This window comes from Bradyrhizobium sp. LB8.2 (genome assembly GCF_040548035.1).
Classification (GTDB): domain Bacteria; phylum Pseudomonadota; class Alphaproteobacteria; order Rhizobiales; family Xanthobacteraceae; genus Bradyrhizobium.
The window spans coordinates 1-56556 of sequence record NZ_JBEPQV010000043.1 but is presented as its reverse complement, the minus strand read 5'-3'; the positions used below and the strand labels follow the sequence as shown (position 1 = coordinate 56556).

Genomic DNA, 56556 nt, shown 5'->3' with positions numbered 1-56556 from the left:
GGCCGTGCCGTTATACACGACGTTGCTGCTCGCGGTCGCGCTGGCGAAGCTCGTCGTGCCGCGCAGGTCGGCCGCCGTCGCACCCGAGATCGAGGCGGAGACGTTGGACTTGGTGGAGTAGCCGACGGTGGTCTGCAGCGCCTGGTTGGCGATCGACTTCGCAGAGTCGATCAGCTTCTGCAACGAGGTGATGCCGGTGTTGGCAGCCTGCAGCACCTGCACACCGTTGGCGATGCCGTCGAGCAGATTGTTGATGTCGCTGGCGCGGTTGTCGAGCGACTGCGCGGTGAAGAAGTTGGTGGGATTGTCCAGGGCCGAGTTGACGCTCTTGCCGGTCGACAGACGGTTCTGCGTGGTGGCGAGAAGGTCAGCGGTGGACTGGAGGGAGAGCAGGTTCTGGCGAACCGACGAGGAGAGGACGATACCTGACATGACTCTGTTACCTTTCTGGTAAACGACGCTACTGTTACTCGTCTGCTTGGATCGAGATGGACCCAGCGACCGGCGGACCGTGGGGCGGAGTCCTCTAACGAAACATGAAATGGAATCGGCGCTTTTGCTGAGTCGGCGCGCGATTCGCCCGATCTGCACACGAGCGACGCTGCGCCGCCGGGCGAATTCGACGTTGATGTAATTGAGCTTTTCGGCGGCGTGGGCCGGGATTTACAACTCGTTAACTAGTCTTGATGGAGTATTGCGCCCTGACCCGCCGCAACACACGCTCGGTTACGAAAGCGTTGATGGAGAACAGGCATGGCCCTCAAGGTCGAGCTCAGACCGCACGAACGCATCATCGTCGGTAACTGCGTGATAACCAACACCGACCAGCGCGCCCGCCTTCTGATCGACGGCGACAACGTGCCGATCCTGCGCGAGCGCGACATCCTCACGCCGGAGACCGCCGACACGCCCGCCAAGCTCGTCTATCTGGCGGTCCAGCTCATGTACATCTCGCCGGATCCGCAGACCCAGCACGGCACTTATTTCAACCTGGTGCGCGACATCGTTACCGCAGTGCCGAGCTCCTGGCCGATCATCGAAGGCATCAACAACAACATCCTCAACGGCGATCTCTATCGCGCACTGAAGGACGCTCGCAAGTTGATAGCCTACGAAGAAAAGCTGCGGGGCCAGTTCGAGGCCACGCGTCCCAAGGCTGAAGCGGACCAGGACGACGTCAGCACCGCCGCCTGATATAGCCCGTTCGCGCGGCAGCGCTGTGCAAACGACCAGACCGCGCAAACGACAACGGCCCCGGATCGCCTCCGGGGCCGTTGTCGTTTCAGGCCTGCATCAATACTCCTGCGCCACGAGCGGCGGCGCTTCGACCTCGATCACAGTATCGCGGCTCCGCCGTCCGCCGAATTCCAGCACCGCTGCGACCAGCGCGTCGATGTCCGTCTCGTCGGTTCGGTGATTGACGATCGCGGCGCGGATCGCAAACTTGCCGCCCAGCGTCGTGCTTGAGGGCGCCGCGATACCGGACTCCTGGATGTCGGCGACGACCTCCCGATTGACCTCATCGGGGGCGCGGTAGCGGAAGCAGACGATGTTGAGATTGACCGGTGCCAGCAATTCCAGCCGCGGCTCGGCGAGAACGCGCGTCTCCAGATATTTCGCCAGGGCACAGCTTCGCGCGATCACCGCGCCGAGCCGATCGGTGCCGAACGTCTTCAGCGTGAACCACGTCTTCAGCGCACGGAAGCCACGCGATAGATCGGGACCGAGATCACAGGGCCAGATCGCGCCCGCCGCAAGCCCTCTCGCCTCGCGGCGCAGATAGGCCGCGGGCTGCGCAAAGGCCTGCCGATGCTGCTCGCCGTCGCGCACCAGCAGAAAGCCGGCGTCATAAGGCACCTGCCCCCATTTGTGGAAGTCGAGCGCGATAGAATCCGCAAGCTCGATGCCGCCGATCAGCGGCGCAAGCTCGGGCGACAGGATCGCCAGCGCTCCGAAGGCGCCGTCGACGTGAAACCAGATTCCCTCCTCGCGGCACAGCTCCGCGATCGCCTTGAGATCGTCGACCGCGCCGATGTCGACCGTACCGGCGGATGCAACGACCAGGAACGGCTTGAAGCCGACATCGCGATCAATCGCGATCTGCGCACGCAGCGCAGCGACGTCGATACGATGATCGGCATCGACGCCGATCTTGCGCAGCGCATCGGTGCCGAGCCCGGCGACGTCCATCGCCCTCGCGACGCAACCATGCGCGGCCTGCGACGTGTAGGCGGTCAGAAGTGCGCCATCGTTGCCGATGCCGTACTGCCGCGCCAGCGTGCCGAGCGCGCTCGTACGTGCCACCAGCACCGCCATCAGATTGGCCATCGACGTGCCCGTCACGAAGATGCCGCTCGCGCTGTCGGGAAAGGCGAACAGGCGGCGCATCCAGCCGACGATCTGGCGTTCGACCTCGATCGGCATGTGGTCGCGGCCACCGAGATTGGCGTTGAGGCCTGCCGCGAGCATTTCCGCGACCATGCCGACCGCGGTGCCGCCGCCATGCACCCAGCCCATGAAACCCGGATGGACATTCCCCGTCGCGTAGGGCGCGACGTGCTCGGCGAATTCGCGATAGACGTCGGCGAGATCGCTTGCCTCGCGCGGCACGTCGGCCTTGAATGCCGCACGGACGCCGTCGGGGATCGGCTGCCACACCGGACGTGCGCGAACGTTGACGATGCCGTCGATCGTCTCGTCAAGCATGCGATGGGCGAGCGCACGAAACTCGCTCCAGTCCTGCGGATCGAGCGAAGTGTGCGTGACGGAGCTTTGCGTGTTGCGGATGATCTCGTTCATGCTGCACTCTCCTCGCTCGCTCTTGCATGCCGCGACAGCATCGTCGTGAATGCCGCAAAGATCTTGCGCATCTGCGGCGGCTTGTACGGAAACACGGCCGGCGGATCCATGTTGTGCACGACGGCAGTATTGTCGGCTTCGAAGACCAGCAGCTCGCGGTTCTGGTTCTCGGCGCAATCGACGATGAAGTAATCGAGGCCGACGCGCCTGCTCATCTCGTCGAGCGCGACTTTGTGGCGCGCGGCGAAAGCATGGTCGAAGTCGAGCATGAAGACGGCTTCTTCGGCCCGCTTCTCTTCGCTGAACGCCATGAAGGCGTTGAGATACCAGATGTCCCAGCGATCGGCGATCGCCATGTGGCAGGCATAGGGTTTGCCGTCGACCATGGCGAGGCGATATTTGCGGTAGAGCCCGTCGGGACTCGCATAGTCGACGAAACGCGCAAGGAAGAAGTCGTTCTCTTGCCGCTCGGCAAGATAGGCCGCGAGCGCCGCCGCGTCGTCGAGCTTGGCGAGCCCGACGCCGGCATGCGAGCCGCGCGGCCGCGCGATCATCGGAAAGTGCAGTTCGCCCGCGATGTCTTCGCAGGCGATGTTCCCTGTCGAGAGATCCGACAATTGCGCGCGCGTCGCGTGGATGGTCGCGGGAATGTCGAGGCCGGGCACGCCCGCCAGCAACCGATACAGCTTGTCGCGATCGAGATTGCCGATGAGATCGGGGCGATTGAGCAGCGGCCGCGGCCAGCGCGGCGCGGCCTTCTCGATCAGCGCGAGCGCCTCCCGGCATTCTTCGGAATCGGATGCAATCACGATGGCGACGTCGTGCTCGGGCAGATTTTCCGGCAGGCCGATGCCCTTGACCACGTAGAGCGTCAACAGCTCAATGTCGGAGTCTTCAAGCAGGAAGTCGATCGGCGTGTTGCCGCCCATGTCGATATCGGCGGCGAGTGCGAGCACACGCAGGCGGGGTTTTGGAACAGCGCAAGGCGTACGAAACAATTGGTGGAAGGAGAGCACCTCGGTCTGGATCACGAGCCCGGCCTCCTTCTCGCCGAGAAGCTGGGCAATCAGCGACAGATCCAGGCCTTCGCCCGCCTCCGCCGTCCCCTCATCGATCCGCGCCAGCAGCCGGTCGCGCAACGGATGCAGGTCGCCGCCCTCGAATGCCCGGCGCGTCAATTGCGCAAAGCCGATCCGGTCGGCATGGTTCGGCGCGGTCACGCCGATCGGCGCGGAAACTGGATGTTGCATCTCACACCTCGAACGCGGACTTCTCGATCTTCACCAGGACATGGGCGATGCGATCGAGAACGTGTTGCACATTGCGTTGCGCCTGCAGGCCTTTCAGCACCAGCAGCGCGCCGCTGAAAGCGGAGCCGCCGAAGAATTTCGAGCCGGTGGTCAGCACCATGTAACCGCGGTCGAGATAGGAGCGCAGCCGCCGGCGACCGAGCCGCGCCTGACGGGCGTCGACGACAATTTGAACCTTGCGCGGCCAGCGCCACGCGATCTCATCAAGACACGCCTCGCTTGGGGCACGCCAACCGAGTTTTGACGAATCCATGATCTGCAACAAAACGCGCCGACCTTGCGCGAGGCTGGTTTCGACCGCGCGCAGCACCGCTGCATTGGCGTCCGGGCGCATCGCAATGCCTGCCGCCATGTCGATCAGCGGCACCGCAATGCTGTCGCCGGCGAGCCTCGCCACCGCGCCGTCCTTGCGCACGGCAATTCCGCCTGCCATCTGCGAGATCGTCGAGCCGCTCTCGGGCTCGGTAGCTGACAGACGGGATGCGCCGGCGCTCATCCCGAAAGCCTCACGCCGCATCGGCAGCGGCGGCAGCGGGCGCCGGTGCGAATTGCGAGGTGATGTCGCCGTGGAACACCGATGGCCCGACGTGATCGAGCGAGCTCTGTATGTCCGCCCAGATCTCGCCGCCGATGTCGGTCCAGCGCTTGCAGAAGGCGAAGTCCTCGGAGAGATAGGTGCCGGTCGCCGGATCGATCATGCATTCGAACAGGGCAAACCGGTTCTTGCTCGCCACCAGCGTGTCGTGCGAATGCTCGCGGAAGAATTGCAGGCTGGCGTAGTCCGGATGGCGGCACATCGCCTCCAGCACATGGCGCCGGATCATCAGGAAGCCGGTGCCGGCGTAGCGCACGCGAGTGAAGCCGTTGACCACCACGATGCGATCCGGATCCTCGATCTCGAGCACGTAATCGAGCGATGCGGCCGGCACGTCGGTGCGGCCGGCTTCGATCGCGCGCTTCGCCTTGTCCCAGTTGACCCGCTTGATCGGATAGCAGCCGGCAACGACATCCGCGCCGCACTCGATCAGCCGGAACACCTGCTCCGGCTTGAAGCCGATGTCGGCGTCGATGAACAGGAAATGCGTCGCGTCGGGATCGTCCAGGAACATCGCGGCCAGATTGGCCCGCGCCCGCGTGATCAGCGCGTCGCCGTCCCGCAGCAGCACCTTGAGCTCGATATTGGCCATGCCGTGTACGGCGCGCTGGAGCGCGAAGATCGAGCTTGCATAGATGCTCGTCACCTGCCCGCCAAAACATGGCGTGGCCACCACCAGTTTCATCTTGTCCGACATCGGCAGCTCCGCCCCGCTCCAATCCTCACCAAGAGGTAAAGAGGCATGGTTAACGGCGCCTTAACGCCCCCTAAAGGAACTTGACGAGCGAGAGCTGCGAGAGGTTCGAGGTAACCTGGTAGGACGCCTGGAGCGCGTTCTGGAGCGACAGGATCTCGCTCGCGACTTGGTCCGGCGAAGCCGATTCCGCCTGGTCGATGATGGTCTGGAGCTGCGCCTTGGCCTGGGTCTGGCGCGAGCTTGCGTCCTTCATCGTGTTCTGGGACATCGCGAGGTCGGTCTGGATGTCCTCGATGCGCTGCTGGCCGGGTTGCTTGGTCAGCGCCTGCGTCACCCGCAGGCTGAGCGCGGCGACCTGCCCGCCCGAATATTGTCCGGCCGGCGAGGTCGAGAACGTCCCGAACACGGCGACCGCCTGCAATTCCTTGCGGATCGCGTCCTCGTTGGCCTGCGCGCCGTACTGCACCGTGACGGAATCGTCGACCCGCGCCATCGCGGTGGAGCGCGGCGAGCCGGGGCCGTCATTGCCCTGGTACCATTTCACGGTGGTGGCCGATCCGTTGACCAGCGTCGTCGCCGAGCTTGCGGGCGACGAGCCGATGCGCAGCGGCGGTTGCGTGGCGGTCACGGGCGTGGAAGCGAAACCAAGCGAACCGAGCGCTCCCGTATTCGAGGTCGTGATGCTCAGGTTCGCCGCATCGTCGGTGTTGATCGTGATCGAGCCGCCATGGACCGTCGAGGGCTTCGAGGTCCCCGTGATCTGGTCGATCTTGCTCATCAGCGTCTGGATGCTGTCGCCGACGTTGAGCTGGTTGCCGGTCGCCCCCGAACTGACGAAGGAGAGCGTGGTGCCGTTGACGGTGATGGTGTCGCCGGCGACGAAGCCCGGCGAAATCGAGTCCGAGGGGCTCGCGCCGGACAACGCCGTCGCGCCGGTCACGGGCGCCGGCGGCGCCGCCTGGTTGTTGACGGACGTGCCGATCGCCGAGCTCGCGGTGTTGAAGAAGTTGTCGCCGGCAGTCACCGCGGATGCCGCCACCAGCGCAGTGTTGGCGAGCTTCGTGATCGCGGTGTTCAGCGCGGTGTTGAGACTGGTCTGGGTGTTGGCCGGGTTGACCGGAACGCTTGCATCGATTGCAAAGCTGCCGACTGGCGTTGGCGTGGCGGTCGACGCAGTCAGGTCGATCTGCTCGGTCGAGCCGTCGGGCAGCGTGAACTTCACGCTGAGCTTGTCGCCATTGTTCGGATTGGTGCCGTTGAGATTCACCGAGAATGACACCGGCGAGCCGCTCGGGCCGGTGACCGTCGCGCCAGTCAGCGTCGAGGAGACCGCCGCGATCTTGAGCCCGAATGGCGATCCGGCAACGTCCTCGGACACCTGCACCGCGCCCGACGGCAATGACGTCTGCACCAACCGCCCCGTGCCGGTGCCGAGATCGGCGGCCTGGCGCTCGGCCAGGACGGTCTTGAAGCCCGCCTGCGTCGTGGTGCCGTTGATGATGTCGCCGGCATCCGCGACCGGCTGCGTGTTGACGGCGGTTCCGGAGAGCAGATAGCGGTTGCCCGCCTGCGTGTTGAGCACGCCGACCATCGACCCGAACTGGGCAGCGGCGGTGTTCTGCGCGACCGTCTGGCCGTTGACGTTGAGATCCTGCGCGGTGTTGGCTGAGCCCGTCTGCACCGTGTTGCGGATCGTGGTCAGCGACTGCAGCGCGGTGTTGGCGAGGTTGATGCTGACATTGACGTTGGTGATCGTGTCGGTATAGGCGGCGATATTGGACAGCTGCGCGCGCGAGGCGATCGCGAAGCCCTCGTTGGTCCCCATCCCGGAGTAGTTCTGCGACAGCTTGCCGGTCGACAGCTGCGTCGACAGATCGGTGAGCTGCGTGTTGATGTTGCGGATCTGCGAGCCGAGAACCGACGAGGAGTAGTTGATGCTGCTGATCGACATATTTCAGAGCCCTGTTACTAGTTACACTTGAGCCTGGAGCAACGTGTTCATCATACTCTGCACCACCGACATGACGTGGGCGTTGGCGGCGTAGGCATTCTGGAGCTGGATCAGGTTCGACATCTCCGAGTCCAGATTGACGCTGGAGGTCGAGTTGAACTTGGCCTGCAGCGTCGAGACCACGACACTCTGGCCCTGCTGGAGCTGGGTCGCCTGGGTCGCGGCATTGCCCTGAACGCTCAGGAACTGCTGGAGATAGTTCGAAACACTGCCGGCGAAGGGCTGGCTCGCCGAGCCGAGACCGCTCTGCGGCGAATAGGAGAACACCGCCGAGGTGAGCTGCGAATAGAGAAAGTCGGAGCGCGTGGTGTCGCCCGCGGGCGTCACCGGCGAGGTGTTGTAGACCGACAGCCTGGTCGGGTCGGTGGTCAGCTGCGTGTTCACGGCGATGCGCCCGGCAAGTCCGGTCATCTGCGAACCCGATGCGGTGATCGCGCCGGTGTAGAGCGCCTGCCCGCCGTCGGTGAACAGCGGCAGTTGCGGATTGCCCGAGGTCAGCGACGAGATCGTCTTGGTGATCGAGGACGAATTGACCTTGGCGAGGCCGGTGTTGTCGTCGGTCACCCGCAGTGTGGTGGCCGTCGCCGGCGACGGCGCGGCGGCGAACGACAGATGCGAGCTGGAAAGCGCGGTGTTGAGCGCCGAGGCGATCGCGCCCATGCCGCCGGAGAAGTTCACTCCGATCTGCATCGGATTGGCGTTGGTCGCGTTCTGGAGCGGCAGCGCGGCCGGATCGGTCACGTTGACCAGCGTGATCTGGCGCTGCGTGTTGGTGCTCGTGTCCGTGTAGGTGATGTTGACGCTGTTGCCCGGCGCTGCCCCGGCGAGGTCGAGATCGAACCCGGCCGGCGGACCGGACACCGTGCTGCCGGCCGTGGTCTTGTCCGACAGCGCGCTCGACATCGTCGCGGCGAGCTGGTCGATCTGGTTCTGCGCCTGCACCAGCGTCTGGTCGCGCAGCTTGAGATCGGCCGCGATCTGGCCCGAAGAAACCACGTTGTTGGCGACGACGTCAACCTGCGCGCCGTTCGGGAGCCTGATGTTGAACGCCCCCACACCGGACTTGGCCGGATCGATGTTGTAGAGCGAGGTCGCCGACAGCGCGCCGGCAGACGCAAAGGTGAATTGCGAGGCGAGCCCGGCGCCGACCAGCTGGATGCCGGTGGTGGTGTAGATGTTGGCCTGGTTCGAACCGTCGGTGGTGACGCGGACGTCGACATATTTCGACAGATTGTTGATGGCCTGGTCGCGCTGGTCCATCAGCGTCGCAGCCGAGGGGTCGGTTGCCGGCAGGCCCTGGAGCCTGGTGTTGATGTCGGCGATCTGCTGCATCGACGCGTTGGCAGCTAGCGCCGAGGTGCCGAGATCCTGCTCGACGTTGGAGCGCAGCGACTGGATGCCCTTGGTGGTGAGGTTGAGCTGCTGCGCCAGCGTCTGCGCCGCACCGAGAGCGACCGTTTGCGCCGACGACGAGCCCGCGCTGGTCGACAGCGCCTGCAATGCCGTGGTGAAATTGTTCAGCGCGGTTTCGAGCGTGCCGCTGTTGCCGGGCGTGCCATAGACATTCTGAAGCTGCTTCAGGATGTTGGCCATCTGGTCGGCGTAGCCGCTGCCGCCGGTCTCGGTGCGCAGCTGGTTCTGCACATAGGTGTCGAGCTCGCGGCTGACGCCGGTCGTCATCGCCGTCGAGCCGAAGTCGCCGGTGGTGACCTCGATCTGGTTCGGCTTCTGGACGACGTAACCCGGCGTCTGCGAGTTGGCGACGTTCGAGGAAACGATCGAGAGCGCGGCCTGGTTGGCACGCAGACCGCTCATCGCACTGGCGAGGGCTGAACTCAAACCCATGTTGACTTGCCGCCTTTGGTTACGTCACGCGCCAATCAGCGCAACACGTTCAAGAGGTCCTGCACCATCGAATTCGCCGTCGTGATCACCTTGGTGTTGGCCGAATAGGCCTGCTGGGTCACGATCAGCTTGGTGAATTCGTCGGCGATGTCGGTGTTCGAGCCTTCCAGCGACGAGCCGCTGATGGTGCCCGAAGCGCCGTCGATCGCCGGCCCCGACTGTTCGGTCGCAGCGTAAGCGCCGCCGTCGAGGGCCTTGAGGTAATTGGTGCCGTTGAAGTGCGACAACGCTACCTGTGCAAGGGCGAGGTTCTGGCCGTTGGAGAAGGTTCCGACCACGAGGCCGTTGTTGTTGACGGCGACGGAGCGGAGCTGACCCGCGGCGTAGCCGTTCTGGGTGATGGTGTTGATGGTCACCGCGCCGCTGGTGCTGGCATATTGCGTCAGCCCGCCCGAGGAGATGTTGAAGGAGACGGAGCCGAGCGACTGCCCGCTGACGCTGACGTTGTTGATGGTGATGCCCGAGCCGCTCGGAGAGGTCAGCGAGCCGTCGGAGGCAAAGGTGAAGGCCTGGCCGGTGTTGACCCAGCCGACCGTCGTGCCGGTCGCATTCGGGTCGGTCTGGTAGAACATGTTCCAGGTGTCGGCATGGCCCGCGCCCAGCGAGGCGCTGTCGGATTTGGCCCAGCGCAATTGCAGGTTCACCGGCGTGCCGGCGGCGTTGTAGGCGGTCACCGCGCCACCACTGATCGATTCCTTGGTGAAGGTCGCGATGTCGTTGCCGACCACGCCGCCCGTGCCGGCGGTGCCGCCGCCATCGCGGTTCTTGGTGATGGTCGAGGTGAAGCCGAGCGCGGCGAAGGCCGCACTGTTGGAGCTGGCTACCGACAGGTTGGAGACGGTGCCGGTGTTCAGCGTGATCACGCCGCCGGTGCTGACCGCAGACCCCGACGCACCGGAGAGAGCGTCGATCTTGCCGAGCAAGGTCGTGATGTTGTCGGTGATGTTGATCTGGTTCGCGCCTGATGCACCCGACGCCATGAAGGTCAGCGTCTGTCCGTCGACCGTGATGGTGTCGCCGGCCGCAAAGCCCGACGAGAGCACCTGGGCGCCGCCGGCCGACGCCGCGCCGCTCAGCACCGTGGAGCCCGAGATCGCGGGCGATGACAGCACGTTGCCGCCACGCGTCACGCTGCTGATGCCGAGCGCGGTGGCTGCCGTGCCGCTGTTGACCGCCACGTCGGTTCCGATGCCGCTCGATATCTGGATATTGCCGGTGGCGCTCAGCGACGCCGTGACGCCGGCACCGCCGGCGGTCTGGATCGCTTGCAGGATGTCGGCCACCGTGGCCGTCGTGCCCGCGCCGAGACCGATGGTGGTGTTGCTGCCGACCGTCGCAACGGTGGTGCCGCCGTTGAAGGTAACCGTGTTGCCGTTGATGGTCAGCGTCTGGCCGCCGAGCGCTGTGAGGATGCTGGAGGCGAGATGCGTGCCCACGGCATTATCAAGGGAGGTGGTGGTCGAGGCCACCGCGGACGAGTTGTTCTGGAGCGCAACCGTGCCCGTCCCCGTGGTCGACGAGTAAGCGGAGCGGATGTTACCCGTGGCGGCCGCACCGGCAGCCGTCGCGTTGGCATAGGGGGCGGGCGGTGTGCCCACGGGCAGCGGGTTGGCTGAGAAGTCCGACGGATTGAGTCCGCCAGCCGCCAGCAGCGTGCCGGTCGACGCCGTCGTGCTCGCCACCGTGTTCGGCTGGGTCGGCAGGTTCGCCGCGTACTGGATCGAGGTGGTCGCCTGCGCCGGGATGAAATTGTTCTGGAATTTCAGGACCGTCGCCACGTTGCCCTGCGGGTTGCCGGTCTTCGGGTCGACCGTGACGCCCATCAGATAGTAGCCGGCGCCATTGACCAGATTGCCATTGGCATTGAGCTGGAAGTCGCCGCGCCTCGTGTAATAGGTGACGCCGCTGAACACCGGCACGTTGTCGACGATGCCGGTTGCCTTCTGGATCGAGAAGAAGCCGTCGCCGGTGATCGCCATGTTGGTGGCGACGGTGGAGCCCGAAATCGTGCCCTGCGTGGTGATGGTGGCCTTGGCGTTGGCCGTCACGCCGCCGGCGACCTGCTTGCTCGGCACCGAGGAGTCCGGAATGAGATCGACGAAGCTGGTCCCGATGCCCTTGTAACCGGTGGTGGATGAGTTCGCGATGTTGCCGGAAATGTTCTGCAGCGCGTAGGACTGCGCCTGCAGGCCACCCACCGAGGTGTTCATTGCATCGAAGATACCCATAACTTTGTCTCCAGATCCGATCTCGGCGGCCGGTCGACCATGGCCGCAGTCGGAGGAGACTGTCGCAAGGGCTATGCCAATGCGGGTTTTCTCAGGAAATCAACGACTTAAATAGGAATGCCCCGGTCACATGACCGGGGCACAATTGCCGGGCCGGCAACAATTGCCGGGATCTCATAGCGTTTTCGAGCGAAGTGGCACCCGGTTCGCGTGAAGAAAACGCGTCAATCAAAGAGCCTTCACGTCGCCGATGCAGCAGCGGGGTGGAACACCATCCCGAAACCGTCGATGCAGTAGCGCAATCCGGTCGGCTTCGGACCGTCGTCGAAGACGTGGCCGAGATGGCCGCCGCAACGGCGGCAATGCACTTCGGTGCGGAGCATGCCGAAAGTGCGGTCCTCGGTCTTGCCGACATTGCCCTCGATCGGCTGGTAGAAGCTCGGCCAGCCGGTGCCGCTCTCGAATTTGGTGTCGGACGCAAACAGCGCCAGGTCGCAGCCGGCGCAGGCGAAGACGCCCTTGCGATGCTCCTTGAGCAACGGGCTGGAGCCCGGCCGCTCGGTGCCCTCCTTGCGCAGGATCTCATATTGCTGCGGCGTGAGCTGGGCGCGCCACTCGGCGTCCGTCTTCTCGATCTCGAATTTTTGCTCGAATTTTTGCGCGGCCTTCTCACCGGCTTCCGCGGGCGATGCTCTGAGCCAGCGGAAGGCCGCAAGGCCGAACAGGCCGGCGACAGTCGTCAACAGGATGCGGCGGTCAAACATCTCATTCTCCGTGCGCAGGAAGTCCACGCTCTGAGATACGGGCTCTAACGGCCGACGTTACAACTTCCGGGCGGAATTCTTCTCAACTTATTGCGAGACGCCCTCGTCTTGCGAGACCGGTTCCAACGCCTCGGCCGCAGGTTTCGGCGGCTGGGCCAGCCGCGGCCTGACGCCCGGCGGCGGGCGGCGCGGACCGGTGCCGGCGGCCCGGTTGGCTTCGGCGAGGCGCGCCTCGCGTTCCCGGTCCTTGACCCGCGCCCGTTCGCGGTAGCGGGCGAGCGAGCCTGCGGCAGCGGAGCTCGCCCTGCTCCAGATCCCGACCATCTGGCCCGCGGCGCGGCCGGTCGCGCCGCCCGCCCAGACCAGCTCGAACGGCGAGAACAGCCGCCAGCGCTCGTCGCCCAACAGAATGCTGCGCGCGATCATCTGCCCGGCCATGGCCGAGGTGTTCATGCCCTGGCGGCCGAACCCGCTCGCCACCCACAGGCCTTTGCGCAACTGGCCGATCTGCGGCATGCCGTGCACGGTCTGGCCAGTGGCGCCGCCGAATGTTTCGGTGATTTCGACATTGCCGAGTTGGGGGAAGATGGACCGGACCCGCCGCCTGACGGCGCCCGCAAAGCGTTGCGGTCGCGCCGCCCAGGTGGTCTCCGGGCTCTCCCACATCAGGCGGTCGCCATCGACGATCCGGAAATGGTCGACGCCATCGGAATCCATCACCGATCCCTTGAAGGCGATGATCTCGTGCACGCGCTCGCCGAGCGGCGCGGTGATGCCGGCATAGCGCCAGACCGGCAGCAGCGTTTCCGACAGGCGCCGCAGCGGCGCACCAAGATGGATGTTGCCAGCGAGCACGATGTGGGTGGCGCGCAGCCGCGCCGAGGGCGTGACGATGCGCTTGCGAAGGCTGGAATGATCGATGCTGACGACCGGCGTGTCCTCGAAGATGCGCGCTCCGGCCCGCCGCGCCAGCGCCGCGAGGCCGTGCACATATTTGCGGCCGTCGAGCTGGAACGCCCGAGGATAGTACACCCCGTGGAAATAGCGATCGGTCTTGAGCACCTCGCGGACGCGGTCGGCCTGCCAGCCCTCGACCTCGGTGTCGAAATCCCCCGCGAGCATCTGCAACCGGCTGATCAGCCGGTCGCCGGCATCGACGTTGGAGACCTCCAGCACGCCGTCGCTCGGGCCGATCCCCGGCATGTTCGCTTCCGTCGCGTTGGCCCGAACGAACTCGGCGCCCTCCTTCGACAACGTCCACAATTCCCGCGCGTCCTCGAAACCGATGCGCTCGATCAGCTCGGTGAGCGGCAGCGCGAATCCCGGCATCACGGTGCCGAGCTGGTTGCCCGAGGCGTTCCAGCCGATATGGCGGCCCTCGAGCACCGCGACGCTGGCCCCGAGCCGGGCCGCCTCCAGCGCGATGGAGAGCCCGGCAAGCCCGGCCCCGATGACGCAGATGTCCGCATCGAGGTCGAACGACAGCCGCGCGCGGTCGCGAAAGCCGGCTTCTTCCTGGGACACGCTTGTGAAAGTCTCGTTCATGTTGTTTTCTTAGAGCATGATCCGGAAAAGTGTGCAGCGGTTTTCCGAAAAGATCATGCTCAAGACAATAATTTGAAGCGCGATGATCATTTGTCCCAATCTCATTGCGCTTTAAAGGACTGAGCGGCCGCTTGTCACCTTGTCCTCGACCAGCGCCTGTAGATTATCCTGGTCGCGTAACGATTCGAGAATGCCATGCGCCGTTTACTGCTGCTGCGTCACGCCAAGACCGAGATCGACGCGCCGAGCGGCCGTGACCGGGATCGCCGTCTCGACGACCGCGGCCAACGGGATTCCGCGCAGCTCGGCGACTGGATCGCCGCCCATCCGCCGTTCCCCGAGGCCGTGCTGGTGTCGCATGCCGTCCGGGCCCGGCAGACCTGGGACATCGTCTGGGAGGCGATGAAGGACCGCGTCGCGGCGCCGCAGGTCGAAATCCTGTCGGAACTCTACGGCGCCGATCCCGCGCAGATCCTGGAGACCATTCGCACTGCAACCGTCCCGGCCGACCCGAAGCAGTTGCTGCTGATTGGGCACAATCCGGGCATGCATGAGGTCGCCTTGATGCTGGTGGGTGGCGGCGATCCGGCCGGCGCCAAGGCGATCGCCGACAACCTGCCCACCGCAGGGCTTGCTATCTTCGATTTTGACGTCAAGGATTGGGGCGATGTGGCCTACCGCCGCGGCAAACTGGTGCAGTTCGTCAGCCCAAAGCTGCTTCGTTAGCTCAAGGCTGCTTCGATCGGAATGAGACGCGCGGGCGCCGTCTCGACCGATTGATCCAGCCTGGTCACAAGACTTCCTGACCGGAAGATTGGAGGCGCAGATGTTCAAGTCCATCCTCGTACCCATCGACCTCGCCGACACCGACCTCGCCAAGCCGGCGATCGCGACCGCGGCCACGCTGTCGCAGACCTGGAGCGGCGTGGTGCGCCTGCTCAACGTGCTGCCGATGACGCCGGTGATGCTGGCCGAATACGTGCCGGCCGATTTCGACGAACAGCAGCGCCAGGCCTCGGAAGAAGCCCTCGCCATCGTCGCGCGCGAATCCGGCATCGAGGCTTCCCACATCTCCAGCGTGGTGCGGCAGGGCGGCATCTACCACGAAATCCTGGAGGAAGCCGTGCACATGAAGGCCGAGCTGATCGTGATGACCTCGCACCGGCCAGCGATGCGCACCTATTTCCTCGGCTCCAACGCCGGGCACGTCGTGCGTTACGCGAAATGCTCGGTGCTGGTGGTCAGGCACTGAGCGGTGCTCCGTCATTGCGAGCGCAGCGAAGCAATCCAGAATCTTTCCGCGGCGACAGTCTGGATTGCTTCGCTGCGCTCGCAATGACGATGTTGAAGCATTGTGCGCCTATCACCCCGGCTACGAGATCTTGCGTTGCCTGACGGGCAAAACACACCAGCGGCGGGTCAACACCATCGCCGATAATATTCCACTTTACCGAAATTCGGAAACGGCGTATATCTCGCCGCAACCCGGCCCAAGGAAGGGGCGTATCGCGATCGTCACGAACGCGGGCCGGACGGCGGCGGACGCTGATAACATCGGCGCGAACGGCTTCGCAGGGCGGGCAACCGTGAGCAAAGGCCTCGCGCACACGACCGGTGTGATCGGCGTACGGCAAAATCGTGTGGTCCTGGCGCCCGGGGTCTGTGCGCCAAGTCTTGCGGTGATGTGGCGGCCCGACCGGGTCCGCGCATCAGCCATCCGCAAGGCGACGGGGGCAATAGTGCACCGCTCCCCGAGGAGAGCACGGCATAAGCCGTAAAACCGCTGCGCAGGGAAGGCCGGTTGTTTGGCTTCACCTGTATGCCGCTGTGCAATTTTCTTACGACAACTTCGCACAGTGGACCGCGGGTGCCAGCCGGCACCCGGTCTTCCCTGCGCCCTCTTTCTTGAGAGGGCAAGGCGACGAAGCAAAGCTCGGGCGAAACAAGCCGCGAGGATGAACAGCTATGTCTATCGATGAGCAACGGTCTCGTGCCCCGGACGCAGCGCAGCGCTACTTCAGCGGTGCGCAGAGCCGGGGCCCATGCGTCAGCGAGTGCAGTTGGCCTTTGGGTCCCGGCTCTGCGCCGCAACGCTTGCGCGCTGCGTCGCGTCCGGGACACGAGAGAGCGTCTTACAAATACCGCGTCAGTTCGGCTTTGACCTGACCGTAGACCGCGTCCTCGATCTGGCTGCGCGTGATCCCGATGTCGCGCAGCGCGCGGTCGTCGAGCTCGTTCAGTGTCTTGACGGCGGAGCGGTGCTCAAGGCGCTCGAACAGCGCATAGGCGCCGTTGGCGAGGGTGCGGAAGAATCCGCCCGTCGAGGATGAGCGTAAACTCCGCCCGGCAGTCTGCGAGATCGTGGTCATTGTCCTTCTCCGGCCTATGGTCCACGCGGCGAAGCGGATGCCGTTGGCGCAAGCGCTTGAGCGCCTGCACCTGATCTGCCGTCGGATTGCTCTCGCTCTCCTCGGCTCAATCGTGGACCTTGATGGAACTTAAATGCTCCAGTACACTACTCGGAGCAAGTGAAACATTGCTCTCGGTGCAATAATGTCCAAGTTCGAATACGTGAAGCTTGCCGATGCCATTGCTCTCGATATCTCTAACGGCACGTTAAGGCCCGGCGACCGGCTGCCGCCGCAGCGCAATTTTGCCTATGACCGTGGCATTGCGGTCTCGACCGCGAGCCGGGTTTATACGGAGCTTTTGCGCCGCGGGCTTGCCGTCGGCGAGGTCGGACGCGGCACCTTCATCTCCGGCGACGTCAGGCGCGAAGTCGAGACGTTGAGCGAGCCGCGCGAGGCGCGGATCGACTTCGAGGTCAATTACCCGCTGCTGCCGCAGCAATGGGCGATGATCGCGAAGAGCCTTGCGGGGCTGGAGCGCGTCGACGCGCTCGAATCCGCATTCCGCGTCTCCACCAGTACCGGCACCAAGAGTGCGCGCAATGCAGCCGCCGCCTATCTCGCGCGCAAGGATTTTGCGCCGCAGGCCGAGCAGATCGTCTTCACCGCCAACGGCAAGCAATCGCTCGCGGCCGCGCTCGCAGCCCTCGTCCCCACCGGCGGCCGCTGCGGCGTCGAGGCGCTGACCTATCCTTACGTCAAGAGCATCGCGGCGCGGCTCGGCGTCACGCTGGTCCCGATTCCGATGGACGAATTCGGCGCGCGTCCCGACGCCATCCAGAAGGCGCATCGCGAGGCCCACCTGTCGGCACTGTATCTCCAGCCCATCATCCAGAATCCGCTCGGCGTCACCATGAACGCGACACGGCGCGGCGATATCATGCGCGTCGCCGAAAAGCTCGACCTCACCATCATCGAAGACGCCGTCTACGGCTTCCTGGCCGACGACACGCCGCTTGCGGCACTCGGACCCGACCGCTGCATCGTGCTCGACAGCCTGTCCAAGAAGGTCGCGCCGGGCCTTGCGCTCGGCATCCTGGTCGCGCCGCCGCACTTGCGCGAAAGCGTGATGAGCGCAGTGCGGACCGGCGGCTGGATCGCCTCCGGCCATGCGCTGGCGGCGGGGCACCGCCTGATGGCCGACGGCACCGTCGCCGAGCTGACGCGGCTGAAACGCATCGACGCCGCGCGCCGCCAGCAGACCGCGGCAAGGCTGCTGGCCGGCTATCAGCTCGCCGCCGATCCCCGTTCCTATCATCTCTGGCTGACGCTGCCGGCACACTGGCGCTCGCAGACCTTCGTCGCCGCAGCAGCCCGGCGCGGCATCGCGCTGACGCCGTCCTCGACATTCGCGATCGCCCATGGCCATGCACCGAATGCGGTCCGGCTCGCGCTTGCCCCGCCCTCGTTCGAGCAGCTCGATTCCGGCCTGCGCACGATCGTGTCGCTGCTCGGCACCAAGGAAGAGGATTTTGACTCGACCGAATAGCTAAAGCGCAAGGATCTTGAGCCTGCTCAGGCTTCCGGCCATTCCGCGATGAAGCCTTTCGCCTTGTACGGCTCGATCTTGTCCCATTCGTGCAGCATGCGGCGGCGAAATTCCGTGTCGGTGTGCCAGAGCGCGCGCGGCGTCGCTAAGCTGTCGACGGTGAGCAACATCTTCTCGACCTCCGGCCAATGCCGGTGCAGCGTCATCGGATAACGCCGCGAGGTCCACGTATTGCCGAGGCAAATCACGCTCCGGATATTGTCCAACCCCAGCGCGGCCTCGATGATCGGCAGCGAGAAAATCACGTTCTCGCCGGTGTTCATCGCACGGTGCTCCTCGAGGATACGGTCCGCCGGAATGCCCGCCGCGGCCATCGCCGCCCTGATGATGGTGCACTCGGATTGCTCCGAGCCTGGCGTCACGCCCCCGCTGACAATCGACCAGCGGAACAGGCCCTCGCGCCACAGTCTCGCGGCGGTGTCGGCGCGTAGCGCGACATCCTCTCGGGTTCCGAACATGAACAAGAGGTCGGCCGTCCGGAGCGGCGTATCGATCAGATGCGCGCGGCTGATCTCGGCGATCTCATCCGCCGAAGGCCTACGCGTGCTGCGATCCATGGCTGACATGGGCGCACGATGCGACACCCGCGCAGGCGCGCGAAGTCACGTTTGATTGCGGCCGATTGCACCTAGGGCAGCAAAGCCATTCAGGGCAGCAAGGCCTTGTCTAGGGCAGCAAGGCCTTGGGCACATGATCGAAGCTGTAGCTCTGCGGCTGGTTGCGCCGCACGAAGCCGCCGACCTGCCAGGCGAACAGCGCGGCAAAGCCGATGATGAATAGCGCGCCGGCGAATTCGCCGATCATGAGTGCGCGGATCAGGAGCCCCGTCATCGCCACGGTCAGTACCGCCAGAAACGCCAGCACCGCGGCATAGGTCCTGCGGCCGAGGCCTGCGGTCAATTCGGCGCTGCTGCCGGCCTTCGCCATTCGCGCGTGCAGTTCGACGATGAACGTGCGGAAACCGTTGTCCTGCGGCGCCATCAGGGCCGCGGTCTGCCAGCTCGTCGACAGGATCGCGATGCGGCCGCCGCCGGTGTGGCTGACATCGGCGCGAAAGCGGTGCTGCTGCATCGACACGGGGCGGAACGACAGCCGGATTGCACTGATCTCGTCGTAACGCCACAGGCCCGAACGGCCGCCGATGTGCCAGGACAGCCCCTCGTCCGTCAGCTCGAAGCGATGCGCCGAACCGATCAGCGACGCCTTGTAGGCATAGCTCGCGCCCCCAGCCGCCTCGGCTCCCGAATCCTGCATGTTCACATCAATCCAATCCGCGTGGTCCCGCCTGCGATCCGCTTGCGCGATCGCCCTGCCCCATCCTACAAGCGAGACATGGCTGAGACGATTTTTTTTCCGCGCCGCCTGATTCTCGGCGCCGCCGTGATCTCCGGCGTGCTGCTGGCGCTCGCCGTGCACATGCTGGGCGCGCGCTACGGGCTCGACCTCGGCGGCCTCTGGCACTCCGACACGCATGAGTTCATACCGGCGGGCGCGGCGATCGCCTGGTGGCTGATCGCCTCCGTCGGCTTCTCCGGCGGCTATTTCACGGCGACATTGATGCAGAGCGCCGTCTCCGGCCAGATCCCGCAACGGATGCGGCAATTCCTGATCGCGGTCGGCGTGCTGCTGCTGGCGGGTGCGGGCCAGGTGGCCTCGGCGCCGAGCGCGATCCCGACGGTCTCGGGCGTGCTGGCCGGGCTTGCTGCGCTGTGCCTCGGTGCCGTGATGGCGTTCTGCGGCGCGCGTTTCGCGCTGCACCGCGGCTAGAGCATGATCCGGAAAAGTGCGCAGTGGCTTTCCGACGAGATCATGCTCAAACAACAGACTATCACGCCGACGCGCGCAGCTGCGGCCGGTTCAGCATGATCGCGACATCGCAGGCGGGCCGCGGCTTGCTGAACAGATAGCCCTGCGCCTGGGTGCAGCCTTCGCGCCGGAGCAGCTCGAGCTGGGCGTCGTTCTCGACGCCTTCCGCCGTGGTGACGATGCCGAGGCTCCGCCCCAGCCCGGTCACGGCGCGGATGATCGCCATGGAATCCTCGCGGGTCGCGAGCTCCGACACGAAGGAGCGGTCGATCTTGATCTTGTCGAAGGGGAAGCTGCGCAGATAGCTCAGCGACGAATAGCCGGTGCCGAAATCGTCGAGCGAGATGCGCACGCCCATGGCGCGGAGCTCATGCAGCGTGGTCAGCGTCGCCTCGCTGTTCTGGAGCAGAACGGATTCGGTGATCTCGAGCTCGAGCCGGCGCGCATCGAGTCCCGAAGCGGCCAGCGCCGCGGTGACGGACGCGATCAGGTTCGGATTCTTGAACTGCACCGGTGACAGGTTGACGGCGACGTCGACATCGTCGGGCCAGGTGGCCGCGTCGGCGCAAGCCGAGCGCAGCACGAACTCGCCGAGCTGGATGATCAGTCCGGTCTCCTCGGCCAGCGGAATGAAGTTGAGGGGCGCGATCAGGCCGCGCTGCGGATGGTTCCAGCGCAGCAGCGCCTCGAAGGCGACGACGCGACCGCTGGCGACGTCGCGGATCGGCTGATAATACGCCTCGAACTCGTCGCGTTGCACCGCGGCGCGCAGGTCCATCTCCAGCAGGCGCCGCGCCTGCGCGCGCGCATCCATGCCGGCCTCGAAGAACCGATATGTGCCGCGGCCGTCTGCCTTGGCGCGATACAATGCGAGGTCGGCATTCTTCAGCAGCTCGTCCGGATTGCTGCCATCCTGCGGCGACAGCGAGATGCCGATCGAGACGCCGATGACGATCTGATGATCGTCGATCTCGTAAGGCGCCGAAATCACCTCGACGAGGCGGCCGGCAAGGGATCGTGCCGCAGTTTCCTCGGAACGTCCGATCTGGACCACGGCGAACTCGTCGCCACCGAGTCGCGCGACGGTGTCGCTCTCGCCGACGGTGGCCTTCAGCCTGCGGCCGACCTCCTTGAGCAACGCATCGCCGATGGGATGGCCGAGCGAGTCGTTGATGTCCTTGAAGTGATCGAGATCGAGACAAAGCACCGCAAGCTGGTCGCCCGATCGGGTCCGGCGCAGTCCCTGCACGAGCTGCTCGTGGAACAGCACGCGGTTCGGCAGACTGGTCAGCGCGTCATGACGGGCCATGTGCGAGATCTTGGCCTGGGCCTCCAGCCATTCGGTGATGTCCTCGAAGGTCGCGACCCAGCCGCCGCCCTGCATCGGCTGGTTGACGACCCGGATGGACCGGCCGAACCTGGTCGCGACGTCGGTCGTGGTGCGGCTCTCGCGCGCATCGGCGACAAGGCGCGCGAAGAACTCGCCCGCATCGCCCTGCCACTGACCCTTGGCCTGCTCCTCCCGCAGCACGTCGACCAGCAGGCGGCCCGTGAGCAGGATGTCGGTGCGGCCGAGCATGGCGGCATAGCGCTCGTTGAACAGGATGATCTTGCCGTCCGCGTCGAACATACACAGTCCCTGCGACATGTTCTCGAGCGCCGTGTCCAGCACGATCTGCTGCCGGCCCAGTTCGCCCTTGGCGCGGCGGTCGAGCAACGCGGCTACGAGCGCAATCGCGATGATCGCGACCGCGGCACCCGCGGTGAGGAAGGACAACGAGGCTGGCGGGATCGACAACCCGCTCATCGCGAGCGTCGGATCCGCTGTCAGCACGACCGCGCCCATCGCGGTGAAATGATGCGCGACGATGGCGACTGTCAGCAGGGTGGTCGCGCTCAGCGCATGGAAGAGGTCGTCGCGCCGCGCGGCGACGAACAGCGCGAGCGCTGCAAAGGCAACTCCGAACAGCACCGAGACGGTAACCGTGCTTCCGATCCAGTCGACGCGTGCCGGCATCTCCAGCGCCGCCATGCCGGTGTAATGCATCGTCGCCACCCCGGCGCCGACGATGGCACCGCCGAGCACGATCCACGGGGCGCGCGAGGACGATACCGCGATGCTCAGCCCCACGAACGTCACGGAGATCGCGAAGATCAGCGAAAGGATCGTTACCGGGATGTTGTAGGCGCCGGCGCCGCCCGGCCCGTAGGCGAGCATCGCGATGAAATGCGTCGCCCAGATGCCGCATCCGCTGACGGCGGCATCCAGGGCGATCCAGACCAGACGCCCGGGGCCGTGCGTCGCGCGCGCCCGGTGAAACAGGCTGATCGCCGCCGCGCTTGCGAGCAGGCACACCGCGCCGCCAAGCGCGACCAGTCGCCAGTCGTGCTCCTCGGTGAGACAGTAGAGAACTTGATACATTGCGGGCCCCTATCGACCCGCACTTGAACCGACAGAGATGGACAGTCGGTAACCGGCTACGTGCCTGTTTCGGAAATGGTGAACGGAAGATGTGTTCGTTCACTCGGATTGATCATCCGCGCGGAGGCGCGCCGAAGCCGATCACGGCGGCGGCGAGCAGCAGCACGGCCGCGGACACGACCAGCGACAGATGCAGGCCCGTCATGAACGCCCCCTCCGAGGCCACCAGCGAGCCGAACAGGGCGACGCCGAGGACGCTGCCGGTCTGCCGCGTCGCGTTCAGGACTCCCGCGGCGATGCCGGAGCGCGCCTTCTCGACGCTGCCCAGCAAGGTCGAGGTCAGCGGCGGCACCAGCAGCCCAAGTCCGCCGCTGATCGCGATCATCTGCGCAAAGATCGCCCAATAGCTCGTGCCGGCTTCGATCCGGAGCAGGCCGAGGCAACCAAGCGCCGAGACGCAGGCGCCGACGACGATGGTCGGGCATGAGCCGATACGCTCGGCGAGGCGCGGCGCCAGCAGATTGACCGGCAGCACCGCCCCCATCATCGGCACGAAGGCGAGACCGGTCCACCACGCCGACAGCCCGTTGATCCTCTGGAAATACAGGCTGAGCACGAAGATCAGGCCGTAGATCGCGACGTTGACGAGCAGGCCGACGAGCGAGGTCAGCGCGAACAGCCGATGGCCGAACAGCGACAGCGGCAGCATCGGCTGCGCTGCGCGGCTCTCGCGCCAGATGAAGAGCACGGCGAGAATTGCGGCTGCGACAAAGGCTGCGATCACGGCTGGATGTTCCCAGCCAAGCGCGCCGCCTTCGATGATCGCGCCGGCGAGCGCCCCCAGCGCACCGATCGCGGCAAGCTGGCCGGGCAGATCGATCTCGCGCGAGCGCGACCGCGTGGTTTCGGCCGCATAGCGCCAGCTCAGCCACAGGCCGGTCAGCCCGATCGGCAGATTGACCAGGAAGATCGCGCGCCAGCCGACCAGTGTGATCAGTGCGCCGCCGACGAAGGGACCGGCCGTGAGCGCGAGGCTCGCACCAGCGGCCCAGATCGCAACGGCGCGGCCGCGCTGCCGGTCGTCCGGATAGGCATGGCTGAGCAACGCCAGAGAATTCGGCACCAGGATCGCTGCCGCCAGCCCCTGGACCAGCCGCGCTGCGATCAGCACGGTCGCATTGGGCGACAGCGCGCAGGCGAGCGAGGCTGCGGTGAAGATGGCGAAGCCCGCCATGAAGACGCGCTTGGCGCCGATCCGGTCACCGAGCGCGCCGGCGGTCAGGATGAAGGCAGCAAACGCGATGGTGTAGGCGCTGACCACCCATTGCAACTCGGCGACGCCGCCGCCGAGCGTCTTGCCCATCGCATCGAGCGCGGTGTTGACGATGGTGACGTCGAGCTGCACCACGCCATAACCAAGGCTCATCGCGGCAAGGGTGAGGGAAGTCGCAAGATGCGAGCCGGCATGCGACGCGCCGGCCCCGAAGGCTTCGTATCTGATGGTGCTTACTCGCATGCTGCCACCTCGGTTGCAGCCCCATGCGGAACATATGCTTCCAGCCCGCCGTCATGTTTCGACAACGATCGAATGATGGATGCGTAACATGCGAGCGTCGCGCGGATGACCGCGCGACGCTCTATCCTTGGCTACGCCTGGTCCTAGCTGGCCGCGCGCAAGTTCACCTTGCTCTCGGCGAGCGTGGTCAGCTTCTTGTCGGTCGCCTTCTCTTCTTCCAGCGTCTTGGCGAGCACGCTGGCGCAGTCCGTGCGGCCGAGCTGCTTGGCCCAGGCGATCAGGCTGCCGTAGCGGACGATCTCGTAATGCTCCGCGGCCTGTGCCGCGTTGATCAGCGCGGCGTCGAGCACCGCCTTGTCGGCGACTTCGCCTGCAGTCTCGTCGGCTTCCTCGATGATGCCGTCGATCGCGGGGCAGTCGACCGCCTTTACCTCCGCACCGTGCATCTTGAACACTTCCTCGAGGCGCTTGACGTGCTGCTTGGTTTCTTCGAGGTGCGTCAAAAAGCCCTGCTTCAGCTGCGGATCCGTCGCCTTATCTGCCATTTTCGGCAGCGCCTTGGTGAGCTGCTGCTCGGCGTAATAGATGTCCTGGAGCTGGTGCACGAACAGGTCGTTCATGGTCTTGATGTCTTTTGTGAACAGTCCCATCGGTCCGATCCTCTCGGTTTTTTGGAACACGGAGGCATCGGCTTGCGCGAAAAGCCGCCTGTTCCGCCATGTTCAATTGCTGATGGGGCGCTAACCGGCGCACGGCATTGACGTTCCAAAAAAGCCCGCATCCTTTGCGCTGGAACAATGCCGGCCGTGCAGGATCTGAAACCATGTCAGATAGGGACGCGATCGGGCCCACGACTCATATGCTTAACGCGCCTCCGATGTGAACCGCGTGTGACAAAAGTAGCGTGTCCAGCGCAGAACCTATCGTTGTCAAGGGCTGCACAAGTCACTGTTTTTGCCTTAAGTGAGCTACATCATGCCTAAATGAGCTACATCATGCCTAGCGATCAACGCCGACCTTTGGCCTTGGATCGTACCCGACCGGCCAATGTCTGGCCTGGTCGGTCTTGCCCCTGCCGGGAGGATGAATGCACGGATTGCTGCCCGCGCTGAAACGCGGCTTCACGAGATGGATCGGCTGGCGACGCCTCGGCATTGCGGCGAGCGTCTTCATCATCGCTTTCGCCATCACCACGCTGGTGCGGACCCTCAAGGGCATCGATACCGGGGTCATCCTGACCGCGCTGACCGAGATTCCCCGCGGCAATATCGGGCTGGCGGCGATCTGCGTGTGCTTCGCGTTCTGTACGCTGACCTTCTACGACTTTTTTGCACTGCGAACGATCGGCAAGAAGCACGTGCCCTATCGCATCGCAGCGCTCTCCAGCTTCACGTCCTATTCGATCGGTCACAATATCGGCGCCACGGTTTTTACCGGCGGGGCGATCCGCTTCCGGATCTATTCGGATTACGGGCTGAATGCGATCGACGTCGCGAAAATCTGCTTCCTGTCCGGCCTGACCTTCTGGCTCGGTAACATCTTCGTGCTCTCGATCGGCATGGCCATCCACCCGGCTGCCGCCTCCTACATGGATCAGCTGCCGTCGTCGATCAATCGGCTGATCGCGCTCGGCGGCCTCGCCTCGATCGGCGCCTATCTGGTCTGGCTCTGCATGGGCGAGAAGCGCCGCGAGCTCGGCCAGAAGGGCTGGAAGGTGGTGCTGCCGTCGGCGCCGCTGACGCTGGTGCAGATCCTGATCGGCGTCGTCGATCTCGGTTTCTGCGCGCTGGCGATGTACCTTCTGGTGCCGGCCAATCCGCAGATCGACTTCCTGTCGCTCTCGGTGGTGTTCATCTTGGCGACACTGCTCGGCTTCGCCAGCCACGCTCCCGGCTCGCTCGGCGTGTTCGACGCCGCCATGCTGGTGGCGCTGCCCGAATTCGGCCGCGAGCAGCTTTTGGCCACGCTCCTCGTCTTCCGCATCCTCTATTTCGTCATTCCGTTCGGTCTTGCCATCTCCATCATGGGCGCACGCGAGCTCTGGATGAATGTGGTGGAGCCCTGGCAGGAGCGCCGACGGCTGGCGGAGGCCTGCGCGCAGTCCAACCTGCCCCAGCAGGTGGCAGCGATGGAGCGCGAGCGGTCGCTTCGGCAGGCCAGCAAACGCTAGACGGCGGCCAGCAAAGCCGTCAGACCAATGTTGCAGGCGGGGGAGCTGTTCCTCTCTTATTTCCGCCTCAACTTTGCCGTTGAAGACGCGGGACATGATCCCTGTATCCCTTCGCCGTTTCCTCGCCGGCGCCCTGCTGCTCGCCGGGCTCCTCACCGCCTTGCCGCTGGAGCGGGTGGCCGCGCAGGACGCGGGCGCCATGCAGATCAGCTGGGAGGTGCGCAACCGCTTCCGGTTGTTCCGCGAGGAGCGCGACTTCCAGCTCCATGTCGAGAGTGCGCGTAACCGCAGCATCCTCTCCGCCGAGCAGTCGCTCGAACTCCAGAGCGAGGGCCGCGGCTGGGCCCGCAACATGGTCAACCGGCTCTGCATCGACCTACAGGGCCGGGTCAACCAGCCCTGCACCCGCGACAATACAAAGGAAGACTATATCACCCCGGTTGACCACCCCGTCACCGTGCGCCTCACCGGTGCAGTGCCGGTCGGCGCCACCTGCGCCTGGTCGTTCGACGACGGCGAAGGGCCGCAACAATCCACCTTCGACTGCGCCGAGCCGGTCAATCTGCGGGTCCGCTACGGCAAGCAGACGGTCGCGAGCGTCGACGTCTCCTCCGGCTCCGATCCGACCCAACGCGTCCAGACCGAGATCCAGGTCCGCGACATCTTCGTCGCTGGCCTCGGGGATAGCATCGCCTCGGGGGAAGGCAATCCGGACCGGCCGCTGGCGCTGTCGGACGAAGGTTTTTGCTTCCGCTCTTATCTCGGCACCGCCGGCGCGCAGTATTACCGGCCGAGCCGGGCCGGATATAAAGGCGGCCGCGCCTGCGAGGCGCCGGATACGCTCGCCAACTGGCAGCGTTACAGCGCGCTCTGGTTCAACTCGCCCTGCCACCGCTCGCTCTACAGCTACCAGGCCCGCACCGCGCTGGCGCTCGCGGTACGCTACACCCACGTCGCGGTGACCTTTCTGCCGCTCGCCTGCACCGGCGCCAGCATCGGCGACGGGCTGCTCGGCTCGCAGCGCGCCCGCGAATGCCCGCCCGGCAAGACCGGCGTCTGCAACACCAGCGTGAACGCGCAAGTCGCCGAGCTGCGCGAGGCGCTGACCGCCGCAAAGAAGCGCCAGCCCGAGCGCACGCTCGACCTCGTGCTGCTCTCGGTCGGCGCCAACGACGTCTATTTCTCCGGCCTCGTCGCCGACGTGATCGTCGAGACCGCGACCGAGCGCGCGCTATTCCGCCGCTCCGGCGTGATGGCGAGCGTCGATGATTCCCGCGATGCGCTGGCGCGCGAGCTGCCGCAGAATTTCGTCAAGCTGCGCGAGGCGCTGAAGCCGCTGGTCGGCGGCGACCTCTCGCACGTGGTCTACGTCTCCTACGCCAACCCAGCGCTCGCAGACGGCGGCGTGCCCTGCCGCGGCGGCCGCGCCGGGTTCGACATCCATCCCGCCTTCAACGCCGATCCGCAGCGCCTCGCCCGCGTCTCGACTTTCGTCGACACCGAATTCTTGCCGGCGCTAAAGGGCCTCGCCACCTGCACCCGGGGCGCGCTGTGCCGCGATCCCGAGGCCGACCGCATGACCTTCGTGGATTCGCATCAGGCGGCGTTCGCCGATCACGGCTTCTGCGCGCATTCGGGCAACGATCCCGAATTCGACCGCACCTGCTTTGCCGAGAACGGCCAGAGCTTCAATCCTGATATCGTGAGCGCGGCGAGCCAGCCGATGCTGTGCGGCCGCGGCGCCTCCGAATTCCGCGCCTATTTGCCGCGCGCGCGCTGGATCCGCGACGCCAATGACAGTTACTTCGCCGCGATGACCTATCCGCAAGGCTTGCCGGCGGCGAGCCAGCCGACCGACATCCACGACGCGACCTGGGGCGTGCTCTCCGCCATCTATGGCGGCGCCGTGCACCCAAGCGCCGAAGGCCACGCCGCGATGGCGGATGCCGCACTGCCGGCCGCGGCCGCAGTGCTTGGTCTGGATGCCGCGCCGCCGGGCGTGACACGCGGGCTGCTCGCACCGCTGCTGCCGGGCGCGCAGCAATAGTTCACGCAACCTCTACACGCACACTGCCATCGCCCGCCTTGTGCGCCCTTGCGCACTGGGGCAGGCGATCGAGTACTCCGTGACAGACGTGATTGAATCGAGACGTCGCGGCGTCCAGGATTCCCCGCCTTCGCGGGGAATGACAACGGCACGCGTGGCGCAATCGGGTTCGCCATCACCACACATCGTTCCCGCTCACCTGCCGTTCCATCAATCCAAAAACGGCATCGATCGATGCTGCCTTGAGCTTGGACACTTTGCCGCGCGCGCCTCTAGGAGTCGTCGTGAGGAAACGTTTCGAGTTCTAAGGAGGCGCGTAATGAGCGCAGTGATGTCCACAGCGGACGTGAGGAGGTCTCGCGTCAGGCTGTTCATCGTGACCATGTTGTTCCTGGTCACGACCGTCAATTATGCCGATCGCGCCACGCTGTCGATCGCGGGTCCCGCGCTCTCCAAGGAGTTGCATCTCGATCCCGTCGCCATGGGCTACATCTTCTCGGCCTTCGGCTGGTCCTATGTGCTCGCGCAGGTGCCGGGCGGCTGGCTGCTCGACCGCTATGGCTCGCGCCTCGTCTATGCCTTCAGCATCATCGTCTGGTCGCTGTTCACGACCCTGCAGGGCTGGGTCGGCTTCTTGAGCGCCGGCACCGCAATCACCGTGCTGTTCGGTCTGCGCTTCCTGGTCGGCATCGCAGAAGCGCCCTCATTCCCCGCCAATGCCCGCATCGTCGCGGCCTGGTTTCCGAGCAACGAGCGCGGGACTGCGTCGGCCTTCTTCAATTCCGGACAGTATTTCGCGACCGTGATCTTCGCGCCGCTGATGGGCTGGATCGCGCATGACTACGGCTGGCGCTACGTGTTCTTCGTGATGGGCGCGCTCGGCGTCGTGATGGGTCTGGTCTGGATCAAGACCATCTATGGTCCGAAGGAGCATCCCGGCATCAACGAGGCCGAGTTCGACTACATCAAAGAAGGCGGCGCATTGGTTGACCTCGACGCGCCCAAAGACGATCTGAAGCATGAGCGCGCGGCGGCTTCCGGCCCCGGCTGGGATCACATCCGCCAGCTGCTCTCCAACCGCATGATGCTCGGCGTTTATCTCGGCCAGTACTGCATCAACACGCTGACTTATTTCTTCCTGACCTGGTTCCCGGTCTATCTCGTCAAGGAGCGCGGCCTGTCGATCCTGCAGGCCGGCTTCGTCGCGACGCTGCCGGCGCTGTGCGGCTTCATCGGCGGCGTGCTCGGCGGCGTCATCTCCGACGCCATCCTGCGCAAGACGGGTTCGCTGACCATGGCGCGCAAGATTCCGATCGTCGGCGGCATGCTGCTGTCGATGTCGATCATCGCCTGCAACTATGTCGACGGGCAGGCGCTGGTGGTCGGCTTCATGGCGCTCGCCTTCTTCGGCAAGGGCATCGGCGCGCTCGGCTGGGCTGTCGTCTCCGATACCTCGCCCAAGGAAGCCGGCGGCGTCTCGGGCGGTCTGTTCAACACCTTCGGCAATCTCTCCTCGATCAGCACCCCGATCGTGATCGGCTACATCCTGGCCGCGACCGGCTCGTTCAACGGCGCGCTGATATTCGTCGGCGCCAATGCGCTGGTGGCCGCATTCGCCTATCTCGTGATCGTGGGCAAGATCGAGCGCGTGGTGCTCAAACGTTCCTCCTGAGGGCTCCCATGGGAGCTTGACCAGGCAACTTAACGGCGGCTTCACAGCCGCCGTCTTTGTTTTGGGGGTAATCGATGCTAGAAGTGCCGGGGAAACGCCTTATCCATCTAAGGCATGTATCGATGTTTGACCTTAACCAGCTCCGCTGTTTCGTCACGGTGGCGGAAGAATTGCATTTCGGCCGCGCCGCGGCGCGGCTGAACATGACCCAGCCGCCGCTGTCCCGGCAGATCCAGGTGCTCGAGCACATCATCGACGCGCCGCTGCTGGAGCGCACCAGCCGCTCGGTGCGGCTGACGCCTGCCGGGCGCAGCTTCCTGCCGGAAGCGCGGCGCATCCTGAAGCTTGCGGAAAGCGCCTCGCAAGTCGCCCGCCGCATCGCGCTCGGCAAGACCGGCTCGCTGAAGATCGGCTTCACCGCGGCCGCCGCCTACGGCTTCCTGCCCGAGCTCGTCGCCGCCTGCCGTGCCAAGCTGCCCGAGGTGGACTTCTCACTGAAGGAGATGGTGTCCGGCGACCAGTTCGAGGCGCTGTCCTCGGGCCAGATCGATGCCGGCTTGCTCAGGCCTCCGATCGCGCGTCCCGAGATCGCCAGCCGCCGCGTCGTCGCCGAGCCCCTGCTCGCCGCGATCCCGAAAAAGCATCCGCTGGCGAATGCCGAGAGCATCACCATCAAGGATTTCGACAACCAGCCCTTCGTGATGTATTCGCCCTATGAGAGCCGCTATTTTCACGACGTGCTGGTGGCGATGTTCACCCGCGCCGACATTTTGCCGCGCTACGTGCAGCACCTGAGCCAGATCCACTCGATCCTCGCCATGGTGCGCGCCGGCCTCGGCCTTGCGATCGTGCCGGCGGCGGCGGCGAGCCTGAAGATCGCGGACGTCCGCCTGCGGCCGCTGAAGCTGCGCACGCGCGTTCCCGTCGAGCTGTTCATGGTCTGGCGGCGCGACGACGAGAATCCGCTGCTCTCGGCGCTCGTCAAAATCGCGAGCGAATTGTCCTCGGCGGAGGTGAGGGAAGATTGATGCTGATTTCGCATTGGTCGATATAGGCTTTGGCTTGGACGCGCATCGAACGGTCTCCTAAACCACGGCGCATGGACGCGCAGGCTTGCGTCCTCCACAACACGAGACAAGGGAGCAGCGCCCATGAGCAAGATGACCCCGCAGGAAATGGCCCAGAAGATCGGATCCGGCCTCCTGTCCTTCCCCGTCACACCGTTCAAGGCGGATTACTCCTTCGACGAGACGACCTACCGCGCCAACATGGACTGGCTGTGCGGCTATGACGTTGCCGGCCTGTTCGCCGCCGGCGGCACCGGCGAGTTCTTCTCGCTGACGGCGGCAGAGGTTCCGCATATCGTCAAGATCGCCGTGGACGAGACCAAGGGCCGCGTGCCCGTGCTCGCCGGCACCGGCTACGGCACCGCCACCGCGCGCGAGATCGCGATCGGCGCCGAGAAGGCCGGCGCCGACGGCCTGCTACTGCTGCCGCCCTATCTCACCCATGCCGAGCAGGACGGCCTCGCTGCCCATGTCGAAGCGATCTGCGCCTCCGTGAAGATCGGCGTCATCGTCTACAACCGCGACAACGCGATCCTTCAGCCCGATACGCTCGCTCGCCTTGCCGAGCGCTGCCCGAACCTCGTCGGCTACAAGGACGGCATCGGCGACATCGAGCTGATGACCCGCGTCTACACCAAGCTCGGCGATCGCCTCACCTATATCGGGGGCCTGCCGACCGCGGAGACGTTCGCGCTGCCCTATCTCGACATGGGCGTGACGACCTACTCCTCCGCCGTGTTCAACTTCGTTCCGGAATTCGCCACCAACTTCTACGCCGCCGTGCGCAAGCGCGACCATGCGACGATCCACGCCGGGCTGAAGGATTTCATCCTGCCGCTGATCGCGATCCGCAACCGCAAGAAGGGCTATGCGGTTTCGATCATCAAGGCCGGCATGAAGGTGATCGGCCGCGATTCCGGTCCGGTCCGCCCGCCGCTCACCGACCTCTCCGAGCAGGAGATCGCAGAAGTGGCCGCGCTGGTGAAGAACCTGCCCGCCATTCGATCGTCACAACAGGCGGCAGAATAACGATAGAACACAACAGGGAGGAGCGTGCGATGGCCCAGACTGAAATCTCGGGTGCACCGGTCGTCACGGCGATGCAAGTGATCCCGGTCGCGGGCCGTGACAGCATGCTCCTCAATCTGAGCGGCGCGCACGCGCCGTTCTTCACCCGCAACATCGTCATCCTCACCGACAATGCCGGTCACACCGGCCTCGGCGAGGTGCCGGGCGGGCAGAAGATCTGGCAGACGCTGCAGGACGCCCGTGATCTCGTGATCGGCAAGACCGTCGGCGCGATGAACAACATCCTCGCCGATATCAGGACGGCTTTCGCCGATCGCGATTCCGGCGGCCGCGGCAAGCAGACTTTTGATCTCCGGGTCATGATCCACGCCGTCACGGCCGTGGAGTCCGCGCTGCTCGATTTGCTCGGGCAGCATCTCGACCTGCCGGTCGCAGCCCTGCTCGGCGAGGGCCAGCAGCGCAACAGCGTCGAGACGCTCGGCTATCTCTTCTTCGTCGGCGACATTGGCAAGAGCAAACTCGCCTACGTCAAGGGCGAGACGGGCAAGGCCGAATGGTTCAACCTCCGCCATCAGCAGGCGATGACGCCGGAAACCGTGGTGCGGCTCGCGGAAGCCACCCACGACCATTACGGCTTCGCCGATTTCAAGCTGAAGGGCGGCGTGCTGCGCGGCGAGCAGGAGATCGAAGCCGTCACCGCGATCGCCAGGCGCTTTCCGAACGCGCGCGTGACGCTCGATCCCAACGGCGCATGGTCGCTCGACGAGGCTGTCAGCCTCTGCAAGGACATGCACGGCATCCTCGCCTATGCCGAAGACCCCTGCGGCGCGGAAAGCGGCTTCTCCGGCCGTGAGATCATGGCCGAGTTCCGCCGTGCAACTGGCCTGCCGACCGCGACCAACATGATCGCAACCGACTGGCGGCAGCTCTCTCATGCGTTGCGGCTGGGCGCGGTGGACATTCCGCTGGCCGATCCCCATTTCTGGACCATGCAAGGCTCGGTGCGCGTGGCCCAGACCTGCCGCGACAACGGCCTGACCTGGGGCTCGCACTCCAACAACCATTTCGACATCTCGCTCGCCATGTTCACCCATGTCGGCGCCGCCGCCCCCGGCAAGGTCACCGCGATCGACACCCACTGGATCTGGCAGGACGGCCAGGCGCTGACCAAGGAGCCGCTCCAGATCAAGGGCGGCAAGATCGCCGTGCCTGACAGGCCGGGCCTGGGTATCGAAATCGACAGGGCCGCCATCGACGCAGCGCATGACCTCTACAAGCAGCATGGACTCGGCGCCCGCGATGACGCTATTGCCATGCAGGACCTGATCCCCGGCTGGACCTTCGACGACAAGCGTCCCTGCCTCGTGCGTTAAGAATTCAGGCATGATCCCGGACAATTGGACACCGGTTTTCCGATAAGGATCATGCTTCTCAAACAAGGAGGACAACATGACTGCGATCCTGAAGAACTTCATCGGCGGCGAATGGGTCGATGGCTCCGCCGTCACCAGGAACATCAATCCCTCCAACACCAACGACGTCGTCGGCGAATACGCCAAGGCCGACAAGGCGCAGACCGAGAAGGCCGTCGCCGCCGCCAAGGCCGCCTTCCCCGCCTGGGCGCAGTCGACGCCGCAGGTGCGCTATGACGCGCTGAACAAGATCTCTCTCGAGATCATCGCCCGCAAAGAAGAACTCGGCCGCCTGCTCGCCCGCGAGGAAGGCAAGACCCTGCCTGAGGGCATCGGCGAGGTCGCGCGCGCCGGCCAGATTTTTGCGTTCTTCGCCGGCGAAGCGCTGCGCCTGATCGGCGAGAAGGGCGCCTCGGTGCGTCCCGGCATCGACGTCGAGCTCACCCGTGAGCCGGTCGGAGTCGTCGGCATGATCACGCCCTGGAATTTCCCGATCGCGATCCCCGCCTGGAAGATCGCGCCGGCGCTCTGCTACGGCAACACCGTCGTGTTCAAGCCGGCCGAGCTGGTGCCGGGCTCGGCGCATGCGCTGTCCGAGATCATCACCCGTTCCGGCATTCCTGCCGGCGTGTTCAACCTCGTGATCGGCTCCGGCTCGGTGGTCGGGCAGACCCTGCTCGAGCACCCGGATGTCGCGGCGATCTCCTTCACCGGCTCGGTGCAGACGGGGCGCAAGATCGCGCAAGCCTGCGTGCTGTCGAACCCGATGAAGAAGTTCCAGCTCGAGATGGGCGGCAAGAACCCGCTGGTCGTGCTCGACGACGCCGACCTCAAGACCGCCGTCGAGGTCGCCGTCAACGGCGCCTATTTCTCGACCGGCCAGCGCTGCACTGCTTCGTCCCGCCTGATCGTCACCGAAGGCATCCATGACCGCTTCGTCGCCGCAATGGCCGAGCGCCTGAAGGGCCTGTCGGTGGACGACGCGCTCAAGGCCGGCGTGCATATCGGCCCCGTGGTCGACCAGAGCCAGCTCGACCAGGACCTGCGCTACATCAAGATCGGCCAGGACGAGGGCGCCAAGCTCGCTTGGGGCGGCGAGCTGCTCAAGCGCGAGACGCCCGGCCACTACCTCCAGCCGGCGCTGTTCACCGAAGCCAACAACAACATGCGCATCGCGCGCGAAGAGATCTTCGGGCCGGTGGCTACCGTCATTCGCGCCAAGAACTACGAGGAGGCGCTGGCGATCTCTAACGACACCGAGTTCGGCCTCGCTTCCGGCATCTGCACCTCCAGCCTGAAATACGCCTCGCACTACAAGCGCAACAGCGAGTCCGGCATGGTGATGGTCAATCTCCCGACCGCCGGCGTCGACTATCACGTGCCGTTCGGCGGCCGGAAGGGTTCGAGCTACGGTGCCCGCGAGCAGGGCTCCTATGCCCGCGAGTTCTACACGACGGTGAAGACCGCCTATACCTATCCCGGCTAACCACGGGGAATATCAAATGGACCAGGACGTCGCAGCGAAAGAGCAGCCGCGCTACATCAAGCTCCACGAGCGCGACAATGTCGCGATCGTCGTCAATGATTTCGGGCTTCCCGCCGGCTCCCGCTTTGCCTGCGGGCTGACGCTGCGCGCCTTCGTGCCGCAAGGACACAAGACGGCCCTGGTCGACATTGCACAGGATCAGCCGATCATCCGCTACGGCGAGGTGATCGGCCACGCGCTCTCGCCGATCCTGGCCGGCGAATGGGTGGACGAGGCGCGCATCCGCATGCCGGAGGCCCCTGCCCTCGACAAGCTCGAAATCTCGACCGCCGTGCCCGCGCCGCTGCCGCCGCTCGAAGGTTTTACCTTCGAGGGCTTCCGCAATTCCGACGGCTCGGTCGGCACCAAGAACATTCTCGGCATCTCCTCCTCCGTGCAATGCGTCAAGGGCACGATGGAATATGCGGTGAAGCGCATCCGCGCCGAGCTGCTGCCGAAATATCCGAACGTCGACGACGTCGTGCCGCTGACGCATGCCTATGGCTGCGGCGTCGCCATCAACGCGCCCGACGCAGTGATTCCGATCCGCACGCTGCAAAACATCGCGCAGAACCCGAACTTCGGTGGCGAGATCCTGGTCATCAGTCTTGGCTGCGAAAAGCTCGCGCCCGAGCGCCTGGTGCCGGAAGGCGTCAGCAACGCCATCGTGCGCATGCAGGACGAAGCCTTCGACGGTTTTGGCGCGATCGTCGACGCGATCATGACCCAGGCCGAAGCCCGCCTGAAAATCCTCAACAAGCGCACCCGTGAGACCTGCCCGGCCGCCGATCTCGTCATCGGCCTGCAATGCGGCGGTAGCGACGCCTTCTCCGGCGTCACCGCGAACCCGGCCGTCGGCTTCGCCGCGGACCTGCTGGTGCGTGCCGGCGCCACCGTGATGTTCTCCGAAGTCACCGAAGTGCGCGACGCGATCCAGCTGCTCACCCGACGCGCCATCAACGAGGACGTCGGCCGCGCGCTGGTGCGCGAGATGGCCTGGTACGATTCCTATCTGGCCCGCGGCGGCGCCGATCGCAGCGCCAACACCACGCCCGGCAACAAGAAGGGCGGGCTTGCCAACATCGTCGAGAAGTCATTGGGCTCGATCGTCAAGTCCGGATCGAGCGCCATCACAGGCGTGCTCTCGCCCGGCGAGAAGGCGACGCAGAAGGGCATGCTGTTCGCGGCAACGCCTGCGTCCGACTTCATCTGCGGCACGCTGCAGCTCGCCTCCGGGATGACGCTGCAAGTGTTCACCACCGGCCGCGGCACGCCTTACGGCCTTGCGGCTGCGCCCGTGATCAAGGTCGCGACCCGCAGCGAGCTTGCGCGCCGCTGGAAGGACCTGATCGATTTCGATGCCGGCGGCATCGCCACCGGCGAGAAGACCATCGAGGAAACCGGCTGGGACCTGTTCCGCTTGATCCTCGACGTCGCCAGCGGCCGCACGCAACCCTGGTCGGATCGCTGGGGCATCCACAACGATCTCACGCTGTTCAATCCGGCGCCGGTGACGTGAGCGTCGCGCGTAGACACTGACCGAAAATCAAGAGGACGTCTCAATGTCCCGCATCACGACCTTGCGCACCATCCGCATCGAGGAACGGCCCAACCTGATCTGGGTCGAAATCGAAACGGACGAAGGGCTCACCGGCCTCGGCGAGAGCTTTCGAGGGGCGCAGGCCGTTGAGGCTGCCGTCCATGAGCTCGCAGCACCGCTGGTGCTCGGCCAGGATTCCCGCCGCATCGAAGCCGTATCGCGTCAGTTGCTGACGCCGTATCTCGGCTTCCACAGCGTCAGCGCCGAGCTGCGCGCCGCCAGCGCCATCGACATCGCGTTGTGGGACCTCAAGGGCCAGCGCCACGGCATTCCCGTGCACGAGGCGCTCGGCGGCGCGAGCCGACTCGAAATCCGCGCCTACAACACTTGCGCCGGCTACGCCTACAATACGAAGAGCGCCAGGCGCCGCGAGATCGGCGCGGACGACGCCGCGCTCGGCCCCTATGACGATCAGATCGCCTCATGCGCGACGCTGGAGCGCTCGCCGAAAGCCTTTTGAGCGAAGGCTATGGCGCCATGAAGATCTGGCCATTCGACCCCTTTGCCGCCAATGGCGGCCATTCGATTTCCCTGATCGACCTCAAGACCGGTCTCGAACCGTTCCGGAAGATCCGCGCCGCCGTCGGCGAACGCATCGAGATCATGTGCGAGCTGCACAGCCTGTGGGGCGCGCAGACCGCCGAGCGCATCTGCCGCGCGCTCGAAGATTACGGCGTTTTCTGGGTCGAGGATCCCCTCGGCAAGATGGACGATGTGCAGGGCCTTGCCGACCTCAGACGGCGCGTGAAAACGCCGATCTGCGGCAGCGAAACGCTGGCGGGCGCGGCGAGCTTCCGCAATCTGCTTGCAGCCGACGCCATCGACGTGGTGATGCTCGACATCGCCTGGTGTGGCGGATTGACCGAGGCGCGCAAAATCGCCGCGCTGGCCGAAGCCCACAACAAGCCGCTCGCGCCGCACGATTGCACCGGCCCGGTCGCGCTGATGGCGGGGCTGCATTTGGCGCTGCATGCGCCGACCGCGATCTTCCAGGAGGTCGTGCGCGCGACGCTCTCGACCTGGTATCGCGATCTCGTCACCGCTCTTCCGAGAGTGAACAACGGCATCGTGTCTGCGCCGCGTGCGCCCGGCCTCGGGCTTGCGCTTAATCCGGACGTGCGCCGCCGCGCGGACGTAGTGGTGCGAGAGTCCATTTTCAGCGCGTAGGGCACGACCGACGCATCACCGCGCGACGACTCCCGCGGGGAATGACAGCGGAGCTAAGCGGGAAACGGCCTACTGCTTCGGCGCTGGCGCCATCATCGCGCCGCCCTTCTTCGCCGCGGGCGCAGGCACGGGCTTGGTCGCGGCGGTCGCTTGCGCCGGGAGATATTTCGCGACGATAGCGGGGTCGACCTGGGCAATGTTGGCGTCGGGCAGACGCGTCCAGGTCTCGTCCTTGCCGAACAGGGAGATGCCGAGGAAGCCGCGCATCGTCAGCGTCTGGCCATCAGGGCTGACCGTCATCTTGGCCTTCCAGACGTTGCCGTCGCGCGGATTGACCACGTTGCCGCCGTCGTACTTCAAGCCGTCGCGCTTCATGTCGCGGATGAAGGAGAGCCCGAGCACCGGCGCGTTCTTGCGATCGTCCGTGCATTTCGCGCAGATCTCGTTCGGATCGTCGCCGGGCCGCGGAAAGGTTTTTGCGATCACGCCTTCGAACACACCGCTGTGGTCGATGAAGAGAAACCATCCCACCGTCTTGCCGTCTTCGACCTTCTGCCAAAGACCCGCGGCGGTTGGCTGCTGGACTTGCGCCGCAGCCGGGCTCACCGCACCGAGCGAGATCGCGAGCGCGAGGAGCGAGAACAGCCGAAAGCTGGAAAAGAGATTCCGCATTATCATCACCTTGCTAAGCCAATCGCCTTGCTGAGCCGTCACTCCAATGGCCGCAGACTACGGCGATTTCGCGAACGGTTCCAGCACCAGAAACATGGGCACCGCCTCCCCGCTCGCCGCCGTCAGTTGACACCGAGCTTCTTTTGCAGGCTGGAGGACGAAGTCGTGTACTGGAACACGAGCCGCTTCTCCGGATAGACATAGCGATGGGCTTTTTGCGACATCAGTGCGCCCTCGTGGAAACCGCACAGGATCAGCTTGAGCTTGCCGGGATAGGTGTTGATGTCGCCGATCGCGAAGATGCCGCGCACATTTGTCTCGAACGCGGACGTCTCGACCGGCACCAGATTGTTCTCCAGCGAGATGCCCCAGTTCGCGACCGGACCGAGTTTCATGGTCAGCCCGAAGAACGGCAGCATGGTGTCGCAGGCAATATCGGTCACATTGTTGTCGTTGCCCTTGATCGTGGCACCGGTCAGCTTGCCCTCGTTGCCTGACAGCGCGGTGACCTGGCCGAGCCGCAGATCCATCTTGCCGCCAGCGACCAGCGCGCGCATCTGCTCGACGCTGTGGGGGGCGGCGCGAAAATCGTCGCGACGGTGCAGCAGCGTGATGCGGTTGGCAATCGGATGCAGATTGAGCGTCCAGTCGAGCGCGGAATCGCCCCCGCCGACGATCAGCACGTTCTTGTCGCGGAACGTCTCCATCTTGCGCACGGCGTAGTGCACCGAGCTTCCTTCATAGGCTTCGATCCCCGGCACCGGCGGACGCTTGGGCTGGAACGAGCCGCCGCCGGCAGCGATCACCAGCACCTTGCATTCGAACACCTTGCCGGCGTCGGTGGTGCAGCGGAACAAGGGATCGCCGATCTTCTCCACGGTCTCGATCATCTCGCCCAGATGGAAGGTCGGATGGAACGGCTTGATCTGCTCCATCAGCGCCTCGGTGAGACCCTGGCCTGAAACCTGCGGAATGCCGGGAATGTCGTAGATCGGCTTTTCCGGATAGAGTTCGGCGCACTGGCCGCCGACCTTGTCGAGGATGTCGACGAAATGCGCCTTCATGTCGAGAAGGCCAAGCTCGAAGGCGGCGAACAGACCGCAGGGGCCGGCGCCAATAATCAGCACATCGGTTTTGATCACATCGCTCATGTCGTCTCTTTATCGGTCGTTATCGGTGGCACGGCGCCCGGCGGGCAGAGGTGACCCTGCCTGTCTAGCCAACGGGGATGGATCAGGGAAGGCATAAAAGCGGGAGCGCCCCGCAGCCGCGCCCACTTGCCGGGTCAGGATAACTGGGCTGTAACGAGCAACGATATGACGGAGATCAATCGGTGAACGCACCACGCCGCCTCGATACGACGCCGCGCCTGGAGGACTACCCTTTTCGCCTCAGCGACAATGTCCGCTTCGGTGATCTCGATCCCAACCAGCACGTCAACAACGCGGTCTACGCCACCTATTTCGAGACCGGCCGTGTCACGCTGATGAAGCTTCCGGAATACGGCCTGACGCCGCCGGGACTTGCCTGGATCATGGTGCGGCTCGACATGCATTTTCGCGCCGAGTTGCACTGGCCGAATACGATCGAGCTCGGCCTCGGCGTGGTGAAGCTCGGGCGGACATCGGTGACCTTCGAGCAGGTCGTGTTTTCGAACGGGAAATGTATTGCGTCTGCGACGTCAGTCGGCGTCATGCTCGACGAGACGACGCGACGGCCGGCACCGCTGACCTCAGAAGTGCTCGAGAAGCTCAGACCCTGGCACAAGCGCGGCATTGAGGTCGCGCCGCCGAGCACATGATAGCTACGGAGAGTTAGGCCTGGCGTTCCGGCGTCGCCACGACGAGGCCGTCGAGTTCGTCGGAGACCTTGATCTGGCAGGACAGGCGCGAGTTCGGGCGCACGTCGAAGCCGAAGTCGAGCATGTCCTCTTCCATCGGTGTCGGGCTGCCGACCTTCTCGCGCCAGGCTTCGTCGACATAGACATGGCAGGTGGCGCAGGCGCAGGCGCCACCGCATTCAGCCTCGATGCCGGGAATGCTGTTGCGGATGGCGGCTTCCATCACGGTCGCGCCGTTCTCGACGTCCACCGTACGGGTTTCGCCCTTGTGATCGACAAAGTGAATTTTGGCCATGTGTGCTCGTACTGCCGCGATCTTGGGAATGAAGGAGGGTCCGGGCTGTCCTATAACGGGTCGGTCAGCCCGGCGCCATAGCGTTTTGATAAGACGTTAATCCCGCTTCGCGGCAAGAAAACCCGTCAAAACAAAAGACTAGGGCACGGTTCGGCCCTGTCGTCCTAAGGCTTCAGGATCGTCTCGATGGCGGCGCGAGCCTCGGTCACCGCCTCTTTCAGCGCGGCGAAGGCGTGGGGCCGGCCCTGGCCGGTCCGGATCGCGGTCTCGAGGCTGGCTGCGGCATCCGCCACCGCAAAAGCGCCGATCCCGCGCGCCGAGCCCTTGAGCTTGTGGGCGAGTGCGCCGGCATCACTCGGCAGCGCTGCCATAGCCGCAATCAGGCGGACCGCCTGCTCGGCAAACATCGCCAGCACTTCCTGTTCCAGCTCAGCGTCGCCGAGCGTCATGCGGGAGAGGTGATCGAGGTCCAGCAGGTTGTCGATGGGTGCAAGCGGGGGCGAGGGCATCCAGTCCATCCGTTGCAGTTCAGGCATCATGGCGCAGGCCCCGGCATCGCGCGATGTCCGCCGGTTCGGCGGTCAGGTTCCCTCCACCGAAGCATGGAAATGGTTAACGAAGTGTTCCGGCAGTTTTGCGCAAATCCGCCTGTTTATTGACGAAAAGTTGCCGCAATCCGGCGAGTCCGGTGGAGAATTTCATGTATTGCTAAGGCGTTACGGCGCGATCCTGTTAACGATGATTAAGAATGTCTTAATCGCAGCCATTTCATTCGCGACGCTCTGCCAATAGGATGTTTTGGAAATTGGCGGACAAGCCGTCCGGGTGGGGACGGCTCGGAAATCCGCGCAAGCGGCATGATCCGGACTGTGGGCTTGCGTAGCGCGCAGAGCTCGCGGAGGGACGCGTACAAGTAACGAGGGCTCGGACTGAACATGGCAAACACTCCGAAAAAGGTCAAAGACCCGACAGAAGATGCGCTTTCTGCGATCCAGGAAGCCCTGAACATCAGCGACACGGCTGCGGACACCAGCCGCAACGCCTCGATGCGTAACGAAACGTCGCCTCCGGCCGCGCCACCGACCCCCCCGATGTTCGACGAACCGAGCTTCGACCCGCGTCCTGCCGCGAACGAACGCGCGATGTTCGACCAGATCGAGGAGCCGCGCTCCTCGCGCCGCGCCGCCAATGACGACCGTGCGACCATCGGCCAGCTCTTGCAGACGTTGCAGACGGGACGCCCGACCCGCAACATCTACACCGGCGCGACAATCTTCACCGTCATCTGGCTCGCGGCCTGCGCCGCGCTGACGGTCGGCTTCCTGCCTTCGATCCAGGCGGCGATGGGCCAGAGCGGCGGCGTGTTGGCCATTGCCGGCCTCGTCACGATGTTCTTCGCGCCGATCATGCTGTTCTTCTTCCTGGCGAGCCTCGTCTGGCGCGGTCAGCAAATGAGCTCGGTCGCGCAGGCGATGGCGCAGGTTGCGATCCGCTTCTCCGAGCCGGAAGGCTCGGCTTCGGATTCCATGGTGACCGTCGGCCAGGCCATCCGCCGCGAGGTTGCGGCGATGGGCGACGGCATCGAGCGCGCGATCGCGCGCGCCGGCGAGCTCGAGACGCTGGTCGCCAACGAGGTCGCGGCGCTCGAACGCGCCTATTCCGACAACGAAGTGCGCATCCGCGCCCTGCTCCAGGACATCGCGCATCAGCGCGACAATCTGGTCGGCCAGGCCGAGCAGGTCCGCAGCGCCATCTCCGGCGTGCAGATCGATCTGCGCCATGACATCGCGCTGATCTCGGACGCGATCGCCTCGCGCGTCGACGAGGTCGCCAAGTCCATCACCGGCGCGCTCGAAGAGCGCGGTGCCCACATCACCGGTGCACTCAGCAACGCGGGCGACAACATGATCCTCGCGCTCGGCGAGCGCGGCGGCGACCTGCTCGACCGCCTCGAAGAGGCCAGCAACGAGACCACGCGCGCGGTGCTCGACGCCAGCGAGCGGCTGACCACCAGCCTCAATTTCAAAACCGGCCACGTCCACGACGAGTTCGTCGACCTCGCCGACCGCGTCCACGAGATGCTGAACGAGCGCATCGACCGCATCACCGGCGAGTTCGAGCAGCGCTCCGCCGCGATCGTCGACGGCATCTCCGAGCGCACCGAGCAGGTGCACGACAGCCTGAAGAATTCGTCGGACTCGCTGCTGCTCGAGCTCGAGCTGCGCTCCAACGACCTCTCCGCCAAGATCGACGACGCCGGCAACCGCCTCGCCGGCCACATCATGACCTCCGGCGACAAGGCGAGCGAAGCGCTCGACGCCACCGTCAACACGCTGGTCGCCAAGGTCGTCAGCCAGACCGAGACCGCGCACGACTCGCTGTCGCTCCAGATGAGCGCCTTCGACGAGCTGGTGAGGAACCAGGGCAGCGAGCTGGTCGAGAAATTCGCCCGCGACTCCGGCACGCTGGGCGCATTGATCACCCGCCACATCTCCGAATTCGACCGCACCGTGAAGACGTTCGGCGGCGAGATCGTCGATCGCATGGGCCAGCGCACCCAGGACATCCACGAGAGCCTGAAGAGCTATGTCGACAATTTCGACACCCGCTTCACCTCCAACGGCGGCGCGATCACGGCTGTCCTCGACCAGCGCCTGGTGCAGTTCGAGACCACGATCGGCGAGCGTGTCACCAACTTCGATGCCTCGCTGAACGGCAAGATCTCCGGCCTCGACTCTGCAATCGACGGTCACATCAAGACCTTCGACGAACAGCTCGTCGGCCGCGTCGCCGCGCTCGAACAGTCGTTCGATACCCGTGCGAAGTCGGTCACCGAGACCATCGACGGACGGCTCAACACGCTCTCCTCGTCGCTGACCGACGGTGCCGCGCAGGCGATCCAGTCGATCGACTCCCGCCTCACCCACCTCACGACGTCGCTGACCGACGGCGCATCGCAGGCGATCGAGACGATCGACACCCGCCTCAACTACCTCGCGACCTCGCTGACCGATGGCGCATCGCAGACCATCCAGACGATCGATACGCGGCTGACGCATCTGACGACCACCCTCACCGGCGGCGCCTCGCAGGCGCTCGAATCCATCGACACCCGCCTCACCTACCTGACCACCGCGGTGACGAACGGCGCATCGCAGGCCGTGCAGTCGATCGACACCCGCCTCACCCTCCTGACCTCGACGCTCACGGACGGCACCGCGCAGGCGATCGAGGCGGTCGACCGCCGCATCACCAGCGTCGGTGAACTCATCGACGGCCGCAGCATGCATCTGACCGACACGGTCACGGCGCGCTTCCAGGACATCCACCAGGCCATCGAGACCAAGGTCGGATCGGTCGCCAGCGACATCGACATGCGCGTGGCGCAGTTCGAGGACCTGCTCGGCTCGCGCGTCGAGGCAGTCGCCGGCCGCATCGAGAGCAGCGGACGCCAGGCCAGCGAGGACATGATGTCCCGCGCCGAGATGATCTCGACCGCGATCCGCTCGCATGTCGAGGACGCCGAACGCTCGCTCACCAACCTCGTGGTCAACACCAGCGAGACCATCCAGACCGGTGCGCGCACCGCGCAGCAGTCGCTGATGACGGTTTCCTCCGACGTCAACGCTCAGCTCAAGATGACCTCCGCCGAGGTCGAGCGCGCGCTGACCGCGGTCGGTACCGGTGCCGCGAACTCGATCCTGAGCAGCGCCCGCGAAGCACAGTCGACGCTGGTCGCCGCATCCGGCGAGGCCTCCAACCAGATCAAGGGGCTCGCGGCCGACGTGGAACGCACGCTGTCGTCGGCGGGCTCGGCGACCGCAGCCTCGATCCTGGCCGGTGCCCGCGAGGTGCAGACGACGCTGGTCACGGCGTCCTCGGACGCGGCCAACCACGTCAAGACCCTCACCGCCGACGTGCAGCGCTCGCTGTCGATGGCCGGCTCCTCCACGGCGGAATCGATCACCGCCGGCGCCCGCGATGCGCAGAGCACGCTGATCGCGGCCTCGAGCGAGACCGCCAACCAGATCAAAGCGCTGTCCTCGGACGTGCAGCGCTCGCTCTCGATGGCCGGCACCGCGACGGCCGAGACCATCATGACCGGCGCCAGCGAAGCCCAGAGCACGCTCGTCAACGCGTCCTCGGATGCGGCGAGCCAGGTCAAGTCGCTGGCGGCCGAAGTGCATCGGTCGCTCTCGCAGGTCGGCCAGTCGACCGCCGAGACGATCACGACCAGCGCCCGCGACGCCCAGAGCACCCTGCTGGCAGTCTCCGCCGAACAGACCGGCCAGGTCCGTTCGCTGGCGGCCGAGATGCAGCGCGCGCTGGCGACCGCCGGCGGCGCCACCATCGAGGCGCTCACCAGCGGCGTACGCGAGGCCCAGGGCACGCTGATCTCCGCCTCGACGGATGCAGCGAGCCAGATCAAGTCGCTGACCACGGACATCGAGCGCACGCTGACCTCGGTCGGCGCCGACACCGCCTCGACCATCCTCAACAGCGCACGCGAGGCGCAGACCTCGCTGACCACGACGTCGGCGGACGCCGCAAGCCAGATCCGCACGATCTCGACCGAGATCGAGCGCACGCTGAGCACGGCCACCGCGAACGCGACCAACGACATCCAGACCAGCGCGCTCAACGCCCAGAACGCGCTGATCAACGCCTCCAACGAGGCGAGTTCGCGGGTCAAGTCGAGCTCGGCGGACGTCGAGCGCTCGGTGCTCGCCGCCAGCAGCAGCTTCGGCCAGGCCATGACCGGCAAGACCGACGAGATCGTCACCTACGTGCAGCAGCAGTCCGACCGTCTTGCCAACATGATCGATGCCAAGCGCGGCTCGCTCGTGGACGCGATCGGCTCGAAGACCAGCCAGCTCACGCTCGACATCGACCGTGTCACGTCCGACGCGCTGAAGTCGATCGAGACGCGCGGCCACGCGTTCTCGCAGACGATGATGGGCAACGGCTCCGAAGTGGCACGGACCATCAACTCGGCGAGCGAGATGGCGACAGGTGCCGTCAACAAGTCGCTCAAGGACCTCGAGCTGGCCTCGCGCGTGGCGATCGACCAGTCGCGCCAGGTCTCGATCGCGGCCGTCACCGAGATGCAGGAGACCAGCAAGATCCTGCGCACCGACACGGTCGCCCTGTTCGAGCGACTGCGCGAAGGCAACATCCTGCTCCAGGAGGTGCTGACCGGTGCGCACGACAACCTCAACTCGCTCGAGCGGGCGCTGGTGACGCGCGTCGCCGACTTCGTCTCGGCGATGAACGACGTCACCTCGCGCAACGGCGCTGCGACGCAGAACCTGGAAGACCAGCTCAACGTCTTCAACAGCAAGACCACGCGGGCGCTCCAGGATCTCGGCGAGCTGTCGACCCAGTTTGACGCGCACGGCAAGGCACTCGTCGAGGCCGCGCAGGTCGTGGAGCAGAGCAACAAGAACACCACCGCCTCGCTCGCCGAACGCAAGCTGGCGCTGGAATCGCTCGTCACCACGATCGACCTGCGCACGGCCGATCTCGACCAGCGTCTGTCGCGCTTCACCGGCCTGCTCGATGAATCGCTGGCGGCCGCCGAAGAGCGCGCTCGCGACATCGCCCGTGTCGTGGCCGAGACGGCCGGCGCCGGTTCCGCCGCGATCACCCGCCAGTTCGAGGCGGTACGGTCGGCCTCCGAAGAGGAGCACCGGCAGACAGTCGAGGCCATGCACGACATCTACCGCCAGACCACCGACGAGGCGGATACGATGTTCAAGCAATCGACCGAGAAGTTCACCAACCTCGTCTCCAGCATGAAGCAGATGGCGTTCGAGATGCACAACGAGCTCGAAGCCACCCGCAACGAGCTGCGCCGCGGCGTGCTCGAGATGCCGCAGGAGGCCGCCGAGAGCACTGCGCAGATGCGCAAGGTGATCGTCGACCAGATCGAGGCCCTCGCCGAGCTCAACCGCATCGTGGCCCAGCATGGCCGCGGCCTCGATGTCTCCACGACGGGCCGCGCCAGCGTGCAGCGCCAGGAGGAGCCGATGCTGGCGACCGCGGGCGGCCGCAGCACAGAGACCCGCATGCGCGACACCGGCAGCGCCTCCACGCTGCCGCCGCCGGACCTCGGCATGCCGGCCTCCTCGCGCCGTACCGAAGCCCCGCCGGTCGCGCCGGCCGGCAACGACCAGGGCCGCGACGGCTGGCTGTCGGACCTGTTGAGCCGCACGGACGCCAACCAGGGTGCGCCGACCGGACGTGAAGCCCAGCGCGGCCGCCAAGCCGCCGCACCGGCTCCGCAGCCTCAGGCGCCGCAAGGTGGCGGCAATCCGCTGGAATCGTTGTCGCTCGACATCGGCCGGCTGATGGACCGCAACCTCGCTGCCGAGATGTGGGACCGCTACCAGCGCGGCGAGAACAAGGCCTTCACCAAGCGCCTCTACACGCCCGCCGGCCAGAAGGCTTTTGACGAGGTCGCCCGCAAGTACCGCTCCGATCGCAACTTCAAGGGCACGGTCGACCGCTACGTCGCCGAGTTCGAACGCCTGCTCGACGAAGTCGCCCGCGACGGCCGCGGCCCGCAGGAGCTGCGCAACCACCTGACCTCGGAGACGGGTCTGGTCTACACCCTGCTCGCGCACAGCGCGGGACGGCTGGGGTGAGCGGCTCGCAGCGATAGCGAACAGCGAATGAAAAACGGAGCCGTCGCGGGCTCCGTTTTGTTTGAAGTTATGCCGGTGCAATGATTGGGATGGGTCCCGGCTCTGCGCAGCAGCGTTACACGCTGCAGCGCGTCCGGGACACGAGACCCAGCGCTACGACCAAGCCGAGCCCTATTGCCGCCTGCGCTCCGGCGTCGCGGGCTTTAGCGGCTCCGGCGGCGGCGGCGCGGCGGCCGGTGCGCTGTTGCTGGCGCCGAACAGCACGCGGGTCGGGTTGCGGTCGAAATTGTTCACGGCGCGGCTGATGTCGCCCAGGGTACGGCGGCCGTCGGTCATCAACGCGCCGGAGCGCTTGTCGAAATCGTCGGCCAGTTCGCGGATCGACTTCACCGCCAGGAACAGCTCACCGCCGTCCTTGCCGCCGGCGAGCGTGTTGAGGCCGAGCATGAGGCTGTCGGCCTTGAGCATGACGCCGTCGACCTTGGCCATCACGCCATCGATCTTCTCGGAGTTGCGGGCGAGCGAGTTGGTGAAGGTCTCGAGATTCTTCAGCGAGTTCTTCACCGATTCCTGATTGTCGGCGACGATCTTGTTGATGTTCTGGAGCGTGCCGCGGATCGCCTCGGTGACGTCCTGGAGCTTGTTGGGATCCGCCGTCAGCGACGGGATGCCGTCCTCGTCGAGCGGTGGCGGAGGTGCCGCCTCCTCGCCGCCCTTGAGCGAGATCGCGGCGACGCCGGTCAGGCCCTGGAATTCGAGGCCGACCAGGGTGTCCTTGCGGATCGGGGCGTTGTTCTCGACCATGGCGAGTGCGACAACCCGCCGCGGGTTGTCGAGCTTGACCGAGACCACCTCACCCACTCGGATACCGTTGAAATTGACGCTGCCGCCGTTGCGCAGGCCCGCCGCCGGGCCTTCGAACACGACGCGCAGGGGGCTGCGCTGCTTGGTGGTGTGCAACGACTGAAACCACAACACGAAGCCGATCGCAGCGGCGATCACCGCCAGCGTGAACGATCCGATCAGGACGTAATTTGCACGCGTTTCCATCAGCTACTCCGGCACCTCAGCCCATCACCGCGCGAGCGCGCTTGCCATGGAAATATTGCCTCAGCCAGGGATGCTGCGAGGCCTGCATGTCGGCGATCGACCCTGCCGCAATGATCTTACCGTTCCCTAAAACGGCGATGCGGTCACATGCTGTGTAAAGGCTATCGAGATCGTGGGTTACCATGAAAACAGTCAGCCCCAAAGTGCGCTGGAGGGTCCTCACCAGTTCGTCGAAGTCGCCGGCGCCGATCGGGTCCAGGCCTGAGGTCGGCTCGTCCAGAAACACCAGATCCGGATCGAGCGACAGCGCGCGCGCAAGCGCCACGCGCTTGATCATGCCGCCCGACAATTCGGAGGGAAAGCGATCGGCGACTTCGGGCTTGAGACCCACCATGGTGAGCTTGGCGATGGTGATCTCGTCCATCAGCCGCTGCGAAACGCGCAGATATTCGCGCATCGGAAACTGGATGTTCTGCCGCACCGTCAGCGAGGAGAACAGCGCGCCCTGCTGGAACAGCACGCCCCAGCGCCGCTCCACGTTGCGACGCTGCGACGTATTGGAGGCATCCAGATCGACGCCGAACACCTCGATGCTGCCTGCGACCTTCGGCACGAGGCCGATGATGGTGCGCGTCAGCACCGATTTGCCGGCACCCGAGGGCCCGACGAAGCCAAGGATCTCGCCGCGCTTGACGTCGAGGTCGAGGCCGTCGAGCACCCGCGTCGCGCCGAACTGCACGGTGATATCGCGGACGCGGATGATCGGGTTTTGAATTCCGTTTCGAACTTCCTGCGCCATCGTCACATCCCGATCGAGGCGAAGAAGATGGCGAACACGCCGTCCATGACGATGACGAAGAAGATGCCCTTCACCACGGACGCCGTCGTGTGCTGTCCGAGCGATTCCGCGCTGCCCTGCACGGCGAGCCCTTCGACACAGGCGACGATGCCGATCACGGCAGCCATCACAGGTGCTTTCACGATGCCGACGATGAAATGGTCGATCGAGATGGCGTCGCGCAGGCGCAGCAAAAACGCTTCGGGATCGACGCCGCCATAGAGCCAGACGACGAGACCGCCGCCATAGAGCGCGGCCATGGCGCCGAGGAACGCCAGGATCGGCAGCGCCAGCACCAGCGCCAGCATGCGCGGCAGCACCAGCACCTCGATCGGGTCGAACCCCATGGTGCGCAATGCGTCGATCTCCTCGCGCATCTTCATCGAGCCGAGCTCGGCGGTGTAGGCGCTGCCCGAGCGGCCCGCGACCATGATCGCGACCAGGAGCACGCCGATCTCGCGCAGCACCAGCACGCCGAGCATGTCGACGACGAAGATGTCGGCGCCGAACCTGCGGAAATGGAAGATGCCCTGCTGGGCGATGATGCAGCCGATCAGGAAGGTGATCAGCACCACGATCGGCACCGCGCGCCAGCAGACCTGCTCGAGATGATGCACGGTCGAGGTCAGGCGGAACGAGCGCGGGTGAATCAGGGTGCGCGCGCCCGCCGCGAGCACCGCGCCGAGCATGTCGATCAGGCCTGCCACGGTGCCGCCAACGCCAGCCACGGCCCGGCCGATCTGCTCCAGCATGCCGGTGATGGTGACGGCATTGGTGTCGATCACGGGCGTCGCCCTGACCCGCCGCACCTCGTCCACGAGGCTCGAATAATTGGCGGACAGCCCCGCGATCTGCGCCTCGACCGCGCCTTGGGTCAGGCTGCGGCGCAGCCGTTCGATCAGCCAAGCGCCGAACGTGTCCAGCTTGGCCACCTCGGAAACGTCGATGAAGACGCTTTGCGAACCGCCCGCGAGCTTCTCGGCGTCAGCCACCATCCGCTCCAGGACCGGCGCGAAGCTCGCGGTCCAGGTTCCGGTGGCGCAGAGTGCCAGCGCGTTGCCTTTCGCAATCCGTTCCAGCTTCGGATCGCCGCTCAAGATGTCCGCTCCCGTGCCGGGGCGCTGGAAACGGATGAAATCAGATGGTTGCGCACGCGCCCTTACCCAGAGAAGGTGTCCCCGACCGGTTAACCTTAGTTGCTAGAGGTAACTAGCAGGTTCAGATTTCGCCAGAGTTCAAAATGACTTCCAGCAAAGTTCCGGCCCTCGTCGCGCGAATCGAGCGCTTTCCCATCGCCGGCAGTTTTACGATCAGCCGGGGCGCCAAGAGCGAGGCCGTAACCGTCGTGGCCGAGGTTAGCCGGGACGGCCTGATCGGCCGCGGCGAATGCGTGCCCTATCCCCGCTACGGCGAGACGCCCGAGGTGACCCTTGCCGCCATCCAGGCCATGCAGGAGGCCGTGGCGAGCGGACTCACCCGGCGGACCCTGCAAGCCGCCATGCCGCCCGGTGCGGCCCGCAATGCCCTGGATTGCGCCCTGATCGATCTGGAAGCCAAGGCGGCGGGCTTGCGGGCCTGGAGCCTGCTCGACCGCCCGGTGCCGGGCGAGCGCACCACGGCCTACACGATCTCGCTGGGCACCCCCGAGGCCATGGCGGCGGCGACCGCCAAAGCGGCGCACCGGCCGCTGCTCAAGATCAAGCTCGGCGGTGACGGCGACGGGGAGCGGATCGCGGCGGTGCGCAAGGCGGCCCCCGAATCCGAGCTGATCGTGGACGCCAACGAGGCCTGGACCGAGGCCAATCTGGAGCACAATCTCGCGACCTGCGAGGCCGCCGGCGTCACCCTGGTCGAGCAGCCGCTACCGGCCGGCAAGGACGACGCGCTGGCGCGGATCAAACGGCCGCTCGCGGTCTGCGCCGACGAGAGCGTGCATGACCGCCACTCGCTCGCACCCTTGCGTGAGCGCTACGACGCCGTGAACATCAAGCTCGACAAGACCGGCGGCCTCACCGAGGCGCTGGCGATGGCCGATGCCGCGCAGGCGCTCGGCTTCGAGATCATGATCGGCTGCATGGTCGCAACCTCGCTGTCGATGGCGCCTGCAATGCTGGTGACGCCGCAGGCCCGCTTCGTCGATCTCGACGGCCCGCTGCTGCTGGCGCGCGACCGCGATCATGGCCTTCGGTATGACGACAGTCTGGTCTATCCGCCGGATTCTTCGCTCTGGGGATGAGCTCTCAGCCGGTGCCGCGCCGACCAGATGAGAAGTGCACCGGCGCCGGCCATCGCAGCCATGACGTAATACAGGCCGTCGCCGATGCGGGCGTAGATCGCGCCTGACGCGATCGAGGTGGTCGCACCCAGCAGCCCGTTGCACGCGGCGTAGTAGCCCTGCCCCCGCGCGATCTGATGCGACGGCACGCGCTGCACCAGGAGATTCATGGTGCCGAGGATGGTCATCCCGAAGGTCAGGCCGTGGCCGAGCTGTACGACCGCGAGCAGCGCAAGCGGCGGATCGTGCGCGGTGACGACCCAGCGCACCACCGCGCTCGCGCCCCCGATCGCCATGAGCGAGGACGGGTGCAGCGAGAAGCGCGGCGACAGCGCGAACACGATGATCTCGGCGATCACGCCCAGCGTCCAGAGGCCCGCGATCGTCAGCCCGCCGAGGCCCTGGGCCTGCCAGTTGATGGCCGAGAACGTATAGTAGGCGACGTGACTGCCCTGGATCAGCGCGGCGGAAACGATGATGGCCCAGAAGCCGGCATCGTGCAGCAGCGCCTTGCCGGCGTGCGCCGCTGTCGTCCTTCGCCTGACATCGTCGAGGGGCTGGAGCAGCACGCTGGCGGCGACCGCAACAACGGCCCAAGCGACGATGACCCAGATCAGATCGCGCGCCGCGATGTGGTCTACGAGATAGCCGCAGGCGAGCGAGCCGGCGGCGAAGGCTGCCGAGCCCCACAGCCGCACCGGCCCGTAATCGAACCCGTAGCGGGCGACGCCACGTAGCGCATAGGCATCGGTCAACGGGGTCGTCGGCGTCCACATCATGCAGGTCAGCGCGTAGATCAGGAACAGCGCCAGCGGCTGCCCCTGCAGGCCGACGGCTGTAAATCCGATCGCCGTCGCGAGCACGGACACCATGATGCCGGCGCGAATGGCATGTCGCTTTTCGGCAAGGGCCGTGATTTGCGGCAGCGTGGTGAAGCGCGTGATCGCCGGCAGCGCGTTGATGAGGCCGATCCAGGCCGCGTCGATGCCGATCGCCTTCAGCCAAACCGGAAAGAACGGCAGATGCGTACCCGACACCGCGAACACGGCCGAGTAGAACACGGCGAGGCTCACGGCGAATCGCCGCTTCTGAGATACCGCGATGGGGATTTGTGATTCGGGTGCCATCAAACCAATTGCGATTCGGTCGATATCGTGGTGATCGTTACTGTAACGCGCCGTGATTTGCGCGACGAGATTGACATGGCCAACGAAGCATTCGCCCTCTCGCCTATGTCTGCCCGCGCGGCCGAGCCGAACGAGCAGGATTACGACGCGATCCGCGAAGCCTTCATGGAGACCGCGCGCGGCCGCTGGTTCCTCGGTGAATACGCCAAGCGCAACCGCAATGCGGACACCCGCATGGTGCTCGACGCGGTCGCGAAAATCGAAGAAACCCTTGCGACACAGCGCCAACCCGTGGTCGAGGACGGCCTGCCCGAGGCGCTGGTCGCAATCCGGCAAGCGATCCGCGAAGCCGAGACGATCGCAATCGCAGCCTTCGATCCCGCGGCGTTCGAGGCGAGCCTCGCGCCGATCCCGCGCGGCCTCCGCATCATCAAGGAGATCTCCTGGCGCTGGCGCGAGATCGGCGCCGACGGGCGAATCTGCGACCTGATTGATTCGCAGCTCGCCTCCATCGAGGCGGCCTGCGCGCAAGTTTCGACCATCGACCCCCGTACCGACCTCAAGGCCGCATTCGATCTGCTCAAGGACCGGATCGACCAGATCGACGGCGACGCAACGCCGCAGGCTGCGCACCCCTCGCCGGCCCCGGTGCAAGACGCGCCGTCGTCCGTGGCGGAAGCTCCGCTTGCGGAGGTCGCGCCTGCCGCAATGGCCAGCGAAGCAGCCGTGGCTTTTGCGGAGGCGCCGCAGGACATAGCAGCGATCGAGGCCGAAGCAGCCGTGGAAGCGGCCGGCGTCGCTGAGGCCTTCTCCGTTGCCGAGCAGGCGATGGACGCCGCCTTGGAGCCGGAGATCGTCGCCGAGAGCCAGACCGCGCCTGAAGCCGCCGCTTTTGAAGAGCCGGCCGCTGAGCCCGCCGCCTTCGCCGAGGTGACGGACGAATTTTCGCTCGACGCCGCCGCGGAAGCCGAGGACGACGCCATACTCGAGGCCATCGCGCTGGAGATGGCCGCGCCCGATCCGGAGTTCGACGAGATCATCGAGCCGGTCGAGATGGAAGCGGCCATTCCGGAGCCGGTGGTTGCGGAGGCCGCAGCGCCCATTGCAGCCGAGATGCCGGGGCCGATCGCGCTTGAGCCCGCCGCCGCGCCGGTCGTGGAGGAGCCCGTAGAGGAAGCGCCGATCGCGATGGAATCGCTTGCGCGCCTCACCAACGCCATTGCGGAAGCCGCCGCCGAAGTGATGGAGCAGCCGGCGTCGGCCATGGCAGCCACCGCGACATTCGGCGCAGCGCCGAGCACGACGCTGCCGATGCCCTCGCCGGTCCCGGAAGCCTCACTCGGCGCCACCATCCTCGCCAGCGGCATCCTGCAAAAGCCCCGCGCCGCCGCAAACGATCCCATGGCGCCGATCCGCCGCATGACCCAGGCCGAGAAGATCGCGTTCTTCTCGTAAGGGGACGCGGCATGCTCCGTCTCGTGTCCCGGACAAGCTGCAACGCGCGAGCGTTGCGGCGCAGAACCGGGACCCAGGAGGCGACACAGTATGGCGCGGATGGATGGGCCCCGGCTCTGCAGCGCACCGCTAAAGCAGCGCTGCGCTGCGTCCGGGGCACGAGAACGAGCGGCGGCCGCGCGAGATTAGCTCAGCCGATCACCCGCAATTCCACACCGCGCCGATCGGTGTCCGCGTCCAGCACGGCCCAAAACTGCCGCCATTGTAGCGGCCGCCGCCAAAGCCGGGCCGGCCGAAATAGCGCCACTCGCCGTCCCAGCCGTAATATTGGGGGACCGGATCGATGTACCAATGGCGCCGGTCGCTGCGCGACATCCGCCGCATCGCTTCCTTCTGCTTGTAGAGCGGAACGCTGTTGCTGAGCGGCTGGCGATAGCCCGGCAGGAAGCCGTAGCCATGCCAGGCTTGCTTGGGACGCTTTTGAATTGACGCAGCGGGCGCGACGGCCGGCAGCAGCGACAGGATGACAGCAACAGACAGACACATAAGGCGCGACATGGATTGACGATAGACGGTCGAGTCCGGGAACGCCATTCAAATTCGAGTGCCAAGCTATTTGCACGATCGCGCACCAATCGGATGGTCCGAGACTCCCCCTAGCTGATCACACCCTTCCTGATCAGGAAGCATCCGTAACCCCTGCTGTCGCCGACCTGCACGACGCCAAAGCTCGCTGCCGCTGCCCGGTAAAAATCCGGCCGCGCGAGTTTTCCGGGCGTCACGGGGCGGCCGGCGGCCCGTTCGATCTCGGCCAGCACCGCGCGCTGCACGTCGGGGACGCGGTCGGGATCGTCGACCGGCATCATCACGCGCACCGGATCGGGATCGAAATCGTCGAGCGGGTAGACCGACATGATGGCGCGGATCGCGGTCTCCATGGTCATGCCCGGCAACTGGATCAGGCGCTGCGACGCCGTGCTCTGCGCGATGCGTATTGCCGGGTGATTGGCATCGACGAAAACGAGGTCGTCGCCGTGGCCCATGGCGGCGAGTAGCCAGAGCAGGTCGGGCGTGAGGATCGGATCAATCGATTTCAACATGTGACGGCATTTCCTTGAAAAGCATGTCATGGCGGGCGAGCCCCGGCCCGGCCGGACACCGGCCGCTCACCCTAGCAGGTTCCAAGCGTGATCCAGATCACGTAGGCCACCACGGTGATAGCGATCACGGACCAAAGGCTCGAACGCGGCCAAGCTTTTTCGCAACCAATCTCGTATCGAGATCAGTGCCAGAGGAGCACGCCATGTTCCGCCTAAAGCCTTTCCTGATGACTGCGGGCCTGCTGGGAAGCCTGTTCGGCTTCGCCTGTGGCCCTGTTTCCGCGCAAGTCGCCCCGGTCGAGCCGGCTCCCACCGCGCTGCTAGGCCCTGAGCAGCGGGTCGCGCTGGTGATCGGCAATTCGAACTACCAGAACGCGCCGCAGCTCGCCAACCCCGACAATGATGCGGATTCGATGGCGAAGTTCCTGAACTCGGCCGGCTTCGAGGTGGTCGCCGCGACCGACCTGACCCAGAACGACATGCTCCGCGTGGTGCAGGACTTTTCGGCAAAAGTATCCGCGCGCGGCCCGAACACGGTGGCGATGGTCTATTATGCCGGTCACGGCGTGCAGCTCGCCGGCGAGAATTACCTCGTTCCCGTCGATGCCAAGGTCTCGAGTCAGACCGAGCTGGTCAATAATTCGGTGCGTCTGGTCGACGTGATGTCGACGCTGGAGACGATCCCGAGCCGCATGCGCATCGTCATCCTCGACGCCTGCCGCAACAACCCCTTCCCCAACGTCAACGACGCCGGCCGCGGCTTGGCCATCGTCGATGCCCCGAACGGCTCGATCGTCGGCTACTCGACCGCGCCAGGCGCCGAAGCGCAGGACGGCATCGGCGGCCACAGCCCCTACACGCAAGCCTTCCTGAACGTCGCGCGCGAGCCCAACGTCCCGATCGAGCAGCTGTTCAAGCGCGTGCGCCTCGAAGTGAACCAGACCACCAGCGGCGCACAGATCCCCTGGGAGAGCTCGTCGCTGACGTCCGACTTCACCTTCTTCGGCGACACCGCTGTTGCCGCCAACCGCGCGCCGGTGAATGCGCCGTTGGTGCAGATGGCCTCCAACCTGCCGAGCCGCTCGACCCGCCAGGCCTATGACTACGTCGTGTCCGAAGCCCGTCCGGAGTACTATCAGGAGTTCATCACGATGTATCCGCACGACCCGCTGTGCGATCACGTCCGCTGGCTGCTCTCCAACCTGCTGCTCACGCAGGCCTGGCACAAGGCGGTGCTCGCGAACTCGCCGCTCGGCTACAAGAACTTCTACGACAGCTACGGCAACACGCCCTATGCGCAGGTCGCGCTGAAGCTCCAGCTGCAGCCGAAGCAGATCCCCTTGATGCAGGCGACCAAGTTCCTGGCGCCGCAGAACATCAACCCGACCTTCAAGATCGGCAATCTCGGCCAGCCCAAATACATGCCGCTGCAGCAGAGTAATGGCGGCGCGCAAGTGAACGGCAATCTGCCGATCGTGCAGAAGCCGGGCGACAACAACGGCATCGGCAAGCTCGGCAATGGCGGTCAGATCGCAACCCTGCCGGCGCCGACCAACACCACGACCAGCAATGGCGGCATCGGCAAGATCGTGACGCTGCCTGCGACCAACAATACGCAGAATGGCCGCGGCAATTCCGGCACCGCCGATGCGAAGCCGGTCATCGTTCAGACGCAGAACAATCCGATCCGCATCAACAACGGCGCGAAGATCAACAACAATCGGGTGAACAAGGTGCAGGTGCAGAACAACACCCGCCCGCAGTTCAACACCACCAACCGGATCGGCAATGGCGGCAGCAACAATTTTCGCCAGTCGATGAACCAGAGCCAGGGCAACAACGGTGGCGGCAACAATCGCCGGAGCTTCATGCACTGATCGCGCGGAGAAGAAGGTGCGCTCCCTCCCCCGCTTGCGGGCTGTCGAATTCACACATATTGCGGAGGAATTTGATTGCTGATTCCGTGAGTTGAGTGATGATTCGCGGGAGCGAGCGATGTCTGGGATGGATTAC

At 65.4% G+C, this 56556-nt stretch carries 46 protein-coding genes and 1 pseudogene; 21 read left to right on the top strand and 26 right to left on the bottom strand.

Annotated elements, in window-relative coordinates; all coding sequences use genetic code 11:
* A partial coding sequence (locus tag ABIB06_RS35040; RefSeq protein ID WP_502916585.1) for a flagellin N-terminal helical domain-containing protein occupies positions 1–432 on the bottom strand: 432 nt, incomplete at its 3' end.
* 321 nt (positions 433–753) lie between these two features.
* Here ABIB06_RS35040 and flbT point away from each other — a divergent pair.
* Positions 754–1194 (top strand): flagellar biosynthesis repressor FlbT, encoded by a 441-nt coding sequence (gene flbT / locus ABIB06_RS35035; RefSeq protein WP_247351989.1) that lies wholly within the window; start codon positions 754–756, stop codon positions 1192–1194.
* Between the two features lie 99 nt (positions 1195–1293).
* On the opposite strand, the gene ABIB06_RS35030 is transcribed toward flbT, so the two are convergent.
* From ABIB06_RS35030 to ABIB06_RS34990, 9 genes and pseudogenes are all read right to left on the bottom strand, one after another.
* Positions 1294–2799, bottom strand: coding sequence for a pyridoxal phosphate-dependent decarboxylase family protein (locus ABIB06_RS35030; protein ID WP_354052874.1), 1506 nt, complete (start codon positions 2797–2799; stop codon positions 1294–1296).
* Entirely contained in the window at positions 2796–4049 is a 1254-nt protein-coding gene (locus ABIB06_RS35025; RefSeq protein WP_354052872.1) for an ATP-grasp domain-containing protein, read from the bottom strand. The genes ABIB06_RS35030 and ABIB06_RS35025 overlap by 4 nt, the downstream gene beginning before the upstream one ends.
* An 85-nt stretch (positions 4050–4134) precedes the next feature.
* Positions 4135–4548 (bottom strand): annotated as a pseudogene (locus ABIB06_RS35020) (hypothetical protein); the annotation flags it as partial.
* A 67-nt stretch (positions 4549–4615) separates the two neighbouring features.
* Positions 4616–5401 carry a hypothetical protein gene (locus ABIB06_RS35015; RefSeq protein WP_247446396.1) on the bottom strand — a complete coding sequence of 262 codons (786 nt, stop codon included), beginning with the start codon at positions 5399–5401 and terminating at the stop codon, positions 4616–4618.
* Positions 5402–5471: 70 nt separating this feature from the next.
* Positions 5472–7352, bottom strand: a complete 1881-nt coding sequence (locus ABIB06_RS35010) for a flagellar protein (protein WP_354052870.1) — start codon at positions 7350–7352, stop codon at positions 5472–5474.
* 21 nt (positions 7353–7373) lie between these two features.
* Positions 7374–9257 (bottom strand): flagellar hook-associated protein FlgK, encoded by a 1884-nt coding sequence (gene flgK, locus ABIB06_RS35005; protein ID WP_354052869.1) that lies wholly within the window; start codon positions 9255–9257, stop codon positions 7374–7376.
* Positions 9258–9292: 35 nt separating this feature from the next.
* Positions 9293–11545: a flagellar hook-basal body complex protein gene (locus tag ABIB06_RS35000; protein ID WP_354052867.1), complete on the bottom strand. Its 2253-nt coding sequence runs from the start codon at positions 11543–11545 to the stop codon at positions 9293–9295.
* Positions 11546–11784: 239 nt separating this feature from the next.
* A complete protein-coding gene (msrB, locus tag ABIB06_RS34995; protein WP_354052866.1) occupies positions 11785–12309 on the bottom strand; it encodes a peptide-methionine (R)-S-oxide reductase MsrB in 525 nt (174 codons plus the stop codon).
* A gap of 87 nt (positions 12310–12396) precedes the next feature.
* Positions 12397–13854 (bottom strand): NAD(P)/FAD-dependent oxidoreductase, encoded by a 1458-nt coding sequence (locus ABIB06_RS34990; RefSeq protein ID WP_354052864.1) that lies wholly within the window; start codon positions 13852–13854, stop codon positions 12397–12399.
* A 195-nt stretch (positions 13855–14049) separates the two neighbouring features.
* Between ABIB06_RS34990 and ABIB06_RS34985 the strand changes: the two genes are divergently transcribed.
* The gene (locus ABIB06_RS34985; protein ID WP_354052862.1) at positions 14050–14580 is read left to right on the top strand and encodes a SixA phosphatase family protein; all 531 of its coding nucleotides are present in this window, start codon (positions 14050–14052) and stop codon (positions 14578–14580) included.
* A gap of 100 nt (positions 14581–14680) precedes the next feature.
* On the top strand, positions 14681–15106 hold the full coding sequence (locus ABIB06_RS34980) for a universal stress protein (RefSeq protein ID WP_354052861.1): 426 nt from the start codon (positions 14681–14683) through the stop codon (positions 15104–15106).
* 880 nt (positions 15107–15986) lie between these two features.
* Here ABIB06_RS34980 and ABIB06_RS34975 read toward each other — a convergent pair.
* Positions 15987–16223 carry a DUF1127 domain-containing protein gene (locus ABIB06_RS34975; RefSeq protein ID WP_247352012.1) on the bottom strand — a complete coding sequence of 79 codons (237 nt, stop codon included), beginning with the start codon at positions 16221–16223 and terminating at the stop codon, positions 15987–15989.
* 184 nt (positions 16224–16407) lie between these two features.
* Here ABIB06_RS34975 and ABIB06_RS34970 point away from each other — a divergent pair, with 184 nt between their 5' ends.
* Entirely contained in the window at positions 16408–17751 is a 1344-nt protein-coding gene (locus tag ABIB06_RS34970) for an aminotransferase-like domain-containing protein (protein ID WP_354125690.1), read from the top strand.
* A gap of 26 nt (positions 17752–17777) precedes the next feature.
* Here the strand turns inward: ABIB06_RS34970 and ABIB06_RS34965 are convergent, their stop codons facing one another.
* Together ABIB06_RS34965 and ABIB06_RS34960 are read right to left on the bottom strand one after the other, a co-directional pair.
* Complete coding sequence (locus ABIB06_RS34965; protein WP_354052856.1) at positions 17778–18377, bottom strand: YdcF family protein; 600 nt, start codon at positions 18375–18377, stop codon at positions 17778–17780.
* Between the two features lie 100 nt (positions 18378–18477).
* Positions 18478–19065, bottom strand: a complete 588-nt coding sequence (locus ABIB06_RS34960) for a hypothetical protein (protein ID WP_354052854.1) — start codon at positions 19063–19065, stop codon at positions 18478–18480.
* Between the two features lie 78 nt (positions 19066–19143).
* On the opposite strand from ABIB06_RS34960, the gene ABIB06_RS34955 reads away from it, so the two are divergent.
* Complete coding sequence (locus tag ABIB06_RS34955; protein WP_354052852.1) at positions 19144–19578, top strand: hypothetical protein; 435 nt, start codon at positions 19144–19146, stop codon at positions 19576–19578.
* 61 nt (positions 19579–19639) lie between these two features.
* Here ABIB06_RS34955 and ABIB06_RS34950 read toward each other — a convergent pair whose 3' ends face one another.
* The 3 genes from ABIB06_RS34950 to ABIB06_RS34940 form a co-directional block, all read right to left on the bottom strand.
* The gene (locus tag ABIB06_RS34950) at positions 19640–22039 is read right to left on the bottom strand and encodes a bifunctional diguanylate cyclase/phosphodiesterase (protein WP_354052851.1); all 2400 of its coding nucleotides are present in this window, start codon (positions 22037–22039) and stop codon (positions 19640–19642) included.
* A 112-nt stretch (positions 22040–22151) separates the two neighbouring features.
* A complete protein-coding gene (locus ABIB06_RS34945) occupies positions 22152–23555 on the bottom strand; it encodes an MFS transporter (RefSeq protein ID WP_354052849.1) in 1404 nt (467 codons plus the stop codon).
* Positions 23556–23698: 143 nt separating this feature from the next.
* Positions 23699–24205 carry a YciE/YciF ferroxidase family protein gene (locus tag ABIB06_RS34940; RefSeq protein WP_247352026.1) on the bottom strand — a complete coding sequence of 169 codons (507 nt, stop codon included), beginning with the start codon at positions 24203–24205 and terminating at the stop codon, positions 23699–23701.
* A 437-nt stretch (positions 24206–24642) separates the two neighbouring features.
* On the opposite strand from ABIB06_RS34940, the gene ABIB06_RS34935 reads away from it, so the two are divergent.
* The 10 genes from ABIB06_RS34935 to ABIB06_RS34890 all read left to right on the top strand — a co-directional run bounded on the left by ABIB06_RS34935 (position 24643) and on the right by ABIB06_RS34890 (position 37244).
* Positions 24643–25725, top strand: coding sequence for a lysylphosphatidylglycerol synthase transmembrane domain-containing protein (locus ABIB06_RS34935; protein ID WP_354052847.1), 1083 nt, complete (start codon positions 24643–24645; stop codon positions 25723–25725).
* 94 nt (positions 25726–25819) lie between these two features.
* On the top strand, positions 25820–27772 hold the full coding sequence (locus ABIB06_RS34930; protein WP_354052845.1) for an SGNH/GDSL hydrolase family protein: 1953 nt from the start codon (positions 25820–25822) through the stop codon (positions 27770–27772).
* 319 nt (positions 27773–28091) lie between these two features.
* The gene (locus ABIB06_RS34925; RefSeq protein ID WP_247352031.1) at positions 28092–29444 is read left to right on the top strand and encodes an MFS transporter; all 1353 of its coding nucleotides are present in this window, start codon (positions 28092–28094) and stop codon (positions 29442–29444) included.
* 122 nt (positions 29445–29566) lie between these two features.
* Complete coding sequence (locus tag ABIB06_RS34920; protein WP_247352033.1) at positions 29567–30472, top strand: LysR family transcriptional regulator; 906 nt, start codon at positions 29567–29569, stop codon at positions 30470–30472.
* A 123-nt stretch (positions 30473–30595) separates the two neighbouring features.
* Positions 30596–31540, top strand: a complete 945-nt coding sequence (kdgD, locus tag ABIB06_RS34915) for a 5-dehydro-4-deoxyglucarate dehydratase (protein WP_247352035.1) — start codon at positions 30596–30598, stop codon at positions 31538–31540.
* A 29-nt stretch (positions 31541–31569) separates the two neighbouring features.
* The gene (gudD, locus tag ABIB06_RS34910; RefSeq protein WP_354052844.1) at positions 31570–32913 is read left to right on the top strand and encodes a glucarate dehydratase; all 1344 of its coding nucleotides are present in this window, start codon (positions 31570–31572) and stop codon (positions 32911–32913) included.
* A gap of 76 nt (positions 32914–32989) precedes the next feature.
* Positions 32990–34438 (top strand): aldehyde dehydrogenase family protein, encoded by a 1449-nt coding sequence (locus ABIB06_RS34905; RefSeq protein WP_247352039.1) that lies wholly within the window; start codon positions 32990–32992, stop codon positions 34436–34438.
* Between the two features lie 16 nt (positions 34439–34454).
* Positions 34455–35996, top strand: coding sequence for a galactarate dehydratase (gene garD, locus ABIB06_RS34900; protein ID WP_354052841.1), 1542 nt, complete (start codon positions 34455–34457; stop codon positions 35994–35996).
* A 43-nt stretch (positions 35997–36039) separates the two neighbouring features.
* Positions 36040–36537 carry an enolase-like domain-containing protein gene (locus ABIB06_RS34895; RefSeq protein WP_354052840.1) on the top strand — a complete coding sequence of 166 codons (498 nt, stop codon included), beginning with the start codon at positions 36040–36042 and terminating at the stop codon, positions 36535–36537.
* Positions 36501–37244 (top strand): mandelate racemase/muconate lactonizing enzyme family protein, encoded by a 744-nt coding sequence (locus tag ABIB06_RS34890; protein ID WP_354052838.1) that lies wholly within the window; start codon positions 36501–36503, stop codon positions 37242–37244. Before ABIB06_RS34895 ends, ABIB06_RS34890 begins: the two co-directional genes overlap by 37 nt.
* Positions 37245–37313: 69 nt before the next feature.
* Here the strand turns inward: ABIB06_RS34890 and ABIB06_RS34885 are convergent, their stop codons facing one another.
* Together ABIB06_RS34885 and ABIB06_RS34880 are read right to left on the bottom strand one after the other, a co-directional pair.
* Positions 37314–37916, bottom strand: coding sequence for a DUF2147 domain-containing protein (locus ABIB06_RS34885; RefSeq protein WP_354052836.1), 603 nt, complete (start codon positions 37914–37916; stop codon positions 37314–37316).
* Positions 37917–38038: 122 nt separating this feature from the next.
* Positions 38039–39067, bottom strand: a complete 1029-nt coding sequence (locus tag ABIB06_RS34880; protein WP_247446374.1) for an NAD(P)/FAD-dependent oxidoreductase — start codon at positions 39065–39067, stop codon at positions 38039–38041.
* A 182-nt stretch (positions 39068–39249) separates the two neighbouring features.
* Here ABIB06_RS34880 and ABIB06_RS34875 point away from each other — a divergent pair, with 182 nt between their 5' ends.
* Positions 39250–39717 (top strand): acyl-CoA thioesterase, encoded by a 468-nt coding sequence (locus ABIB06_RS34875; protein ID WP_247352047.1) that lies wholly within the window; start codon positions 39250–39252, stop codon positions 39715–39717.
* 13 nt (positions 39718–39730) lie between these two features.
* Here the strand turns inward: ABIB06_RS34875 and ABIB06_RS34870 are convergent, their stop codons facing one another.
* Both ABIB06_RS34870 and ABIB06_RS34865 read right to left on the bottom strand, forming a co-directional pair.
* A complete protein-coding gene (locus ABIB06_RS34870; RefSeq protein ID WP_045008721.1) occupies positions 39731–40051 on the bottom strand; it encodes a 2Fe-2S iron-sulfur cluster-binding protein in 321 nt (106 codons plus the stop codon).
* Positions 40052–40215: 164 nt separating this feature from the next.
* The gene (locus ABIB06_RS34865; protein WP_247352049.1) at positions 40216–40590 is read right to left on the bottom strand and encodes an Hpt domain-containing protein; all 375 of its coding nucleotides are present in this window, start codon (positions 40588–40590) and stop codon (positions 40216–40218) included.
* Between ABIB06_RS34865 and ABIB06_RS34860 the strand changes: the two genes are divergently transcribed.
* Positions 40589–40843, top strand: a complete 255-nt coding sequence (locus tag ABIB06_RS34860) for a hypothetical protein (RefSeq protein ID WP_247352051.1) — start codon at positions 40589–40591, stop codon at positions 40841–40843. The genes ABIB06_RS34865 and ABIB06_RS34860 overlap by 2 nt on opposite strands.
* 143 nt (positions 40844–40986) lie before the next feature.
* On the top strand, positions 40987–46698 hold the full coding sequence (locus tag ABIB06_RS34855; RefSeq protein WP_354070068.1) for an apolipoprotein A-IV repeat region-like domain-containing protein: 5712 nt from the start codon (positions 40987–40989) through the stop codon (positions 46696–46698).
* A gap of 171 nt (positions 46699–46869) precedes the next feature.
* Here the strand turns inward: ABIB06_RS34855 and ABIB06_RS34850 are convergent, their stop codons facing one another.
* From ABIB06_RS34850 to ABIB06_RS34840, 3 genes are read right to left on the bottom strand one after another with little or no spacing between them, the layout of a single operon-like run.
* The gene (locus ABIB06_RS34850) at positions 46870–47748 is read right to left on the bottom strand and encodes an MlaD family protein (protein ID WP_354052832.1); all 879 of its coding nucleotides are present in this window, start codon (positions 47746–47748) and stop codon (positions 46870–46872) included.
* Between the two features lie 16 nt (positions 47749–47764).
* Complete coding sequence (locus tag ABIB06_RS34845; protein ID WP_247446368.1) at positions 47765–48547, bottom strand: ABC transporter ATP-binding protein; 783 nt, start codon at positions 48545–48547, stop codon at positions 47765–47767.
* Positions 48548–48549: 2 nt separating this feature from the next.
* Complete coding sequence (locus ABIB06_RS34840; protein ID WP_354052830.1) at positions 48550–49683, bottom strand: MlaE family ABC transporter permease; 1134 nt, start codon at positions 49681–49683, stop codon at positions 48550–48552.
* Between the two features lie 143 nt (positions 49684–49826).
* On the opposite strand from ABIB06_RS34840, the gene dgcA reads away from it, so the two are divergent.
* Positions 49827–50822, top strand: a complete 996-nt coding sequence (gene dgcA / locus ABIB06_RS34835; protein WP_354052829.1) for an N-acetyl-D-Glu racemase DgcA — start codon at positions 49827–49829, stop codon at positions 50820–50822.
* On the opposite strand, the gene ABIB06_RS34830 is transcribed toward dgcA, so the two are convergent.
* Complete coding sequence (locus ABIB06_RS34830; protein ID WP_354052827.1) at positions 50792–51988, bottom strand: MFS transporter; 1197 nt, start codon at positions 51986–51988, stop codon at positions 50792–50794. The two genes, dgcA and ABIB06_RS34830, sit on opposite strands and share 31 nt — an antisense overlap.
* Before the next feature lie 75 nt (positions 51989–52063).
* On the opposite strand from ABIB06_RS34830, the gene ABIB06_RS34825 reads away from it, so the two are divergent.
* The gene (locus tag ABIB06_RS34825; RefSeq protein ID WP_354052825.1) at positions 52064–53443 is read left to right on the top strand and encodes a hypothetical protein; all 1380 of its coding nucleotides are present in this window, start codon (positions 52064–52066) and stop codon (positions 53441–53443) included.
* A gap of 198 nt (positions 53444–53641) precedes the next feature.
* On the opposite strand, the gene ABIB06_RS34820 is transcribed toward ABIB06_RS34825, so the two are convergent.
* Positions 53642–54001 (bottom strand): hypothetical protein, encoded by a 360-nt coding sequence (locus ABIB06_RS34820; RefSeq protein ID WP_247352190.1) that lies wholly within the window; start codon positions 53999–54001, stop codon positions 53642–53644.
* Between the two features lie 98 nt (positions 54002–54099).
* A complete protein-coding gene (locus tag ABIB06_RS34815; RefSeq protein WP_354052824.1) occupies positions 54100–54543 on the bottom strand; it encodes an RbsD/FucU family protein in 444 nt (147 codons plus the stop codon).
* Positions 54544–54746: 203 nt separating this feature from the next.
* Here ABIB06_RS34815 and ABIB06_RS34810 point away from each other — a divergent pair, with 203 nt between their 5' ends.
* Positions 54747–56420, top strand: a complete 1674-nt coding sequence (locus tag ABIB06_RS34810) for a caspase family protein (RefSeq protein WP_354052823.1) — start codon at positions 54747–54749, stop codon at positions 56418–56420.
* Positions 56421–56556 lie beyond the last annotated feature (136 nt).

Bases quoted from the DNA above. Each gene is read 5' to 3' on its own strand.
- flbT (WP_247351989.1), top strand. From the start codon at position 754: ATGGCCCTCAAGGTCGAGCTCAGACCGCACGAACGCATCATCGTCGGT.
- ABIB06_RS35030 (WP_354052874.1), bottom strand. From the start codon at position 2,799: ATGAACGAGATCATCCGCAACACGCAAAGCTCCGTCACGCACACTTCG.
- ABIB06_RS35025 (WP_354052872.1), bottom strand. From the start codon at position 4,049: ATGCAACATCCAGTTTCCGCGCCGATCGGCGTGACCGCGCCGAACCAT.
- ABIB06_RS35015 (WP_247446396.1), bottom strand. From the start codon at position 5,401: ATGTCGGACAAGATGAAACTGGTGGTGGCCACGCCATGTTTTGGCGGG.
- ABIB06_RS35010 (WP_354052870.1), bottom strand. From the start codon at position 7,352: ATGTCGATCAGCAGCATCAACTACTCCTCGTCGGTTCTCGGCTCGCAG.
- flgK (WP_354052869.1), bottom strand. From the start codon at position 9,257: ATGGGTTTGAGTTCAGCCCTCGCCAGTGCGATGAGCGGTCTGCGTGCC.
- ABIB06_RS35000 (WP_354052867.1), bottom strand. From the start codon at position 11,545: ATGGGTATCTTCGATGCAATGAACACCTCGGTGGGTGGCCTGCAGGCG.
- msrB (WP_354052866.1), bottom strand. From the start codon at position 12,309: ATGTTTGACCGCCGCATCCTGTTGACGACTGTCGCCGGCCTGTTCGGC.
- ABIB06_RS34990 (WP_354052864.1), bottom strand. From the start codon at position 13,854: ATGAACGAGACTTTCACAAGCGTGTCCCAGGAAGAAGCCGGCTTTCGC.
- ABIB06_RS34985 (WP_354052862.1), top strand. From the start codon at position 14,050: ATGCGCCGTTTACTGCTGCTGCGTCACGCCAAGACCGAGATCGACGCG.
- ABIB06_RS34980 (WP_354052861.1), top strand. From the start codon at position 14,681: ATGTTCAAGTCCATCCTCGTACCCATCGACCTCGCCGACACCGACCTC.
- ABIB06_RS34975 (WP_247352012.1), bottom strand. From the start codon at position 16,223: ATGACCACGATCTCGCAGACTGCCGGGCGGAGTTTACGCTCATCCTCG.
- ABIB06_RS34970 (WP_354125690.1), top strand. From the start codon at position 16,408: ATGTCCAAGTTCGAATACGTGAAGCTTGCCGATGCCATTGCTCTCGAT.
- ABIB06_RS34965 (WP_354052856.1), bottom strand. From the start codon at position 18,377: ATGTCAGCCATGGATCGCAGCACGCGTAGGCCTTCGGCGGATGAGATC.
- ABIB06_RS34960 (WP_354052854.1), bottom strand. From the start codon at position 19,065: ATGCAGGATTCGGGAGCCGAGGCGGCTGGGGGCGCGAGCTATGCCTAC.
- ABIB06_RS34955 (WP_354052852.1), top strand. From the start codon at position 19,144: ATGGCTGAGACGATTTTTTTTCCGCGCCGCCTGATTCTCGGCGCCGCC.
- ABIB06_RS34950 (WP_354052851.1), bottom strand. From the start codon at position 22,039: ATGTATCAAGTTCTCTACTGTCTCACCGAGGAGCACGACTGGCGACTG.
- ABIB06_RS34945 (WP_354052849.1), bottom strand. From the start codon at position 23,555: ATGCGAGTAAGCACCATCAGATACGAAGCCTTCGGGGCCGGCGCGTCG.
- ABIB06_RS34940 (WP_247352026.1), bottom strand. From the start codon at position 24,205: ATGGGACTGTTCACAAAAGACATCAAGACCATGAACGACCTGTTCGTG.
- ABIB06_RS34935 (WP_354052847.1), top strand. From the start codon at position 24,643: ATGCACGGATTGCTGCCCGCGCTGAAACGCGGCTTCACGAGATGGATC.
- ABIB06_RS34930 (WP_354052845.1), top strand. From the start codon at position 25,820: ATGATCCCTGTATCCCTTCGCCGTTTCCTCGCCGGCGCCCTGCTGCTC.
- ABIB06_RS34925 (WP_247352031.1), top strand. From the start codon at position 28,092: ATGAGCGCAGTGATGTCCACAGCGGACGTGAGGAGGTCTCGCGTCAGG.
- ABIB06_RS34920 (WP_247352033.1), top strand. From the start codon at position 29,567: ATGTTTGACCTTAACCAGCTCCGCTGTTTCGTCACGGTGGCGGAAGAA.
- kdgD (WP_247352035.1), top strand. From the start codon at position 30,596: ATGAGCAAGATGACCCCGCAGGAAATGGCCCAGAAGATCGGATCCGGC.
- gudD (WP_354052844.1), top strand. From the start codon at position 31,570: ATGGCCCAGACTGAAATCTCGGGTGCACCGGTCGTCACGGCGATGCAA.
- ABIB06_RS34905 (WP_247352039.1), top strand. From the start codon at position 32,990: ATGACTGCGATCCTGAAGAACTTCATCGGCGGCGAATGGGTCGATGGC.
- garD (WP_354052841.1), top strand. From the start codon at position 34,455: ATGGACCAGGACGTCGCAGCGAAAGAGCAGCCGCGCTACATCAAGCTC.
- ABIB06_RS34895 (WP_354052840.1), top strand. From the start codon at position 36,040: ATGTCCCGCATCACGACCTTGCGCACCATCCGCATCGAGGAACGGCCC.
- ABIB06_RS34890 (WP_354052838.1), top strand. From the start codon at position 36,501: ATGCGCGACGCTGGAGCGCTCGCCGAAAGCCTTTTGAGCGAAGGCTAT.
- ABIB06_RS34885 (WP_354052836.1), bottom strand. From the start codon at position 37,916: ATGCGGAATCTCTTTTCCAGCTTTCGGCTGTTCTCGCTCCTCGCGCTC.
- ABIB06_RS34880 (WP_247446374.1), bottom strand. From the start codon at position 39,067: ATGAGCGATGTGATCAAAACCGATGTGCTGATTATTGGCGCCGGCCCC.
- ABIB06_RS34870 (WP_045008721.1), bottom strand. From the start codon at position 40,051: ATGGCCAAAATTCACTTTGTCGATCACAAGGGCGAAACCCGTACGGTG.
- ABIB06_RS34860 (WP_247352051.1), top strand. From the start codon at position 40,589: ATGGCGCAGGCCCCGGCATCGCGCGATGTCCGCCGGTTCGGCGGTCAG.
- ABIB06_RS34865 (WP_247352049.1), bottom strand. From the start codon at position 40,590: ATGATGCCTGAACTGCAACGGATGGACTGGATGCCCTCGCCCCCGCTT.
- ABIB06_RS34855 (WP_354070068.1), top strand. From the start codon at position 40,987: ATGGCAAACACTCCGAAAAAGGTCAAAGACCCGACAGAAGATGCGCTT.
- ABIB06_RS34850 (WP_354052832.1), bottom strand. From the start codon at position 47,748: ATGGAAACGCGTGCAAATTACGTCCTGATCGGATCGTTCACGCTGGCG.
- ABIB06_RS34845 (WP_247446368.1), bottom strand. From the start codon at position 48,547: ATGGCGCAGGAAGTTCGAAACGGAATTCAAAACCCGATCATCCGCGTC.
- dgcA (WP_354052829.1), top strand. From the start codon at position 49,827: ATGACTTCCAGCAAAGTTCCGGCCCTCGTCGCGCGAATCGAGCGCTTT.
- ABIB06_RS34830 (WP_354052827.1), bottom strand. From the start codon at position 51,988: ATGGCACCCGAATCACAAATCCCCATCGCGGTATCTCAGAAGCGGCGA.
- ABIB06_RS34825 (WP_354052825.1), top strand. From the start codon at position 52,064: ATGGCCAACGAAGCATTCGCCCTCTCGCCTATGTCTGCCCGCGCGGCC.
- ABIB06_RS34820 (WP_247352190.1), bottom strand. From the start codon at position 54,001: ATGTCGCGCCTTATGTGTCTGTCTGTTGCTGTCATCCTGTCGCTGCTG.
- ABIB06_RS34815 (WP_354052824.1), bottom strand. From the start codon at position 54,543: ATGTTGAAATCGATTGATCCGATCCTCACGCCCGACCTGCTCTGGCTA.
- ABIB06_RS34810 (WP_354052823.1), top strand. From the start codon at position 54,747: ATGTTCCGCCTAAAGCCTTTCCTGATGACTGCGGGCCTGCTGGGAAGC.